Source organism: Aequorivita marina (assembly GCF_031631895.2).
In the GTDB taxonomy this organism is placed as follows: domain Bacteria; phylum Bacteroidota; class Bacteroidia; order Flavobacteriales; family Flavobacteriaceae; genus Aequorivita; species Aequorivita marina.
Window position 1 is genome coordinate 460,860 of record NZ_JAVMBW020000001.1, and the last position, 57,671, is coordinate 518,530.

Annotated in this window: 51 protein-coding genes, 1 pseudogene and 1 riboswitch (2 of these 53 cut by a window edge); of the genes and pseudogenes, 15 read left to right on the forward strand and 37 right to left on the reverse strand. The window is 38.8% G+C overall.

Translation table 11 applies throughout. From position 1 onward, the window contains the following. From rsgA to QPK98_RS02120, 3 genes are all read right to left on the reverse strand, one after another. Nucleotides 1-304, reverse strand: the start of a protein-coding gene (rsgA, locus tag QPK98_RS02110) for a ribosome small subunit-dependent GTPase A (RefSeq protein WP_310991349.1). The gene continues 644 nt to the left of window position 1, outside the view; 304 of the gene's 948 nt are visible here — the first part of the coding sequence; its start codon is at nucleotides 302-304; the stop codon falls past the left edge of the window. 66 nt (nucleotides 305-370) lie between these two features. Further along, on the reverse strand, nucleotides 371-1,453 hold the full coding sequence (locus tag QPK98_RS02115; RefSeq protein ID WP_310991350.1) for a bifunctional 3-deoxy-7-phosphoheptulonate synthase/chorismate mutase type II: 1,083 nt from the start codon (nucleotides 1,451-1,453) through the stop codon (nucleotides 371-373). Continuing rightward, complete coding sequence (locus tag QPK98_RS02120) at nucleotides 1,443-2,315, reverse strand: prephenate dehydratase (protein ID WP_310991351.1); 873 nt, start codon at nucleotides 2,313-2,315, stop codon at nucleotides 1,443-1,445. The genes QPK98_RS02115 and QPK98_RS02120 overlap by 11 nt, the downstream gene beginning before the upstream one ends. Before the next feature lie 247 nt (nucleotides 2,316-2,562). Between QPK98_RS02120 and gldA the strand changes: the two genes are divergently transcribed. Beyond that, complete coding sequence (gene gldA, locus QPK98_RS02125) at nucleotides 2,563-3,462, forward strand: gliding motility-associated ABC transporter ATP-binding subunit GldA (RefSeq protein ID WP_310991352.1); 900 nt, start codon at nucleotides 2,563-2,565, stop codon at nucleotides 3,460-3,462. On the opposite strand, the gene QPK98_RS02130 is transcribed toward gldA, so the two are convergent. The 7 genes and pseudogenes from QPK98_RS02130 to QPK98_RS02155 form a co-directional block, all read right to left on the reverse strand. Further along, a complete protein-coding gene (locus tag QPK98_RS02130) occupies nucleotides 3,449-4,198 on the reverse strand; it encodes a head GIN domain-containing protein (protein WP_310991353.1) in 750 nt (249 codons plus the stop codon). The two genes, gldA and QPK98_RS02130, sit on opposite strands and share 14 nt — an antisense overlap. Before the next feature lie 37 nt (nucleotides 4,199-4,235). Continuing rightward, complete coding sequence (locus QPK98_RS02135; RefSeq protein WP_310991354.1) at nucleotides 4,236-5,345, reverse strand: acyloxyacyl hydrolase; 1,110 nt, start codon at nucleotides 5,343-5,345, stop codon at nucleotides 4,236-4,238. 85 nt (nucleotides 5,346-5,430) lie between these two features. Continuing rightward, entirely contained in the window at nucleotides 5,431-6,372 is a 942-nt protein-coding gene (locus QPK98_RS02140) for a pyridoxal-phosphate dependent enzyme (RefSeq protein ID WP_310991355.1), read from the reverse strand. Between the two features lie 128 nt (nucleotides 6,373-6,500). Further along, nucleotides 6,501-6,920 (reverse strand): OsmC family protein, encoded by a 420-nt coding sequence (locus tag QPK98_RS02145; protein ID WP_310991356.1) that lies wholly within the window; start codon nucleotides 6,918-6,920, stop codon nucleotides 6,501-6,503. A gap of 120 nt (nucleotides 6,921-7,040) precedes the next feature. Continuing rightward, nucleotides 7,041-8,120, reverse strand: a pseudogene (locus tag QPK98_RS15720) (homoserine dehydrogenase family protein); the annotation flags it as partial. A gap of 40 nt (nucleotides 8,121-8,160) precedes the next feature. Then, nucleotides 8,161-9,168, reverse strand: a complete 1,008-nt coding sequence (locus QPK98_RS15725) for an alpha/beta fold hydrolase (RefSeq protein WP_435373085.1) — start codon at nucleotides 9,166-9,168, stop codon at nucleotides 8,161-8,163. 19 nt (nucleotides 9,169-9,187) lie between these two features. Continuing rightward, nucleotides 9,188-10,483, reverse strand: a complete 1,296-nt coding sequence (locus QPK98_RS02155) for an O-acetylhomoserine aminocarboxypropyltransferase/cysteine synthase family protein (RefSeq protein WP_310991357.1) — start codon at nucleotides 10,481-10,483, stop codon at nucleotides 9,188-9,190. 109 nt (nucleotides 10,484-10,592) lie between these two features. Beyond that, a riboswitch (SAM riboswitch) is annotated at nucleotides 10,593-10,715 on the reverse strand. A 389-nt stretch (nucleotides 10,716-11,104) separates the two neighbouring features. On the opposite strand from QPK98_RS02155, the gene metK reads away from it, so the two are divergent. Further along, on the forward strand, nucleotides 11,105-12,358 hold the full coding sequence (gene metK, locus QPK98_RS02160) for a methionine adenosyltransferase (RefSeq protein WP_310991358.1): 1,254 nt from the start codon (nucleotides 11,105-11,107) through the stop codon (nucleotides 12,356-12,358). Nucleotides 12,359-12,476: 118 nt separating this feature from the next. Here the strand turns inward: metK and QPK98_RS02165 are convergent, their stop codons facing one another. The 9 genes from QPK98_RS02165 to alaS form a co-directional block, all read right to left on the reverse strand. Continuing rightward, nucleotides 12,477-14,027, reverse strand: a complete 1,551-nt coding sequence (locus QPK98_RS02165; protein ID WP_310991359.1) for a M20/M25/M40 family metallo-hydrolase — start codon at nucleotides 14,025-14,027, stop codon at nucleotides 12,477-12,479. Nucleotides 14,028-14,207: 180 nt separating this feature from the next. Next, nucleotides 14,208-14,855, reverse strand: coding sequence for a response regulator transcription factor (locus QPK98_RS02170; protein WP_310991360.1), 648 nt, complete (start codon nucleotides 14,853-14,855; stop codon nucleotides 14,208-14,210). Between the two features lie 231 nt (nucleotides 14,856-15,086). Further along, on the reverse strand, nucleotides 15,087-16,631 hold the full coding sequence (locus tag QPK98_RS02175) for a T9SS-dependent choice-of-anchor J family protein (RefSeq protein WP_310991361.1): 1,545 nt from the start codon (nucleotides 16,629-16,631) through the stop codon (nucleotides 15,087-15,089). Nucleotides 16,632-16,752: 121 nt separating this feature from the next. After that, nucleotides 16,753-18,720, reverse strand: a complete 1,968-nt coding sequence (locus tag QPK98_RS02180; RefSeq protein ID WP_310991362.1) for a tetratricopeptide repeat-containing sensor histidine kinase — start codon at nucleotides 18,718-18,720, stop codon at nucleotides 16,753-16,755. 20 nt (nucleotides 18,721-18,740) lie between these two features. Next, nucleotides 18,741-18,983, reverse strand: coding sequence for a hypothetical protein (locus QPK98_RS02185; protein ID WP_310991363.1), 243 nt, complete (start codon nucleotides 18,981-18,983; stop codon nucleotides 18,741-18,743). Between the two features lie 251 nt (nucleotides 18,984-19,234). After that, complete coding sequence (locus QPK98_RS02190) at nucleotides 19,235-21,103, reverse strand: outer membrane protein assembly factor BamB family protein (RefSeq protein WP_310991364.1); 1,869 nt, start codon at nucleotides 21,101-21,103, stop codon at nucleotides 19,235-19,237. 241 nt (nucleotides 21,104-21,344) lie between these two features. Beyond that, nucleotides 21,345-21,863 (reverse strand): Riean_0653 family protein, encoded by a 519-nt coding sequence (locus QPK98_RS02195; protein WP_310991365.1) that lies wholly within the window; start codon nucleotides 21,861-21,863, stop codon nucleotides 21,345-21,347. 143 nt (nucleotides 21,864-22,006) lie between these two features. After that, nucleotides 22,007-22,948 carry a GSCFA domain-containing protein gene (locus tag QPK98_RS02200; protein WP_310991366.1) on the reverse strand — a complete coding sequence of 314 codons (942 nt, stop codon included), beginning with the start codon at nucleotides 22,946-22,948 and terminating at the stop codon, nucleotides 22,007-22,009. Between the two features lie 77 nt (nucleotides 22,949-23,025). After that, nucleotides 23,026-25,653 (reverse strand): alanine--tRNA ligase, encoded by a 2,628-nt coding sequence (gene alaS, locus QPK98_RS02205; protein WP_310991367.1) that lies wholly within the window; start codon nucleotides 25,651-25,653, stop codon nucleotides 23,026-23,028. A 231-nt stretch (nucleotides 25,654-25,884) separates the two neighbouring features. Between alaS and QPK98_RS02210 the strand changes: the two genes are divergently transcribed. From QPK98_RS02210 to QPK98_RS02230, 5 genes are all read left to right on the forward strand, one after another. Continuing rightward, entirely contained in the window at nucleotides 25,885-26,862 is a 978-nt protein-coding gene (locus QPK98_RS02210; RefSeq protein WP_310991368.1) for a M23 family metallopeptidase, read from the forward strand. A gap of 98 nt (nucleotides 26,863-26,960) precedes the next feature. Further along, nucleotides 26,961-27,290: a MerR family transcriptional regulator gene (locus QPK98_RS02215; protein WP_310991369.1), complete on the forward strand. Its 330-nt coding sequence runs from the start codon at nucleotides 26,961-26,963 to the stop codon at nucleotides 27,288-27,290. Between the two features lie 14 nt (nucleotides 27,291-27,304). Then, nucleotides 27,305-27,904, forward strand: a complete 600-nt coding sequence (locus QPK98_RS02220) for a LemA family protein (protein WP_310991370.1) — start codon at nucleotides 27,305-27,307, stop codon at nucleotides 27,902-27,904. An 83-nt stretch (nucleotides 27,905-27,987) separates the two neighbouring features. Beyond that, entirely contained in the window at nucleotides 27,988-28,449 is a 462-nt protein-coding gene (locus QPK98_RS02225) for a TPM domain-containing protein (RefSeq protein WP_310991371.1), read from the forward strand. Nucleotides 28,450-28,528: 79 nt separating this feature from the next. Then, on the forward strand, nucleotides 28,529-29,314 hold the full coding sequence (locus QPK98_RS02230; protein WP_310991372.1) for a TPM domain-containing protein: 786 nt from the start codon (nucleotides 28,529-28,531) through the stop codon (nucleotides 29,312-29,314). Between the two features lie 117 nt (nucleotides 29,315-29,431). Here QPK98_RS02230 and QPK98_RS02235 read toward each other — a convergent pair whose 3' ends face one another. Continuing rightward, nucleotides 29,432-30,406, reverse strand: coding sequence for a YheT family hydrolase (locus tag QPK98_RS02235; RefSeq protein WP_310991373.1), 975 nt, complete (start codon nucleotides 30,404-30,406; stop codon nucleotides 29,432-29,434). Nucleotides 30,407-30,631: 225 nt separating this feature from the next. On the opposite strand from QPK98_RS02235, the gene QPK98_RS02240 reads away from it, so the two are divergent. Further along, entirely contained in the window at nucleotides 30,632-31,264 is a 633-nt protein-coding gene (locus tag QPK98_RS02240) for a YczE/YyaS/YitT family protein (protein WP_310991374.1), read from the forward strand. Nucleotides 31,265-31,389: 125 nt separating this feature from the next. On the opposite strand, the gene der is transcribed toward QPK98_RS02240, so the two are convergent. Continuing rightward, nucleotides 31,390-32,697 (reverse strand): ribosome biogenesis GTPase Der, encoded by a 1,308-nt coding sequence (gene der, locus QPK98_RS02245; protein WP_310991734.1) that lies wholly within the window; start codon nucleotides 32,695-32,697, stop codon nucleotides 31,390-31,392. A gap of 146 nt (nucleotides 32,698-32,843) precedes the next feature. On the opposite strand from der, the gene QPK98_RS02250 reads away from it, so the two are divergent. Continuing rightward, the gene (locus QPK98_RS02250; protein WP_310991375.1) at nucleotides 32,844-33,293 is read left to right on the forward strand and encodes a GTP-binding protein; all 450 of its coding nucleotides are present in this window, start codon (nucleotides 32,844-32,846) and stop codon (nucleotides 33,291-33,293) included. A 106-nt stretch (nucleotides 33,294-33,399) separates the two neighbouring features. Here the strand turns inward: QPK98_RS02250 and QPK98_RS02255 are convergent, their stop codons facing one another. Both QPK98_RS02255 and era read right to left on the reverse strand, forming a co-directional pair. Further along, nucleotides 33,400-34,173, reverse strand: coding sequence for a M90 family metallopeptidase (locus QPK98_RS02255; RefSeq protein ID WP_310991376.1), 774 nt, complete (start codon nucleotides 34,171-34,173; stop codon nucleotides 33,400-33,402). After that, entirely contained in the window at nucleotides 34,170-35,060 is an 891-nt protein-coding gene (era, locus tag QPK98_RS02260; RefSeq protein ID WP_310991377.1) for a GTPase Era, read from the reverse strand. Before era ends, QPK98_RS02255 begins: the two co-directional genes overlap by 4 nt. 121 nt (nucleotides 35,061-35,181) lie before the next feature. Between era and QPK98_RS02265 the strand changes: the two genes are divergently transcribed. From QPK98_RS02265 to QPK98_RS02280, 4 genes are all read left to right on the forward strand, one after another. Beyond that, on the forward strand, nucleotides 35,182-35,376 hold the full coding sequence (locus QPK98_RS02265; RefSeq protein ID WP_310991378.1) for a C1orf53 family protein: 195 nt from the start codon (nucleotides 35,182-35,184) through the stop codon (nucleotides 35,374-35,376). 80 nt (nucleotides 35,377-35,456) lie between these two features. Next, a complete protein-coding gene (gene hutU, locus QPK98_RS02270; RefSeq protein WP_310991379.1) occupies nucleotides 35,457-37,439 on the forward strand; it encodes a urocanate hydratase in 1,983 nt (660 codons plus the stop codon). 73 nt (nucleotides 37,440-37,512) lie between these two features. Next, nucleotides 37,513-38,052 carry a DUF4136 domain-containing protein gene (locus tag QPK98_RS02275; RefSeq protein ID WP_310991380.1) on the forward strand — a complete coding sequence of 180 codons (540 nt, stop codon included), beginning with the start codon at nucleotides 37,513-37,515 and terminating at the stop codon, nucleotides 38,050-38,052. A gap of 110 nt (nucleotides 38,053-38,162) precedes the next feature. Further along, entirely contained in the window at nucleotides 38,163-39,074 is a 912-nt protein-coding gene (locus QPK98_RS02280; protein WP_310991381.1) for a hypothetical protein, read from the forward strand. A 79-nt stretch (nucleotides 39,075-39,153) separates the two neighbouring features. Here the strand turns inward: QPK98_RS02280 and QPK98_RS02285 are convergent, their stop codons facing one another. The 8 genes from QPK98_RS02285 to QPK98_RS02320 all read right to left on the reverse strand — a co-directional run bounded on the left by QPK98_RS02285 (nucleotide 39,154) and on the right by QPK98_RS02320 (nucleotide 49,068). Further along, complete coding sequence (locus QPK98_RS02285; protein WP_310991382.1) at nucleotides 39,154-40,764, reverse strand: T9SS type A sorting domain-containing protein; 1,611 nt, start codon at nucleotides 40,762-40,764, stop codon at nucleotides 39,154-39,156. After that, nucleotides 40,761-40,919 carry a hypothetical protein gene (locus QPK98_RS02290; RefSeq protein WP_310991383.1) on the reverse strand — a complete coding sequence of 53 codons (159 nt, stop codon included), beginning with the start codon at nucleotides 40,917-40,919 and terminating at the stop codon, nucleotides 40,761-40,763. Before QPK98_RS02290 ends, QPK98_RS02285 begins: the two co-directional genes overlap by 4 nt. A 175-nt stretch (nucleotides 40,920-41,094) precedes the next feature. Continuing rightward, a complete protein-coding gene (locus QPK98_RS02295) occupies nucleotides 41,095-42,705 on the reverse strand; it encodes a tetratricopeptide repeat protein (RefSeq protein ID WP_310991384.1) in 1,611 nt (536 codons plus the stop codon). Nucleotides 42,706-43,047: 342 nt separating this feature from the next. Continuing rightward, nucleotides 43,048-45,192 (reverse strand): alpha-ketoacid dehydrogenase subunit alpha/beta, encoded by a 2,145-nt coding sequence (locus QPK98_RS02300; RefSeq protein ID WP_310991385.1) that lies wholly within the window; start codon nucleotides 45,190-45,192, stop codon nucleotides 43,048-43,050. Between the two features lie 219 nt (nucleotides 45,193-45,411). Further along, nucleotides 45,412-46,728 (reverse strand): dihydrolipoamide acetyltransferase family protein, encoded by a 1,317-nt coding sequence (locus QPK98_RS02305; RefSeq protein WP_310991386.1) that lies wholly within the window; start codon nucleotides 46,726-46,728, stop codon nucleotides 45,412-45,414. 459 nt (nucleotides 46,729-47,187) lie between these two features. Then, entirely contained in the window at nucleotides 47,188-47,793 is a 606-nt protein-coding gene (locus QPK98_RS02310) for an acyltransferase (RefSeq protein ID WP_310991387.1), read from the reverse strand. Nucleotides 47,794-47,844: 51 nt separating this feature from the next. Continuing rightward, entirely contained in the window at nucleotides 47,845-48,213 is a 369-nt protein-coding gene (locus tag QPK98_RS02315) for a four helix bundle protein (protein ID WP_310991388.1), read from the reverse strand. 99 nt (nucleotides 48,214-48,312) lie between these two features. Then, a complete protein-coding gene (locus QPK98_RS02320) occupies nucleotides 48,313-49,068 on the reverse strand; it encodes an enoyl-CoA hydratase/isomerase family protein (RefSeq protein WP_310991389.1) in 756 nt (251 codons plus the stop codon). Nucleotides 49,069-49,292: 224 nt separating this feature from the next. Between QPK98_RS02320 and QPK98_RS02325 the strand changes: the two genes are divergently transcribed. Together QPK98_RS02325 and QPK98_RS02330 are read left to right on the forward strand one after the other, a co-directional pair. Beyond that, nucleotides 49,293-50,282 carry a bile acid:sodium symporter family protein gene (locus QPK98_RS02325; protein ID WP_310991390.1) on the forward strand — a complete coding sequence of 330 codons (990 nt, stop codon included), beginning with the start codon at nucleotides 49,293-49,295 and terminating at the stop codon, nucleotides 50,280-50,282. 541 nt (nucleotides 50,283-50,823) lie between these two features. After that, a complete protein-coding gene (locus QPK98_RS02330; RefSeq protein ID WP_310991391.1) occupies nucleotides 50,824-51,261 on the forward strand; it encodes a transposase in 438 nt (145 codons plus the stop codon). 471 nt (nucleotides 51,262-51,732) lie between these two features. Here QPK98_RS02330 and paaZ read toward each other — a convergent pair whose 3' ends face one another. The 6 genes from paaZ to nhaA all read right to left on the reverse strand — a co-directional run. After that, nucleotides 51,733-54,228: a phenylacetic acid degradation bifunctional protein PaaZ gene (gene paaZ, locus QPK98_RS02335; protein ID WP_310991392.1), complete on the reverse strand. Its 2,496-nt coding sequence runs from the start codon at nucleotides 54,226-54,228 to the stop codon at nucleotides 51,733-51,735. A 4-nt stretch (nucleotides 54,229-54,232) separates the two neighbouring features. Next, nucleotides 54,233-54,565, reverse strand: a complete 333-nt coding sequence (locus QPK98_RS02340; RefSeq protein WP_310991393.1) for a type II toxin-antitoxin system PemK/MazF family toxin — start codon at nucleotides 54,563-54,565, stop codon at nucleotides 54,233-54,235. Continuing rightward, entirely contained in the window at nucleotides 54,562-54,807 is a 246-nt protein-coding gene (locus QPK98_RS02345) for a ribbon-helix-helix domain-containing protein (RefSeq protein ID WP_310991394.1), read from the reverse strand. The genes QPK98_RS02340 and QPK98_RS02345 overlap by 4 nt, the downstream gene beginning before the upstream one ends. Before the next feature lie 210 nt (nucleotides 54,808-55,017). Further along, nucleotides 55,018-56,229, reverse strand: coding sequence for a 3-oxoadipyl-CoA thiolase (pcaF, locus tag QPK98_RS02350; protein WP_310991395.1), 1,212 nt, complete (start codon nucleotides 56,227-56,229; stop codon nucleotides 55,018-55,020). A gap of 149 nt (nucleotides 56,230-56,378) precedes the next feature. Continuing rightward, nucleotides 56,379-57,236: a KPN_02809 family neutral zinc metallopeptidase gene (ypfJ, locus tag QPK98_RS02355; RefSeq protein WP_310991396.1), complete on the reverse strand. Its 858-nt coding sequence runs from the start codon at nucleotides 57,234-57,236 to the stop codon at nucleotides 56,379-56,381. A gap of 112 nt (nucleotides 57,237-57,348) precedes the next feature. Continuing rightward, nucleotides 57,349-57,671, reverse strand: partial view of a Na+/H+ antiporter NhaA gene (nhaA, locus tag QPK98_RS02360; protein ID WP_310991397.1) — the end only. 1,003 nt of this gene lie beyond the right edge of the window; 323 of the gene's 1,326 nt are visible here — the last part of the coding sequence; the start codon falls outside the window, past its right edge; it ends in the stop codon at nucleotides 57,349-57,351.

Below are 57,671 nucleotides of genomic sequence, written 5' to 3' on the forward strand. Positions count from 1 at the left end.
TATTTAAGGTAATTAACAAGAATGCAACGTCTATATTTGCGGCAATAATATGGGTTTGCTTAGACAAGTTTACCGATTTGCGAATAATATAGTTATCGCGGGCTTCAATTTGTTTAATAACTCCAACCGTATCGTCACCTTTGGTTTCAATATCAAAATCTACAAGGTCACCAACTGCTACTGGATTGGTACTCTTAATTCCACCAATTCGGAATTTACCCTTTATACGGCAATGATAAAAATTGCCGTTTTCAGCTTTTACCGAATACCAACTGCCGGTAGATTTATAAACAATGCCTTTCATTTTAAATTGAGATATATAAGGTAATGCGTTCCAAATTTACGAAAGTACTTAATAATCTGGATGCCACTATTCATTAATAACCTTTTTCTGGTGATTGATGGATTCCTGGTGAATTGCCTTAAAAATTTTCAATATAAATTCTTCGCTCAAATTATACTCCTCGCCTTCCAAAATCATTTTCCCTAAAATCTCATTCCATCTTTTGGTTTGAAGTATTGCAACGTTATTTTTCTTTTTTAACGACCCGATATCGTCAGCAATTTTCATTCGTTTCCCCAACGAGTCCATAAGTTGGTGGTCCAAAACATTAATTTTTGTTCGCAAAGTGCTCAATTTGTTCTGAAATTCAACGGCATCGCCTTCCTGCTTTCTAATTCGTAAATCTACGGTCATTTGGTCTAAGGCTGCTGGCGTAATCTGTTGTGCGGCATCGCTCCACGCGTTATCCGGGTCATAATGCGTTTCTACCATCAACCCATTGTAGTTTAGATCTAGTGCGGTTTGACAGAGCTCAAAAATAATATCCCTACGTCCGGCAATATGCGAAGGATCTAAAATAAGCGGCAAATCAGGGAAGTTATTTTGAAGGTCAATAGGTATCTGCCACTCCGGGTTGTTTCGGTAACGGGTTTTTTCATAGGTAGAAAACCCGCGGTGTATTACGCCCAATTTCTTCACATCACGTGTATAAAAACGTTCTACTGCGCCCAGCCACAACGCTAAATCTGGATTTACAGGGTTTTTTACCAAAACAATTTTGTCGGTACCTTTTAGCGCATCTGCGATTTCTTGCACTATAAATGGCGAAACCGTTGTACGCGCGCCAATCCACAGAATATCTACATCGTGCTTTAGGGCCAAATCTACGTGGTTTGCATTGGCTACTTCAGTGGCAGTCATGAGTCCGGTTTCCTGCTTTGCCTTTTGCAACCATTTTAGCCCTAGAGCGCCAACACCTTCAAAGTTTCCAGGACGCGTTCTAGGCTTCCATATTCCGGCGCGTAAAACGTTGGTGTCCGTATCTTTTAATTGATGTGCTATTTTTAGCACTTGATCTTCCGTTTCTGCACTGCAGGGGCCAGCAATTACAATAGGGTGAGGCAAATCCATTGCGGTTAGCCACTTACTAAGGTTTTTATTATTTTCCATTTACTAAATTTTTGGTAAGGTTGCTAGGTGTGTTTTTAAGATTTTGTTTGTAAAGTCCTAAAATCTTTAATTCTTTTACGGTTTTACCAAGCATGGTGATTACTTCAGAAAAAAGCTTTTGATCTTCAAAAAGAACATCTACAAAGAAAGCATATTCCCATGGTTTTTCAGGAATGGGAAGGGATTGAATTTTAGTCAGGTTAATATTGAACGTATTGAGTAGTTGCAAAACGTTAGACAGACTCCCCACTTCATGGTTCAAAATAAATTTAAAGGATGCCTTATTGGCCTCAATTGGAGAGGTCTCTGTTTTTCTCCCTAAAACAACGAATCTTGTTTTATCTTCTTTTATACTCTGCACGTGGCTGTCAAGTATTTTTAGTCCGTAACGCTCAGCTACCTGTTTGCCAGCAATTGCCGCCACTCCTTTTAAGTTCCCTTCTTTTATTCTTCTAGCTTCGGTAGCGGTATCATTGCCTTCCACAATTTTACAATGAGGCTGCACCCGCATTAAATAGTCTTTACATTGTTGCAATGCCACTGGGTGCGAGTGAATTTCGTCTATGGTATGAAGCGTTTCACCCTCCAGTGCCATAACATACATATCTATATTTAGATAAACCTCATCCAAAATCTGAAGGTTTTCGCGATCTATTAACGTATAATTTGGCAGAATAGATCCGGCAATAGAGTTTTCAATGGCAATAACGCCAAAATCTGCATCAAAGTTGGCAAGGCTATTAGTAACCTTATCAAAACTTTTGCAAGGCATTAAAGCTACATTGTTGTTAGGAAAAAGTTTCTGAACGGCAAGGTGATGAAATGAACTTTCTATTCCTTGAATGGCTATTTTAATACTCATAATAATATTGGATTAGGGTTAAAAAAAAAGAGTCCCGGAAAAACTTCCGGGACTCTATAGGTTATATATTTTTAATAACTATACAACAATCCCGGTTCTATCCTTAAAATAGAAAAACCAAAAGTTGTTGAAAGTAAAAATTGTGTGCATTGCTGTTTTAATAGACTGCTAATGTAAACATTTCTTAAAAACGAAAAAGGCTTTTTTCATTTTTTTATTTGTTTAACTTTGTACAACTTCAAAAATTATGTCAATACACGTAGAAAACATCTCAAAGATTTACGGCGAACAAAAAGCGCTGAACGAGGTATCCTTTAACATCGATAAAGGCGAAATCGTTGGTTTTTTAGGCCCGAATGGTGCAGGAAAATCTACCATGATGAAAATCCTGACCACTTTTATTCCTGCTTCGGATGGCGATGCAGTGGTAAATGGCTTTAATGTGAACAAAGACGATATAGCCGTTAAAAAAAGCGTTGGCTATTTACCAGAGCACAATCCGCTTTATTTAGATATGTATGTTCGGGAATACTTGCTTTTTAATGCAGGAGTCTTTAATATCAAAAAATCTGAAGTGGAAGCAGTTATTGAAAAAACCGGTTTAAAGCCAGAAGCCAATAAAAAAATAACGCAGCTTTCAAAAGGATATCGCCAACGGGTGGGGCTTGCAAATGCACTTTTACACAATCCAGAAGTTCTAATTTTAGATGAACCCACAACGGGCCTTGATCCAAATCAGCTCATTGAAATTCGTCAACTCATAAAAAACCTTGGAAAAGAGAAAACTGTTTTGCTCTCTACCCACATTATGCAGGAAGTAGAAGCCATTTGCGATCGCGTAATTATAATAAACAAAGGCGAAATTGTACTTGATAAAAAGCTAGAAGATTTAAGAAACAACCAACAGCAAATTGTAGAAGTAGAGTTTGATTATCGGGTAGAGGAAGTATCTCTACAAAAACTTCCGAAGATTATAAAGGTAGAAAACCCCGGCGGTTTTGTATATCAATTGTATTTTGACACCGATCGTGATATGCGTGCTAAAGTTTTCGATTTTGCCCACGACAGCGGATTAAAAATTCTTCAATTGCATCAAAAAAACACTACTTTAGAAAAGCTCTTTAACGAATTAACTACTCAAAAATAAGTCTGCCGCGATACAATTCATCAACAGCTACAATAGGCGGCCTGTTTTTAGAGATAACATCTCCCAAGCCTACGATTTCCCCCTTTATAGACGCTTGCGGATTAACGACCATTGGGCCCGTACTTCTTTGATAAATATTTAGATCCTGAACAATTAAATCTTCTGCGTAAATTCTGCAATCACTAGAATACAACCCAAAATGTGCATTGGTAGCGCTTCCTTTTAAATAGAATTTAGACAAACCATTACCTGTCACTATTAATTTTTCCACATCTAAATTCATTTGAAAATCGCCATCTACATGGTATTGATCTTCAATTTTGAAATCTTCAGAATACAAACTGAGTTCTGGAAAGTTTAAAACCCCAATGCTCTCAACGGCTAAGCCTGTGCTACTTCGAATTTCCGTAATGTTTGGTGTAGTTACATAAACTTTGGTCAAACCATAATCACGAACCATATTGCAGGCGTTATAATTATGAATTTCAAGAAGGCCATTGTTGACTATAACTTCAATATCTGACATTAAATTCTCGCCAGTTTCAATTACTATTTTTTGCGCATCGCCTTGCTTAATAAATAGTTTTGTACGCTCCCAGACAATTATTTTTGAAAATTCTGGCACCGTAATTTCAGCTTGCACCACAGTTCCTGCTGTTTGTATGCAATCCCAACCTTTATCGGAATCGCAACTCAAAAAGAACGAAACTATTAATAAACAAAAGATACTTCTCATAATTCTATATTTCTTTTCCTACTAACTGTTTAAGAAATTACAACCTATACCCAATTCCAAACTCTACCGCCTCTGCTTTTGCCCAATGTGCATGTAGTGTAACCGCAGCAAATATACGATCATTAAAAAAATAACGTTTTAAGCCCAAACGGTTGTAAACCCTGTTTTCAAACGCATACGGCCAATAAAGATAATACCCAAGCTGACTAACAAACGCCACCTTATTAAAACGCCATTCGTGCCCCACAAAAACGCCAACACGTTTATAATCTTCATCGCCAGAAAGCCCATCTTCTGGATAGGCAATGGAACGGTAGGTGATCAGCTCCTTTAAAAAAGTAGAAAAATAAACATCTACACCCGCCGTAAACGTGCTTTTATAGTTAATCCGTTTGTCCACAAATGCCGAAACAACATAAAAAGGCTCTTGCCCAAGCCCTACCACATCACTTTCATTTATCCCAGTTCTAAAAGCAAGGTTAAACTTAAATCGTTCGGCGTGGGTGCTGCTCAGGGAGTCTTCTTTTTGAATATATTCTGGAAATTCTTTGTAATCCAATTGGTAACTAATACCAGCGTTAAGTGCAAACGTATTGGTACTGTTGTTGGGCGCTTTTAAATTGGCATTGCTGTAGTGAATAATGGTAAACCCAGCATGAAAACCCAAGCCCTTCCATATATTCTCCCGAACAAAGTTTGCTTTTAAAAAAGTAGAGCTCAACAAATGGCTCCCATAAGCATTGTTGTTATAGTTGGTGTTTGTATCAAACGGACTGGATGCATAGGCAATTCCCTGGCCTATCCGAAGCATTAAATGTCGGTTAAAAAAATACCAATTCATATGCCCATAAACTCCTAGAGCGTTTCCTAAATACTCGTTGTGCAAGTCTTGATAAGCCGCAGTAAAACCCCAGTCTGGATAGTGATAACGCCGTTCCCATTCATTAAACCCGTATGATTTTCGGTTAAACGAAAAAATAAATCCAGTAGGATGGCCAGTAATTAAATGTTGGATATCTGGATTGTGTTCCAAAATACTTCCATAGAAAAAATCGGCTTCTAATGAAACCGGCTTCAATTCTTTTTCTTGGGAAAAAAGGGAATAGCTTAGAAGAAATACTGTGAATACAAAAAGAAAATGCCTCATATTTTTTTCAACGCCGGTAAAGATAAGCTAATATCGAAACATTAAAAGAGCGCATTGATTTTTCTTTAGCCAGAGACAGCAATAATCAAAATGGCAGGTTATTTAAATCTACATTTCCACCCGAGAGGATGATTCCAACTTTTTTATTTTTGAAGTCTTTTTTCTTCCGAAGTAAAGCCGCAAGCGCAACCGCACTGCTCGGCTCCACGATTATTTTCATCCGTTCCCAAATTAATTTCATGGCCATAATTATTTCAGACTCTTCAACGCGAATAATTTCTGAAACCAACTCCTTTATTATAGGGAAATTGATATCGCCGAGAAAGGTTTTAAGTCCGTCGGCAACAGTGTTTGTAGTTTCATTAAAAGCAATCTTGCCATTTTTTAGACTTCGGAAAGCATCGTCAACTTCAAAAGGCTCTGCACCAATTGTTTTACAATTATTCCCAAAATATTCTATGGCAAGTGCAGTTCCTGCAATCAATCCACCACCGCCAACTGGGGTAATAATACAATCTAAATCTGGATGCGACTGAAGCAATTCTAAGCCACAAGTTGCATTGCCGAGAATCACATTTTTATCGTTTGACGGATGAATAAAGGTTGCTCCTGTTTCTTTTTGAATTCGAGCTGCCTCCCGTTCACGAGCAATTGCTGTAGATTCAGATTCGGTGATTATTCCATCATAACCTCTTACAGCTTCTTTTTTTACTTGTGGAGCGTTTTCCGGCATCACAATATAGGCCTTCACCCCCAGATTTTTTGCAGCTAATGAAAGTGCCTGTGCAAAATTCCCGGAGGAATGTGTTACCACACCCGCCTTTTTTTGAGCCTCGGAAAGTTGCAAAATAGCGTTTGTAGCACCTCGCATTTTAAAAGCTCCCATCTTTTGAAAATTCTCACCTTTAAAAAACAGAGCAGCTCCTGAAAGTGTATCAAAATAAGAGGATTTAAACACAGGCGTATTATGAGCGTATGGCGCTACACGTTCACAAGCATCTATTACTTCTTGTCTTGTAGGAATCATAATTCAGTAAAAATTAAAAAACACAGAACACAGCGGTAAATTAAAAACCGCTGCAAACCTTTCCACTCGCTACACCTTCGCGGTATTTTTTACTACAATCAGGCAGAGCATACAAAATGATATTTAAGCTATAGTTTCTTGCCGTTAAGAACGATGGAGTAAGTTACTTTTACCGAAGCCTCCATTGTAATTGAAACCGAACAATATTTTTCAAAGCTTAAAGCGGCAGCCCGAATGGCTTTGGCCTCATCAATATTTCCCTCCAAATAAAGCGTAACATGGATAGCTTTAAACGGTTTTGCTTCGCGAACTTCTTCTCGCGCACCTTCCACCTCCATTTTATACGAAGTGACTTCCTGGCGTTGCTTTTTCAAAATTGCAATCACATCTATTGCGCTGCAGCCGCCAACACCCATAAGCAATAATTCCATCGGGCTGGCTCCCTTAGACGGCTCATCGGTTTTATTATCGATAAAAACAGGAACACCAGAGGCTCCTGTTGCTTCAAATAGATACTTGTCGTTTTTTCTGTTCAGGATAACTTTCATAATAATATATTTTTTTCATTTAATTGTAAATGACATAGGACGATAAGACGTAGGACTAAATTTTTGATTTTTTTAGTCTTATGTCTTACGTCATTTAGTGCAGCGGTCTTAGATTTTTTTTCAATCTTTATCGCTAATCCTCAAAATATCACCAAAAACGCCTCGAGCGGTAACCGCTGCTCCTGCTCCTGCGCCTTGAATTACGATTGGATTATCGCCATAACTTTCGGTGTATATTTCAAAAATAGAATCACTTCCTTTTAACGCACCCAACATGCTATTTTTGGGAACCGAGACTAAGCTCACATCTAAAAGCGCTCCTGTTTCTTTTGATAAATCGCCATGCAAATCGGCAGCATATCGAAATACAGACTCCTTGGCTTGATTCTTCTTTTTAATTTGAAATGGCACGTCCAGCTCATTTATTCGCTCTAAAAACGTTGCTTTTGAAACATTTCGCAAATCTTTTGGTATGAGGTTTTGAATAGAAATATCTTCAAATTCATTGTGCAAATCCAATTCACGCGCTAAAATAAGCAATTTCCGCCCAACGTCATTACCACAAAGATCCTCACGTGGATCTGGCTCAGTAAAGCCTTTGTCAATTGCCGATTTCAAAACTGAGCTAAACGATCTATTTCCTTCAGAAAACGTATTAAAAATATAGCTTAAAGATCCTGAAAACACACCGCAAATTCGGGTTATATTTTCTCCGGAAAGGTGCAAAAGCTTGATGGTATCTATCAATGGCAGTCCGGCGCCAACGTTCGTTTCATATAAATATTGGCGCTTTTTTGCAGTTAACTTTTGGCGAAGATCTTGATAAAAACTCAAGTCTAGCGTATTCGCAATTTTATTTGATGAAACCAGGTGGAAACCGTTTTCAACAAAAGTGCTATAATTTTGCACAAAAGTGGCATCTGCCGTGTTATCTACCAAAACCAAGTTTTGAAGGTTGTTTTTCTTTGCAAAGGAAATCACTTCTCCAACTGAATACGCTTCTCCCGATTTCAATTTTTCCTCCAACCAATTTTTGGCTATGCCTTTTTGTTGGAGCAATATTGTTTTTGAATTTGCAACAGCAAAAATATTCAGATCTAAATCGCGTCGTCGGGAAATCTCTTCCTTGGAGGCGATAATTTGATCTACCAAATGTTTACCCACATTTCCGTGGCCAAAAATTGCAATATTAACTTTTTTCTTTTTTATATTGTTTAGGTCAATACGGTCTAAACCTGCATTATCTAATACTTGCGTGCTCATAATCTTTAAATTTTGTAATTTCTTCTGAATTAAAAATCGGGTTCAGAATTCCCGCTAATTGTTCGTATTCAATTAAGAATGCATCATGTCCGTGAATGGAATTTATTTCAGCATAAAACACATTGTTCTTAACAGGTTTCAATTTTGAAAAAGAATCTTTTACTTCTTCATTCAAATAAAATCCATCACTGTCTATTCCCACTAAATAAATGTCTCCAACAATTTTTGAGGCCAATTCAATAAAGGTTTCATTTCTTTCTAAATGCGCAGTCATCAATAGGTGATTCATCAGTTTATAAGCTGATAAATGATAGCGTTTCTTTAAGGTTTTACCGTGGTGGAACAACCAGCTTTCCACATTATATATATGTGCTATATCACTCAAACTTCTATTGAATTTCTGCTTAAAAGATTGCGGCGTTCTATAGAAAGTCATCGCATGAATACGAGCGTCGTGAACTGGATTTTCAGAATTATTTAAAATCTGTTTTTGAACCCTACATTGCGCAATTACCCAATCGGTGGCTTTCCAATCTGTTGCAATGGGAATCAAGTTTTGAAACAAACTAGGCTTCAAGACCGCCATTTGCCAAAGGATACTACCGCCCAAAGAACCGCCGATTCCAGCAAAAACCAAGGGTATTTCTAGGTGTTTTAATCCTATCAAAAACCATTGTGCAACATCGTAAATGCAAACGTCCTCGTAATTTTCGATTATAAAACCATCAAACCCATTTCCCGGAACATTGAAAGAAAGAATGGTATATTTTTCAATATCAATACACTTTTCGGGGCCAATCAAAGACTTCCACCAACCATTTTCGCCACAAACAGTACTGTTTCCAGTTAATGCATGGGTTGCTAAAACGATAGGAGCTGTGCCCAATTCTTGACCAAAAACCTGATAAGCTAAAGGAAGGTTTTTAAAGCGAAATCCAGTACTGGTGGTGTAATTTGGTATAGTGAGATATAAAATTTCTGACATGAAATGTGAGGTTAAAAGGTTACACTAGTTGTTCCTTAAAAACAATCTCAAAAGCTTGTTCCAAATCGGTTTTTAAGTCTTCAATATCTTCTAAACCAACAGAAAGCCTAATTAAATCTTGACTCACACCTGCTGCAGCTTGAGCAGTTTCACTCAATTGTTGATGGGTTGTACTTGCCGGATGGATTATCAAAGATTTTGTATCGCCAATATTCGCCACGAGTGAAAACAGCTTCACTTTATCAACTACTTTTTTAGCGGTTTCAAAACCACCTTTTACACCGAAAGTAACTAGACCGCCTTGTCCTTTTGGGAGATATTTTTGGGCAAGGTCGAAATACGGATTATCTGCTAAACCTGGATAATTTACCCAAACTACTTCCTCTCTACTTTGAAGCCATTTGGCAAATTCTAAGGCGTTTTCGCTGTGTTTTTTAATTCGAACTTCCAATGTTTCCAAACCTTGAAGAATTTGAAAAGCGCTAAACGGACTTAAGGCAGCGCCAAAATCGCGAAGTCCCTCAATACGTGCTTTTGCAATAAAAGCGGCTTCTTTTAGCACCTCAGAATACACTAACCCATGGTATCCGGCTGAAGGTGCTGTAAACTCAGGAAACTTTCCGTTGGTCCAATCAAAATTACCAGCATCAATAATTGCCCCGCCAAGGCTTGTTCCGTTTCCGTTGATGTACTTGGTCAAGGAATGGATTACAATATTTGCTCCGTGCTCAATAGGTTTCAACAAAGCAGGAGTAGTAACTGTATTATCTACAATTAATGGAATTTTGTTTGCTTTAGCTTCCGCAGCAATGGCTTCAATATCTAAAACATCCAACTTTGGGTTTCCAAGCGATTCAATAAAGATTGCTCGTGTATTTTCTTGAACAGCTGTTCCGAAGTTTTCAGGCTCAGATCCATCTACAAAAGTGGTTGTAATTCCTAATCGTGGCAGCGTAACATTGAGTAGATTGAAAGTACCTCCGTACAAACTACTTGATGCTACAATATGATCTCCTGCACGAAGCAAGGTCAATAATGTAGTTGAAATGGCAGATGCGCCAGAGGCTGTAGTTACGGCGCCAATACCACCTTCTAGAGCTGCCAAACGCTTCTCTAAAATATCGCAAGTTGGGTTGTTTAAGCGCGAATAAATAAATCCTGGCTCAGATAGATTGAAAACGTTTGCAGCGTGGTCGCTGTTGTTAAAAACGTAACTTGAGGTTTGGTAAATTGGCACGGCTCTGGTTCCTGCGTTTGCGGTTACATCGTGTCCTGCGTGCAACAAGTTTGTTGCGAAATTGTTTTGTGTACTCATTTTTCTAATTTTTTGAGTTAATAAATAAATTACCCCGATAGATCGGGACTATAGAAAAATGTTAAAAAGAAAAAATGATAGGCAATTTCAAGAATTTGAAATTGTCTTGTCGTTATCTATCGCCAACCTCGATTACTATCGAGATTGTTGTAGAATGTAGCACCTTCCCCGAAAAGTCGGGAGGTTGCTAAGGCGTCATAGGGTCTATTCCCTCGGCCTTTCTTGATAACATTTCAATAAAGGTTTGAACTTTGTAAGCACAAATATAACGTCAGAAAAATTTGAAAACCTAACCTTTTGTCAAAAATCTTTAAATAAAATTGTGATTCATATAATTTTTCTACTTTTGCCGAAACGATTTTAGAGGAAAGATTTGACTGATTGCAACCTCCATAAAAAATGCTAAAGGCAGTGAAAACTTCCCTTGGTCGCGACCGTCAAATCTTTCTTGAAAATGACTTAAGGCTATTAAACATAGCACTTAGGACTGTGAGCCGTAAGTTTAAAGATTAAGTATCTTTTGAATTTTATTTTGCTTGTACGCCTAGCTGTCGTCAAGCCGACCTTAAGTCATTTCGTCCTAAGTCGTGTTCGATTTTTACAAAATTATAATTACAGATTATGGCTTATTTATTTACTTCGGAAAGTGTTTCTGAAGGACACCCAGATAAAGTTGCGGATCAAATTAGCGATGCGCTTTTAGATAATTTTTTGGCATTTGATCCAGAAAGTAAAGTTGCTTGCGAAACATTGGTTACTACGGGACAAGTAGTATTGGCTGGCGAAGTGAAAAGCAATACCTACTTAGACGTACAACATATTGCCCGCGAAGTGATCAATAAAATTGGTTATACAAAAGGCGCATACAAGTTTAGCGGCGATTCCTGTGGGGTAATTTCGTTGATACACGAGCAATCCCAAGATATAAACCAAGGGGTAGATCGAGAAAATAAGGAAGAGCAAGGCGCAGGAGACCAAGGTATGATGTTTGGTTATGCCACAAAGGAAACCGAAAATTATATGCCTTTGGCGTTAGATATTTCGCATAAATTAATGATTGAACTCGCAGCTCTGCGCAGAGAAAACGATGAAATCACGTATTTGCGCCCAGATTCAAAAAGCCAAGTAACTATTGAATACAGCGATGATAATGTGCCACAAAGAATAGTTGCCATTGTGGTTTCAACCCAGCACGATGATTTTGATGAAGACCAAGCAATGCTGGATAAAATTAACAAGGACATTAAAGAAATCCTTATTCCGCGCGTAAAGAAATTATTTCCAGACCACGTTCAAAAGTTGTTTAATGATGACATTAAGTATCACATCAACCCAACCGGAAAATTTGTAATTGGTGGTCCCCACGGTGATTCTGGTCTTACGGGAAGAAAAATTATTGTTGATACCTACGGCGGAAAAGGCGCGCACGGCGGTGGAGCTTTTAGTGGGAAAGACCCTAGTAAAGTTGATAGGAGTGGTGCATACGCGGCACGTCATATTGCAAAAAACCTAGTGGCTGCTGGGGTTGCAGATGAGATTCTGGTGCAGGTTTCTTATGCCATTGGCGTTGTGGAACCAACTTCAGTTTTGGTAAACACCTATAACTCTAAAAACGTCAATCTTTCCGACGGCGAAATAGCTAAAAAAGTTGCTGAAATTTTTGATATGCGTCCCGCTGCAATTGAAAATAGGTTAAAACTTAGAAACCCAATCTATTCCGAAACGGCTGCTTATGGTCATTTGGGCAGAACCTCTAAAACTGTTTCCAAAGTTTTTGAAAGTCCATACAAAGGAAGAATTGAAAAAGAAGTAGAGCTCTTCACCTGGGAAAAATTAGATTATGTTGATGAAGTGAAGCAAGCATTTAAAATTTAATATCAAGCACACAAGCTCATAGTTTCAAACCTATCAGAAGATTAAATGGGTTCAAAAAAACCCCCAAATTCCAAGTTTAACCCTTGGAATTTGGGGTTTGTTTTTGGAATTTCTCTGCTTACATTCCACCCTTACGTTGTGGAGTTCTTGGGGTTGGCCATTCTTTTGGCTCCCCGGTTTTTTCATCAATTGGCAGTACAATGCGCTCTCTAGAGGTTGATGTATCGTCTTCAGAAGCCATATAAGCCATAACTGCGGTTAAAATAACGTTGTTCTGAACGTCGTCAAAAATTATCTTGTCGTAAGTATCACGGTTGGTGTGCCACGTGTAGTTCCAATAACTCCAGCTTAAGGAACTTAAACTAAACGCAGGCGCACCTGCCATTACAAAAGAGGCATTGTCTGAACCTCCACTTGAAGGCCATCCCGGAAAAGTTGTTTCAATATGTTTGCTCACCGTATCGGGAACCGCTTTTAACCAACGGGAAATATAATCGTAAGAATGTAAAAAACCTGCCCCATTGATTCTTACGACCCTTCCGGTTCCGTTATCTTGGTTAAATACCGCCTGAATGTTGTTTACAATTTCAGGGTGATCTTCTACATACGCCAAGGAGCCATTTAAGCCCTGTTCCTCACTGCCCCAAAGACCTGCAATAATAGTACGTTTTGGGTTTGGATATAGTTTCTTTAAAATACGCATGGCTTCCATCATAACCAAGGTTCCGGTTCCGTTATCGGTTGCGCCAGTACCGCCATCCCATGAATCAAAGTGCGCCGATAGAATTACGTATTCCTCTGGTTTTTCTGTTCCCTTAATTTCGGCAATGGTATTAAAAGTGGGAACCATTCCTAAATCTTTAGACTTTGCAACTACGTGAATCTTTGGTTTATCGCCGTGTTCTACCATTCTATAAAGCATGGTGTAATCTTCCAATTCAATATCTACGGTCGGTATTTTCTTGGTTCGGGCGCCAAATATCTTGTTTGCACCAAAGCCTTTAGACCAATATGAATCTACAATTCCCGCCGCACCAGCATTTTCTAGAACCTCAACAATGCTTCTTTTGGTATAACCTATTTTGTTCATGTTCGCTTTCCAAGCCTTTCTTTGCTCAGTTCTCAGGTCTTTCATTTTCTGAAAAGACTCTGGGGTTGCCCATTCTTCCCAGTTGTAATCTGGCCGTCCGGTTTCTTGCTTCATGGCAATCATTACAAACTTTCCTTTTACCGTAGGCAGCCACTTTTTAAATTCGGCAGCACTCTTAACCTCTGGAAGTACAACCAACTCAGCAGTTACGCCTTTTGAAGAAGTTCCGGGATTCCAAGCCAATTGCGTTCCGTTTAAGGTTTGCAGCCTTGGATGTACCATATCTATGTGTGTTATGCCTCGCTCCCAGCCTTTCCATTCACCCCACTGCTGGTTTTCGGCCTCAATGTTCCAACTTTTAAATTTGGCAACGGCCCAATCATGGGCTTGCTGCATTTGTGGCGTTCCCACTAATCGCGGACCAATATCGTCCATTAATTCGTGAGCCAGAGTTTTGAGTTGTGAATTTCCATAAGCTTCCTTGACAATATCATCAACAACTTTATTTTCTTGCTGTGAATAAATAGATGTAGTTGAAACAAATAGAAAGATAATGCTAAGTGCAAAAAGATTTTTCATAATACTAGATTTGTATAGGGATACTAAAATTTGAAGTGAAAAGTAAAACTACAACTTATTTTCCTGTAAGAAAAGTATTGCAAGTAAGCCCCGATACAATTATCATAACAAACTGCGAGCCACTAAGTTTATTCTCTAGTTCAAAAAGTCTAAACAAACACGAACTAAATCTATATCGGTTTAGATTATATTGTGGTTTCGCGCCTTTTGAACGGCTTCAATTTTACTGTGGACCTGCAATTTTTTGTAAATATTCTCAATGTGTTTGCGTACGGTGCTCGGGGAAAGAAAAAGGTTTTTTGCAATAACGGTATAACTTAAACCTTTGCTCAATTGTTCTAAGACTTCAATTTCACGAGGGGAAAGCGAAATTTCCTGTTTATCCTTTAGGTTTTGGATATCTATTGGGTTTCTTAAAAGCCTCAGGGTTTTCATAGCTATAGAAGGATTCATCGCAGCACCGCCTTTTAAGGTTTCGGAAATACCATTGTATAAGTCTTTCGGATTGATTTCTTTTAGTAAATACCCATCTGCTCCTGCTTTAATTGCATTAAAAATATGCTCGTCATTATCAAAGGCAGTTAGCATAATTATTTTAATGTGCGGATATTTCTGCTTTACCATTTGGGTGGTCTCAATGCCATTAAGCACGGGCATTTCAACATCCATCAAGATTAAGTCTAAAGCATGGTTATCCTGAAGTTTGGTAAGCAACTCGCTCCCGTTTAAAGAAGTGTGTTTTACGGAAACGTCCTCAAAAAAAGATAGTTTTTCCTTGATCGCATGGATAAGGAACGAATTGTCGTCTACTATTGCAATTTTAAGCATCTTAGGTTAGTTGTTGGTTTAAAGATACTAAAAATACCATTTAAAAAAACCGATGGAAATAGGGCAATTGACGTATTATTATTAAGTTTATTTCATTAAAAAACCTTCAAAACATAGTAAGCACTAATGTTTTGAAGGTTATACTGGTGAAAAATAAATTGATGTTTCTACTCGAAATTCGAAATTTAATTGCTCCGAATCTTGCCTCGAGATAGTTTATTTATCTTTTCTCTATTTAATAATCTTTTTTACTTCTGTTCCTTTGTTTGTGGTAATTTTAAGCAAATACAAACCTTTTGGGAATGCTGTAAAATCAATTTCTTTTTGGTTAGAATATTCTGCAATTAATTTACCGTTAATAGTATATAGTCTAGAACTTTCAATTGACTCAACTGATTTGATAGTTAATACATCTTTTACTGGGTTAGGAAAAACACTAATACTTGATAATGAATTTTCATCTACAGAAAGTGGTTCCAAAGAAAATTGAATATTATCCAAACGAAGTGCAGAACTTTGAATCACAATCGGGGTCACATTACCAAAGCCAAAATAATAAACTCCATCTTCAGTTGCTGTAAAAAGTGTTGTATATTCTAGGTAATCTCCTCCTGGAATGGTTTGACTATCTAATTCCATAAAATTAGCATCTCTATTAGGTTCATCAGCTACAGCTACTTTTAGAGTTGCAGGATCAGCAGGTTCTAAACCTAATTTTGCAAAATAGGTGATTTTTATTGTTTCGTCTGCAGCCATTTTTATTGGGTAAGAATGAATCCAATCATTTTTATCAAAAGAGGTGCTGGTATTATTAAAAACATAACCATCTCCATTTTGAGCCTCTGCTCCAAATCCGTTAATCCAAGTATTTGATGACCAACCATCAGAATCATATTCGCCATAATTTTCTGTGGTGAATTCAAAATCATAAGCATACGGAGGGATTGCAGCAGTCCAAATAGAAACTGGCGTAGCCCATCCAGAACCACAATCAGCATTTTTTAGAAAAAACTGATAGCGTGTTCCTGGTTCTAAATTTTCATAAGTTTTGGTGAAACCATCTTGGGTTCCCGTTGAACTAACTGAACCTGTAAACGTTGCTAAGCCCGTGTCGTAAGTTGTAATTCCAGCAGTTGGAGTCCAAGTTACAGTAAAACTATCCTCAGTAAGGTTTTCAATTGATACACCAGTAACATCTGGAAGCTCACAATTGGAAGTTTCACTAATGTATAAATCGTCTAAGGCCAAAAACAAGCCATTGTCCGTTACATTTACAAAGGCTAAGTAGATTGTTTGTCCCTTATAGGTAGATAAATCTAAAGATCGTGAATTAAAATCAAAAGGTTGCTCACCTTCTACAGATAATATTGTTTCAGTAAAACTTGAAATATCATTAGTTGTTGTGGAAACGCGAATGTCGTAGTCTTCAAGATTTTCAAAATCGTACGATTTTCCTTTCCAATATAAAGTAGGCTCGCCATTATTAGGAATTTCGATTGCGGGCGTTATTAGCCAATCATCAGATTGCCCTGCTGGTTCGTACCACGAGGTACTAAATGCAATTTTATTGTCATATCCATCATAAAACTGAATCCAAGCTTCCGTATTAAAGTCTTGAACCGGTGCAAAAATAGGCACCATCAAACCATCATTATTGGCTGTGGTGTATTCAGATAGGGGTGTTCCATTGTTATTCTCAAATCCTGAATTAAATATTTGAGAATTTGCATTGTGTATAAATGCAAGTGCGAAAAACAACGTAATTTTCTTAATCATATTCTTTTTTTAGTATTTATTATTACAGCCGTAAAAATAAATAATAATGATATGCTAGATTAAAAAAGATCTTTGTTTAACTCTAATTTATGACAGAAAATTAAACACACTTGAAAGTCAGTTATAATGGGGGCTTAGCCTCTTTAATAGGAAACTTGAAAAGAACTTTTGAACCGGTATTCATTTTAGAAACAACAACAAGATTACCTCCAATTTCAGTAGCCCGCTTTTTCATATTATTCAATCCATTCCCCTTTTCTATATTAACTGGATCAAAACCAGAACCATTATCAATAATTTCAATGTTGTAATCTCCATTTTCTTCCGAAATATTCACGGCAATCTCTGCTGCCGAAGCATATTTTAACGCATTGTTTACAGCTTCTTGAATGATTCTATAAATATTCATTCCCTGAACGGAGGTAAAAACTCGATCTTGATTCACATTATTAGCAATATTGAACGAAAACTCGGTTAATTGGGAAGCGTTTTTTGCTTGTTCAATAAAATTGGCAATTCGAGCCTGCAAATCTTCAAAAGTAATGCTGTCCTTATTCATGGCCCAAATAGTATCGCGAAGCTCATAAATAGTTTGCGATGTAAAGTTGCTTATAGATGTAAGTTTACGCTCTAGCTTTTCACCGATATCAGTAAAACCAAATTTTAAATTGTCAATACTAGAAATAATAAAGGTGAGCTGCGCCCCAATATTATCATGAAGGTCTCGGGAAATACGCAGGCGCTGCTCCTGTAATTTGTTTTGGGTTTCTATTTTAGCCAAAGCAGATTTTAATTCCCCTTCTTTTTGCAGCTGACGGTTTTTTAGTTTTTGTTGATTGTACAGCAAATAACCAAGCAAACCCAAAACTAAAGCCAATCCCAAACTACCAAAAATAAACGTGTTTTTTCGGCGAACCTCCAAGTCTTTTTCCGCTAATTGAGCGCGTTGTTTAAGGATTTTGTTTTCCTTTTTTTTGGTTTCGTACTTTGTTTCTAATTCAAGTACAGCCTTTGTTTTAGTGCTTTCAAACAAACTGTCTCTGCCAACAGACACTTTTTGCGATAATTGATAGGCTCCTTTATAGTTTCCAAGGGCGTACTGTATTTTCGCCATCCCCTCCAAGGCCTGAACTTCAAGTTCATTAAAATCATTTTCTTGTGTAATTTTAAGCGCTTCAGCAAGGTGTTTTAGAGCGGCATTAAAATCATTGCTTTTCCCGAGGTTTGAAGCATAACTTATTTTTGCATGCGCAAGTTCAAATAGGTTTTCGTTCTTTTCTAAAAGTGGTATTGCTTGGGTGTAAAGGCCTTTTGCCTGCTGTGAATTTTCTAAACTATCATTGGCAATCGCCATATTGACCAGCATGTAAGGAACATAGCGCATATAACCCAACTTCTCATAACTATCTTTTGCTTGGGAAGAAAACAGTATGGATTTTTCAAATTCTTTGGTTTTTAATAATACGCCCCCAAGGTTTCCTTTTGTAATGGTAACACCTATTTCGTAATTATTAGCTTCGTAGATTTTTAGTGCTTTTTTATAATACTCAATTACCTTGTCATATTCTTTCTGCTTTTTATAAACAATACCGATATTGGTATAGACCATGGGTACTTTTTGAAAATCATCTGAATTATTCTCGTATATCCTCAAGGCTTTAAAATAGTTGGCAAGTGCCTTGGAGTAATTCGCTTTTTGGTCGTAGATAACGCCTAGATTATTAAAACTATTAGCCATTCCCACACTGTCATTCAAACTGCGTTTTAGTTGTAAACCCTGCCTGTGGTAATACGCTGCACTGTCAAGTTTCCCAACCGACTCAAAGCATACAGCCAACGTATTGAATGAAGAAGCCAGCCCATTATCGCTCTTTAAGAACTTAGATTTATCTACCGCTTTTCTTGCCCAAACTAGTGAACTGTCCGTATTGCTGGCATTGTATTCCCAAGAAATCTCATTTAAAGTTTGAATCAATAACTCACCTTTCTGAGTTTTTGAAAGCGGCAGCAAACTATCCAGTTTATCAGTTTGAGTCTGACATAGACCTTGTAACGAAATCAGCAGAAAGAAAACTATAAGGCGAAACATACTGGTGTTAATTTGAAATGTTAAGGTACAGCGATTTTTTGAGTAACTAATGCTTCGTTTAAATTATATTTCAAGAAATCATAACGGTTTAAGTGAAGAATCCTAAAGTCTATTTGATTTCTATTGCGTGAGATACTTTGGTTTAAAGCTACCACAGTTTCATAATGAAAACGTTTCATCTTGTTCTTTTCACTCCAATACCAGAACAGTATTCCACTTATGGAAAACAGCAAGCCAAGCAATATTATAATTTGAAAAATCATATTCTTCTGTTTTGATTTTAAGTATTAAAGATAGATTTCTTTTTCGGTTTTTTACATACGCCATCTGCCTTATTTGCAGTATTCCTGTCTCTTAAAAGACACTTGGCTTTTATTTAAAGCAAGCTGAACCCAATGTTTCTCACCAATATTTATTGTAAAGGCTAAAAACCCCATAGTTCAACATGGGGTTTCTATTTCCGCAAATGCTCCTCAATTCAATTGCGGTTTTTAATAAGTACTTGACGGTTATTTTAATTTTTTAAATCATAGGCAAAAATCGAATTCTTATCTGCTTTGAAATAAAGAATTCCTCCAATTTCATCAACTATATACTCGGGCTTCTTGTCTTTTAGAACAATTTCCTTTTCCTTCTTCCCGGAGTCCTTATTGATTTTTACCAAGCCCACGCCATCGTCTAGTTTTGTAAGTATAAATTGATCGTTTTTAGTGGCTGCAGTGGCTTTAAAGCGTTTCATCATTTCATTAATTGATGCTCCCGCTGCTACGGCCATTCCAGCCGCCAATTCGGCATCGCGTTCTGAATCGTCATCATAGCCTGAAAGCTTGTTTTGCATAGATGAGTGAGCGGCGGCTGTTGCGGCTGCCATACTAGCCACGGCAGTTACTCCTGCCAATATGGCTCCCATAGCGCTTTTTCCCGGTGCGCGGTAATATTCTTGCCATTGCGGGTTACCATCCCAATCTAACAAATGCATGTTTTGATCGCTAGTCAATAAAATTCCACCATCGCGAATTTCAACATGCGATGGATTTTCCTTGCCATCAAATTTTGATTTGGCCAAAGTGCTAACCGCTCCAGAAGTAGCATCTACAGCATATAAATTTTCATCGGCACTTATTAAATAACGGTTATTTTTCTTGTCTAACGTAGAGCTTACAGCATCTGCTCTTTTATATTTTAATGGTTTTTCCCAAACTTGCTCTCCGTTTTGAAGATTTACGATATTAGCATCTTCTGAAGTTATATAAATGAGCCCTTGAGGCGTGTGTGCCATCGTTAAAATGTTCTCGCCCGTTTTTAATGGTTTTTTAAAGAGTGTTTCTCCTTCAAAAGAAATTTTATTAATCCCACCTTGGTATATTCCGAAGAGAATGCCATCGTCCATCACATAAAAATGCTGCACATAGCCTTTGGTTTTTGGGGCTTTATCCCAGAGATCTTCACCGTTGGTAGCACTAAGGAACGAAATATTCGATTTATTGCTGCGCGCAAAAACGCTATCGCTACCGCCATCGGTCTGGTTGCTTACCACAGCGATCCCGTTTGGCAGGATTTCAAAATTGACAATCTGTCCCTTAACCTTATGGTCGTCTTTCCACAATTCGGTCCCGTCAATCCCCAGTTTATGAATTCGGGTGTTTTTGCCATTATTAACACTCTCAAAAGCATAAATTTCTTTTTCTGAAGCATCTGCAACAAGCACATTCATATTTTTCATTTTATTCTGCCAGAGCAATTCTCCAGTTTCTGCCTTCATATTAAAAACACCTTGCGAGGTTGGTAATACCAAGCTGTTATTCAACAAAAGTGGTCTGCCCGTAACCATATAGGTTTTAGCGATACCTACGCGCCCCGGCTCACCAATATCAAACCTATAATCTTCATTACCGGTATTAAGGTCATAAACGGCAACTTGCGCCGCATACTTTTCTTTTGAAGTTCTATTTCCACTTACCACCAACTTATTCTGTGGCATCATAACATCGCAGGTTATAACATCTTTCCAACCATTGGCCTCGGTACTAAAAAGCGTTTTGCCCGACATATAATCTATAACTGTTTTCTTTGAACTTAAATTGGCAAAACCTCCCTGAAAAACAATTACATACGGCGCATTTGGCACGAAGGTTAACTCTTCTGGTTTTACCCTTCCGTATTCCGTAAAATTAAACAACAGTTGGTTGCTACCTGGTTTTATCCCCACAAGACCATCGTTGGTAGCAACCACCATTGTTCCTCCCTGTGTTAAGGACATTTCGTTTATTTTGGCGCCAGTATCATACCTAAAATCTGGCTCTTCCGCGCTTTGGGCAAGCAATGGATTTGCTGTGATTAACATAAAGCAGATCAAAACGTAAAACATGATAGTGGTTTTCATAATTGTGGTTTTTAATAGTTGATGATTCAAAGATGGTTCAGAAAAAAAGCACTATCAATAAGGCAGTTGCCGTATTCAGCCACTAATCTCAAAAAGAAGAGAATCTTTGCTTAACTCCTTCCTTTTAGGGAAGTTAGGTGGAGTTAAAAAAAACCGGGGGAAAACTGTGTTTCGCCCCCGGTTCACTCCCGATAGATCGAGATTCAACTTTGAGATTTCCGTAAGTGTTTATCCTCGTGTTTTATTGCTCTGTTACTTCAATATTAAATTCGCCACTAGTTACCGATACGGTTTCATTAGGATTATCCAAATTAGCCGCATTAAAGCTAAACGTTCCTTTGGCCACACTCCCATCATAGCTGGATACCCTAAGCTCTCCGGCCGATTGATTGCCCACTGTAGAATATATTACAACCGTGCTTGGGTCTGGATTATTCGGGTCTGGCAAGTAACTATAAGTACCTATGTTCATTAAACCTAAATCATAAGTTCCAACCCCATCAAAACCCTGAGTGATAACAATCTGTAAGTTTTCCGACTCCATAGTACCGCCACTCACAGTAAACGAGCTACCTTCAGCAGAGGAAACAGCCATTACGGTTCCTTCAATTCCGGTAAAGTTATCTCCATCCACTTTCGCTTTAAAAGTGCCTGTTCCGCCTTGAGGATCCTCTCCTCCATCATCGTCCTTACTGCACCCAGTAAGACTAACGGCAAGAACGGTCATTAATACTAAAATTGTTTTGTTGAAAATTTTCATAATATTTGGTTTTTTCCCCACCGAAGCAGGTACGTGATTATTGTTACTACAAAGTTGTAGCAAACCCCAAGTTTTTACAATAAGGCAATTGACGTATTCTGTGGTTAATTGATAGGGGTGGTTTTTAGAAAAAACTGTCCTTTTTAAAATTGAATATGCGGCAGTTTTTCTTGAAGCGTTTTAATTTTCTGCTGAAGTTTTTCTAGAAAATCAAGATGTTCTTTACTATTAGAATTGAAAGGTCTATGACGCAATCCTGACTGAATTGAAGCGACTTCCTTTTGGAGTAATTCGGTTTCTGAAGCAATCCATACTTTTGAAAACTTTTGCCACATCAGTTCAATTGCTGTTTTATTTGGGTGAAGCATGTCTTCGGCGTAAAACCGATAATCGCGCAATTGGTCCATCATAATTTCATACGACGGAAAATAATGAAACCCAGAATTATCAATGTTGTGGATTGCAGCAATAAGATGGGCTTTACTTCGTGTATTTTCAACAAACCCATCCTTAATATGCCTAACTGGCGATACCGTATTTATTAGTGTTGCATTCGGGTTAATTGCTGAAATTACATCAAAAATATTCTTAAGGCATGCAGAAGTCTCTTTGATTGAAACCAACTCCTTTTTAAAGTTTTTCTGCGGAAGTTTATGGCAGTTGGCTACTATTTCATCATTCTCCAGATTCCGATAAACCCAAGATGTTCCGAAAGTGAAAATGATATGTGATGAAGAAAAAAGTGCTTCTCTTAAGTTTTGAAGTGCGGTATTAAGATTCTTTAAAAGCTCCCCTTTATCCAAAGAAGAGAGCTCCGAATGTGCATCAAAGCATTTCCAGATTCCGTTGTGATGAAAAATATCTTCTTCAGAAAAAGGAACATTTTCAATGGCCCTAATCACCAATTTTTCAAGTGAAACAGGGTTGAAAATAACGCCAAACGGATTTTGAATATTCTGAAACTTGAAATAGTCAAACTTGGCTCCAATATTTTCCGAAAAACAACTCCCCAGCAACAGGGTTTTAGAAGAATAATCTATCTGATTTTCTTCTGGATAAAGCGGTATTTGGGTTTGAAGCTTCATTGTTTTTCTCACAAACCTCTGCGTTTTCTGTGGCTTTGTGGTGTAACATTTACCACAGGGCCACAGAGTGCACGGAGTTAATTTAAATAATCTTTTGCTTTTTCTAGCGCCTGATCTATTCCAGCTGGATTTTTTCCGCCTGCCGTTGCGAAGAATGCTTGACCGCCACCGCCGCCTTGGATGTACTTGCCCAATTCTCGAACAATTTTACCAGCGTTTAGGTCTTTTTCAGCAGCTAGATTTTTTGAAATATAACATGCAAGCAAAGCTTTTCCATTACTTTCTGCTCCAAAAACTAAGAACAAATTATCAGTTTCGCCACCCATTTCAAAAGCTAGATCCTTCATTCCACCGGCATCGAGATCTATTTTTTTAGTAAGGAAATTCACGCCATTTAACTGTTCTATTTCAGATTTCAAATCGCCTTTTAGGTTTTTCGCCTTGTCTTTTAATAATTGTTGAACCTGTTTTTGCAGATTGGAGTTTTCCGCTTGTAGGTTTTCAACAGCTTTTACAGGATCCTTCGCGTTATTAAGAGTTTTTTGAAGCGAAGCGAAAGATTCACTTCTATCAATAAAATACTGTTTGGCGGCATCTCCCGTTATGGCCTCAATCCTTCTAATTCCTGAAGCAACGGCACTTTCCGAAGTAATAATAAAATGCCAAACATCATTGGTATTGGCAACGTGGGTACCGCCACAAAGTTCCATAGACTTTCCAAATTTAATAGTACGAACGGCATCGCCATATTTTTCACCAAAAAGTGCTACAGCTCCTTCGTCAATAGCTTGTTGGAAGGGTATGTTTCTGCGCTCTTCTAGGGCAATTCCCTCACGGATTCGCGCATTGACAAAATCGGAAACCTCTTTTAATTGCTCGTCGGTAACTCTTGCGAAATGTGAAAAATCGAAACGTAGATTTCGGCTATGGACCATACTTCCCTTTTGAGCAACATGGTCGCCTAAAATATTCCGTAAGCCTTGATGCAATAAATGTGTTGCCGTGTGATTGGAAGCTGTTCTACTTCGCTGCTTTTGATCTACCACCGCTTTAAAGGTAGATTTTATATTTCGCGGCAGCGTTTTAGTAAAATGAATAATAAGGTTGTTTTCCTTTTTGGTATCTACAATGTAGGTAACACCTCCATCGGCAGCTTTTAAATAGCCTTTGTCACCTACCTGCCCACCGCCTTCAGGATAAAAAGGAGTAAGGTTAAAAACAAGTTGATACATTTCGCCCTCTTTTTTACTTGCTACTTTTCGGTAACGCGTTATCCTAACTTGGGTTTCTAGCGTATCGTACCCTACAAATTCTTCAACATCATCCTGTTCTAAAACAATCCAATCGCCAGTTTCAACCTTTGTCGCAGCGCGAGAACGTTCTTTTTGTTTTAGGAGCTCAGCATTAAATTCCTCTTCATTTAAAGAATAACCCCGCTCACGCAGAATTAAAGCCGTTAAGTCTATAGGAAAACCAAAGGTATCATATAATTCAAACACTTTTTTGCCAGAAACTTCCTTAGAGTCAGTTGTTTGAATCACGTTTTCCAACAACACCAACCCTTGCTCCAAGGTTCTTAAAAAAGATTGCTCCTCTTCCCGGATCACGTTTGTTATCAGGTTTTTTTCAGTTTTCAACTCTGGAAAAGCCTCGCCCATTTGTGCACTGAGGGTATCTATTAACCTATAGATAAAAGGTTCCTTTTTATTCAAGAACGTAAATCCATAACGGATTGCTCTTCTTAAAATCCGCCTAATTACGTAACCAGCGCCCGTATTGCTAGGCAATTGTCCGTCGGCAATAGAAAACGCAACTGCGCGAACATGGTCTGCAATAACACGAATAGCAATGTCTTTCTTTTCTCCCGATTCGCTATCGGGACGGCCATATTTTGAATTGGTGATAGCCTCAATTTCACGAATTATTGGCGTAAAAACATCCGTGTCATAATTGCTCTGTTTATTTTGAAGCACAGTTGCCAAACGCTCAAAACCCATTCCCGTATCAACGTGCTGGGCCGCTAGTTTTTCAAGACTGCCATTTGCTTTTCTATTGAACTGCATAAAGACCAAGTTCCAAACTTCAACCACTTGTGGATGGTCTTTGTTTACTAAATCTTCGCCCGGAATCTTGGCTTTTTCTTCGGCAGAGCGAATATCTACGTGAATTTCGCTACATGGGCCACAAGGACCTTGGTCGCCCATTTCCCAAAAGTTATCCTGTTTGTTTCCGTTCAGAATTCGATCTTCCGGAACAAACTGCTTCCAAAGGTCGTAGGCTTCGGTATCGCGTTCTAAACCTTCACTTTCATCACCTTCAAATATGGTAACATACAGCAATTCTTTGTCTATTTTATAAACCTCAGTCAGCAGTTCCCACGTCCAAGCTATGACTTCTTTTTTAAAATAATCACCAAAACTCCAGTTTCCGAGCATTTCAAACATCGTGTGGTGGTAGGTATCGATTCCCACTTCTTCTAGGTCGTTGTGTTTTCCACTAACGCGAAGACATTTCTGCGAATCAACTATACGTGTGCTTTTTGGCTTTGCGTTTCCTAAAAAATATTCTTTAAATGGTGCCATTCCACTGTTTATGAACATCAATGTTGGGTCATTTTTTACCACCATAGGCGCCGATGGAACGATAAGGTGTTCTTTCGACTTAAAGAATTCTAAAAATTGGGAACGTATTTCCTTTGACTTCATATGTCTATATTATTATCAGATTATAATACCTTGGTCAAACGCAGTACTGGTACAATAAGTACAAAACAACGTTTACTGCGCTTTCAAGGTTTAAGTAATGCTATTTAAAGTGTTATAAAATTATGCTAAAAATAAGTTTTGGACGCAGTGGCAAACAATTTCTATATTTGTAAATCGTTACCTTTACGTTGCGCAAAACAGCAAGGCGCAAAAATAGCAATTTTTTAACGCATGTCTAAGGTTAAATATTACTACGATAGCGAAACGCTTTCGTATAAAAAAATAGAACGGAAAAAGGGGAGAAAGTTAAAAATCTTCGCCTTGAGTATTTTGGGTATGTTCCTAAGTGGTTTTTTACTGCTTTTGGTTTACTTAAACCTACCCTCAGTGCAGACCCCCAAAGAGTTATCTTTACAGCGAGAGCTCCATAATATGCAGTTGCAGTTTGAACTTTTGAACAAAAAGATGGAACAAGCACAGACTGTTCTTTCTGAAGTTGAGGCGCGTGACAACAATTTGTACCGCGTTTATTTTGAAACAAATCCAATTCCGGAAGAACAACGAAAAGCAGGTTTTGGTGGAATAAACCGCTATAAAAACCTTGAGGGTTTTGACAATTCTAAACTCATTACAAATACAACGCGCAACCTGGATATATTGACAAAACAGATTGTAGTACAGTCAAAATCTTTAGATGAAATTGCAAAACTTGCGGAGGATAAAGAAAAACTTTTAAGCGCAATTCCCGCCATACAACCCGTTAAAAACGCCGATTTATCTCGAATTGCATCTGGTTATGGCTATAGAACCGACCCTTTTACGAAAGCTAAAAAGTTTCATTACGGCATGGATTTTACCGCTCCTCGTGGCACCCCGATTTACGCAACTGGCGACGGCACGGTAAAAAGAGCCGACAGCAGAGCCACTGGATATGGCAGGCACGTAGTTATTGACCACGGTTACGGATACGAGAGTCTATACGCGCATATGTACAAATACAATGTTAAAAAGGGGCAGAAAGTACAGCGTGGCGATGTAGTAGGTTTTGTTGGAAGCACAGGTAGAAGCCAAGCGCCTCATTGCCATTATGAAGTTTTTAAGGATGGCGAACGCATTAACCCGATCAATTTTTACTATGGAAGTTTAACTTCGGAAGAGTTTTCCGAAATGTTAAAAACAGCACAGCAGGAAAATCAATCCTTGGATTAAAATCTCAATTCAAAAACTTCGAAATTACTTGAAAGTAATAGTGAATTAAAAACACTATATTTAATCTGAAAAATCTAATTCAGAATTTATATTAAAAAATGCATATAAACCTACCTGAAAAATTGTACTACAGCATCGGCGAAGTTGCAGAAGCTTTCAACGTGAACCCATCGCTGATACGTTTTTGGGAGAAAGAGTTTGATGCAATAAAACCCAAAAAAAACGCCAAAGGCAACCGGAAGTTTACGCCGCAGGATATTAAAACCCTAGAACTTATCTACCATTTAGTAAAAGAACGCGGGTTTACGCTAGATGGCGCAAGAACCCATCTAAAGGAAAACAAACAAAAAACACTAGATCAATTCGAGATTATCCGTAAATTGGAATCCGTAAAAACAGAACTTTTAAAAATTAAAAACCAACTCTAAAATCAATCTCCATCATGAAAAAATGGTTACCAGTACTTATTATTATAGGCATTATCATACTAATTGGCGGCTACTTGGCGAGTTTAAACAATAAACTTGTAGTGCTAGATCAAAATGCCACTGCCCAATGGGCTAACGTGGAAAGCTCCTACCAGCGTCGTGCAGACCTTATCCCGAATATCGTAAGTACCGCAAAAGGCTATGCCGAATTTGAGCAATCTACATTAATTGCCGTTACCGAAGCGCGAAGCAAGGCTACTTCGGTCAATATTGATCCATCTAACATTACGCCAGAGCAATTGGCACAATACCAACAGGCTCAAGCTGGCGTAACATCAGCACTTTCACGCTTATTGGCTGTTTTTGAACGATACCCAGATTTAAAGGCGAACGAAAACTTTAAGGAATTAATCAATGAATTGGAACGCACTGAAAACCGTATAAACGTGGAGCGTAACCGATTTAACGAAGAGGCAAAACATCTAAATACGGAGCTTAATCAGTTTCCGACAAAACTTTTCGCGGGTATGTTAGGGTTCCATGAGCAAGCTTACTTTAAAGCAGATGCCGGTACCGAAAACGCACCAGAAGTAGAATTCGATTTCGGAAAATAAACACAGATAACGAGCTATATAACGCATAACCAAATTGGTTCTACGTTATGAGTTCAACCGTCATAATTCAATTATAAAAAACTATGTCTAGAGTAGAAGATTTTCTTACTTCAGAAGAAGAGACTGCAATTGTTGCTGCCATTCGTACGGCTGAAAAAAACACTTCAGGAGAGGTTCGCGTGCATTTAGAGGCCAAATCCATTTCAGCAGAAAAACCCAGAAAGCAAATAGATGCTTTTGATCGCGCCGCAGAAGTATTTGATATGCTAAACATGCAAAACACCAAAGAAAGCAATGGTGTATTAATTTATGTTGCCGTTGAAGACCGAACCCTAGTAATAATGGGCGACAAGGGTATAAATGACATTGTAGGCCAAAATTTTTGGGAAGGCACCAAAGACGTAATCATCGGGCACTTTAAAAATGGAGCTATGAAACAAGGGCTGGTAGAAGGTATTTTAAAGGCTGGGGAGAAATTGAAAAAGCATTTCCCTTACAGAAAAGATGATAAAAATGAACTTCCAGACGATATTTCGGTAGGATAAAGCTCCTTAATCTAAGGAAGAATCTAAATTTCTTAAAGGCTTCTTCACTAAACTTTTAATTATATAAATCCATATTTTTTTGTCTAAATATTGTTATATACTCGTGCTTATCACAATTGGCTTTTTTACCCAAAGTGTTTTTGCACAATATGAAATTCCACCAAAACCGGCTACGGAAACTTCCGTTTACGATTATATAGACCTGCTTTCCCCATCGCAAAAATCTGCATTGGAAAACAAACTAATTCGCTACGCAGATTCTACTTCTACCCAGATTGTCTGTATTATCATTGGCTCAACAAATGGAGAGGACATCTCTATGCTTGGTGCACAATGGGGCCAGAAATGGGGAGTTGGTCAAAAAGGTGAAGACAATGGAATTTTAATTACGCTTGCCAAAAACGACCGAAAGGTTGATATAAATACCGGCTACGGCATTGAATACCGAATTACCGATTTAATGTCTGAACGAATCATAAACCGCATTATGATTCCCGAGTTTAAGAATGAAAATTATTATCTCGGCCTTGATAAAGGTAGCGATGCCATTTTTGCTGCCCTCAAAGGCGAATTTAAAGAGGATCGAGAATTTGGCACTAAGAAAAAGGCACCTATTCCATTTTTTATCATTTTCATCTTTATCATGATTATCATCGCCCTTATTAACAAAGGCGGTCGTGGCGGTAAAGGCGGCGGCGGAAGCTTGTTAGACATTATAGTGCTTAGTAGTCTTGGCCGTGGCGGCTTTGGCGGAGGCGGCGGAAGCTTTGGCGGTGGTGGAAGTTTCGGCGGCGGCGGCGGTGGCTTTGGCGGTGGCTTCGGTGGCGGTGGTTTTGGCGGTGGCGGTGCTTCTGGAGGATGGTAAGCTCCCGATCTCCAAATTGCGAACTTAAGCAGCGCTAAAATGAACCTTTTTACAAGGTCTCAACTTACCTGCCGAAGAAGGAAGTAGTTGTAGGGCAGAAATACAGATAAAGCAATGTTATTTAGAACGCTTACTGCCCATCTTTTCAAAAAACTCAAAGGCCCGGACAACAGAATATGGATGTTTTGAAATTTTCAACGGAAATGCGCAATGACCACCGTGATGCGGGGTTTCTAAGAATAAATAGTCGTGTTCCTTAGCAAGTGCTGTTGGGTGATCCTCTTCGCCTAAAATAGGATCGTCCCACGCATTAATAACTAGTACTGGCAACTTTATGCCATCGATAGAATAGACAGGAGAAGCTTTCTTATAATAATCTTCAAGACTATTAAAATCGCCGTGAACGGGAACTATAAACTGATTGACCACATCTTCAAAACTTTTCATGCTTATTGATGCTTCAGCTGGAACTACATCCGGAAATTGTTTGGCTTTATATTGAATCTTTGCTCTAATCTTTCGGATAAATCGGTTTAAATAAATTTTACTGATTCCGCCTTGAATTTTCTCAGCACTGGACTGCAACTGAAATGGCGCCGAAATAGCCACTGCCGCTTTTAGGGTATCATGTGCCTTTTTCCTACCCAAATAATTAAGTATTTGATCGCCACCCAATGAAAAGCCCACGAGAAAGATTTCTGAAAAACCTTCTTTTGCCACATGATATATTACAAACTCCAAATCTGCAATAGATGCATGATGATAAAGCTTTGGCAGCAGATTCATTTCACCTCCACAACTTCGGTTGTTCCAAGCAAATACAGAATAGCCTTTTTCTATAAAAAAGTTAGCGCAGGCATTGTTATAGTTTTTTCGGGAATTGCCCTCTAAACCATGACACAGGATTATTGCTTTTTTGGAATCTTGCAACACATAATCTAAGAGTAGGAAATCGCCATCGGGCAAATGCAACCGCTTTCGCTCATAGGCAGGAGCTTCCAACTTACGAATAATTCCCGCGTAAATAGTAGAAATGTGTCCGTTGTGGAAGATTAAATCAGTTTCGTAAGCCGAGTTTTTAATATAAGGCATTTTTAATACATTTAACTTGAAGCATGTTGCCAACTCCAAATGCTAAGATTCTTAAATCCTATGAGTCATTAAATTAGTAAAAAAAAATTACTTCTCTGGCAGTTTTAGGTTGATATCAGCTTTGGGAAACAGGCTTACTTCAAGGCTCAAAAAATATTGCGGAGTTCTCGCCAATATCCTCGTCTTTTTCGTAGTTTGCGCGGTTAATGCTATGAGATCATAATTATGGAAGCGACTACTGCCCCATCTTGGCAAAATAATTTTGTGCGATATGGATTTTATTTTACCGGATTGGTGTGTTTTGGGCTAGGAATTGCGGTGTCAGTTAAGGTTCAACATCTGGGGCTACACCCGTGGGATGTGCTAAACATCGCTTTATTTGAACATTTTGGCATAAGCATTGGTTTTTGGAGCATTATTATTGGCTTGATCCTTATTATAGTTACTTGGCTGGTTAACAAAAAATACATCAACATTGGCACCTTTCTTAACGCCTTGCTAATTGGCCCCATAATGGATTTCTTTCTTTGGCTGGACGTTTTGCCTACTGCAAGCAATACCTGGACCGATTATCTTCTTCTACTATTAGGCATTGTGCTTATTGGCATAGGCGGCGGACTCTATGTTTCTGGAGGAGTAGGTGCGGGCCCACGAGACGGGTTTATGCTTTCTATGTCTGAACGCACGGGATGGTCTGTACGGAAAGCCCGAATTGTTGTGGAAAGTGTGGTTTTGGTTATCGCGTTTTTACTGGGCGGCCCAGTGTTTTGGGTAACTTTTATTTATACGTTTATCCTGAGCCCGATCTTTCAGTTTTCGTTAAAATCCTTCAGTCAGTTGAAGTCACGCCTCACGTAAAAAGTTGAAACTTGTTTACCTGTTTTATACATATAGTTCTTTTGTGTCACTCACCTAAATGATGATCACATTCCTGTTTTGATTAATAAGCGTTTAAATCTTTATAATCTGGAAAGGCAAAAAAACTACTTCTTCCTAAAATAAACTGTTACTGGAACTCCCGTAAAATCAAAGTGCTCTCGCAATTTGTTTTCTATATAACGCTTATAAGGCTCTTTAACGTATTGTGGTAAATTACAGAAAAAGGCAAAGCTTGGATAAGGCGTTGGCAGCTGGGTACAAAACTTAATTTTTACGTACTTGCCCTTATATGCCGGAGGTGGATTGTTTTGAATAATCTGTAACATAACCTCGTTAAGCTCACTTGTTTTAACCCGCTTGCTTCGATTTTTATAAACTTCAACCGCGGTTTCAATAGCCTTATAAATACGTTGTTTGGTTAGAGTAGAAATAAATACAATAGGCACATCTACAAAAGGTTCGCATTGTTGCCTGATGTATTTTTCATAATCCTTTACACTACTGGTCTCTTTATCTGCTATTAAATCCCACTTGTTTGCAAGTATTACAATCCCCTTGTTGTTTCGCTGTGCTAACCAGAAAATATTTTCAACTTGCCCGTCAAAACCACGGGTGGCGTCAAAAACTAGTAGAATAACGTCGGAATGTTCAATGGCACGAACGCTTCGCATTACAGAGTAGAACTCTATATCTTCCCTTACCTTGCTTTTTTTCCGAATACCCGCTGTATCAACCAAGTTAAATTCAAAGCCAAACCGGTTATATTTGGTATCTATACTATCGCGTGTGGTTCCGGCAACATCGGTAACAATGTATCTATCTTCTCCAATTAGGGCATTGATAAAGGACGATTTCCCAGCATTGGGACGTCCCACAACGGCAAAGCGTGGCAACGTACTATTATCGTCTGGCTCATTATCAGGAAGTGCCTTTACAAGATCGTCCAAAAGATCTCCCGTTCCGCTACCGTTCATACCAGAAAGGGTGTATTGATGCTCAAAGCCAAGGGAGTAAAACTCCAATGCATCATTCATTCGCATTGCAGTATCAACCTTATTGATAGCCAAAAAGATAGGTTTAGTTGAACGTCTAAGCAGTTTTGCAACATCTTGATCCATTCCCGTAACGCCAGTTTCTACGTCTACCATAAAAATAATGGCATCTGCTTCGTCAATGGCAAGTTCTACCTGCTTATCGATTTCGGCTTCAAAAACATCATCACTTCCTTTCACATAACCTCCAGTGTCAATCAACGAAAACTCCTTTCCGTTCCAGTCACTTTTTCCGTAATGACGATCGCGGGTAACACCACTAACTGAATCTACAATGGCTTCACGACGTTGAATTAATCTATTAAAAAAAGTGGATTTTCCCACGTTCGGTCGTCCTACAACGGCAACAATGCTCATAATCTATAGTTTAGATGGTTCCCAAAATTTTATGGGCTGGGTGCAAAAATAGCTTTTAGTTGGCAGAAAAAATAGTAATTTAACCGCTTTAAACAACAAATACACCAATGCCCGTTTCCAATCAAATAGTTTTACGGCCTCGTTTTAAAATGGAACTAAACCATGAGCACAGCAATGTACTAGGTTTTTTTACAAGAGCAAAAATAGAACAAGATCGGTTTATAATCTCCTGTATTGACGATCATGTTTTTATAAAATTGCCGCATAAAGAACGACATTTTTGGTCGCCACAGCTCCATTTAGAAATAACCAAAAAAACAGACAATCAATGTTCGCTTCACGGTTTCTTTGGGCCAAACCCAACGGTCTGGACCCTATTTATGTTTTTACACGTTGCTGTTGGTATCCTGTTTATGGTCAACGCCATATGGATGTACACCCAGCATAGCTTAAACAACACCACAACGCTCCAAATTGGTATTGCTATTGGATTGGTTTTGGCTTGGGTTTTACTCTATTTTGCTGGAGCTGCAGGAAAAAAGAAAGGAAAATCTGGAATGCGGGATCTTTATGATTTTATGCTGGAAACTATTCCCTAAACATCGAATTGTAAGGACCAAATTCCAAATAGACCACAAACTTCAAAAATGCAGTAGATTTTGAAACTTAATTTTAGGTTTTTATTTGGTGATTAAGGTTTAGAATTTACCCAGTTGGATATTGCTGAAAACACTTTTGAAGCATTCTAAAAAGCTCGGGGTGTTTTCTTTTGAAAAGATCTGGCCGTTCAAAGAAATATTCTGAAGCAACTGCCAAAAACTCAACTTCACTCGTGCCGCCATATTCGCGAATATCAGATTTATTATCGTTGATAGCTTCTATTTCCTCGTGCATTAATTTTAACCAAGGTGTAATATATTGCTTTTCTAGAAGCCTTTCTGGCACACCATCTGCTTCGCCATCCATTTTATCTATCAAGTGTACAAACTCGTGGATTGAGGTGTTTCCCTTATCGGTTTCATTTTTAAAACCAAACCGAAGCGCTTTTCTAGAAAGTATCATTTGATTTTTAAACCTTCCTGAACCTACTAACCCAGCAATTACACGTTTTTCGCCATGAGATTCAAACTCGAGATTGCCATTAAAATTATCTGGATAGATAATAATGCCGCTAAGATTATTGTAATGCCATGCATCAAAACCGAAAACTGGAATTACGGCACTGGCAGCAATTAACACCCTATCCAGTTCCTCAACTTGAGTATCTACTGCTTCAATATAAACCTCGCTTAAAAACTTCATCATTCGCTCACGAAATCTTTTCTTATCCTCAGCAGATAGTTTACGGTAAAACAGCACATTATCAACTAAAAGTTTTTCCCAGTTCTTCGGAAATGGTGCTACAGGCGGCTTCTTATTTATTCTGAAAACGTAAAATCCAAATGCCAGCAGTGCAACAAACAGTAGCAGATAGATCATTGCTTGTTGTTATAACCAAACCGGCGCAGTTGTTTTTCGTCACTTCGCCAATTTTTATTGACTTTTACGTACAATTCTAGGTGAATTTGTTTTCCGAAGAATTTTTCCAAATCCTTTCTGGCCTCAACCCCTACCCGTTTTAAGGCAGCTCCCTTGTGGCCAATTATAATTCCTTTTTGCGTTTCACGCTCAACCATGATTATGCTTCGGATTCGGATAATATCTTCATCTTCAAAAAACTCTTCTGTATCAATTTCTACGGAATACGGAATTTCCTTTTTGTAGTGAACCAAGATTTTCTCACGAATGGCTTCGTTTACGAAAAAACGCTCCGGTTTATCGGTTAATTGATCTTTGGGATAAAATGCGGGCGATTCAGGCAGCAATTCAATAATACGGTTAAAAACTTCAGGAACACCAAAATTTTGAAGGGCCGAAATAGCAAATATTTCAGCATTCGGAACCTTTTTCTGCCAAAGTTCTAGCGCTTCAGAAAGCAGCTCTTCATTTCCTTTATCAATTTTATTAATAAGTAGTAAAACGGGAATTTCAGCATTGGTTATTTTATTAAAAAACGCTTCATCTTTTAAGTCCTTTTCACCCAGTTCAACTAAATAAAGTAAAACATCGGCATCTTCAAAAGCAGATTTTACAAAGTCCATCATGTTTTCCTGCAATTGATAGGCAGGTTTTATGATGCCTGGGGTATCGCTTAATAACACCTGAAAGTTATCTCCGTTCACGATACCGAGAATTCTATGTCTTGTGGTTTGGGCCTTAGAGGTAATTATTGAAAGTCGTTCGCCCACAAAGGCGTTCATCAATGTACTCTTCCCTACATTGGGGTTTCCAATAATATTTACGAAGCCAGCTTTGTGTTTTTCCATGGGTGTTTTTCAAATTGATAGTACAAAATTAAGGTTAATTTCGCCAAACAAGCTAATTTTCAAGGTTAATCGCTTTATTGAATTGGTTAATTTTGAGCAATCAATTTTGTATTTTTACACCATGTTATTTCCAAAGAAAAGAATAGAACTTGAGGAAGGCGATTACTACCTGACGCCAGAAGGCTATAAATGTTTTACGGAACAATACCACCTAAAGCGCGGTTATTGCTGCGAAAGTGGCTGCAGGCATTGCCCGTATGGGTTTGACCCTTCAACTTCGCTCAGGACAAAAAAGAAAACGGGAAAGCATCAATAATAACTTTGCTTTCTCTGCTCCTCAGCGGTAAAGCACCACCACAAAGGCACAGAGAACACAGAGGTAAACTTATAAACAACATGAACTTTAAACAACAAATACAGCAAGGTATTCCATCGGTTTTACCTGAAAAGAAACCTTACGATTCAAATATAAACCACGCTCCAAAGCGAAAAGAAATTCTTACTACTGAAGAAAAGGAGTTGGCATTGCGGAACGCCCTTCGTTATTTTGAACCAAAAGATCATGCCGTTCTTCTCCCTGAATTTAAGGAAGAGTTAGAAAACTACGGCCGTATTTATATGTATCGACTCCGTCCAGATTACAAAATGTATGCACGACCCCTTGATGAATATCCTGGCAAGTCAAACCAAGCGAAAGCCATAATGTTGATGATCCAAAACAACTTAGATTATGCAGTTGCACAGCATCCGCATGAACTTATTACTTACGGTGGAAATGGCGCTGTTTTTCAAAACTGGGCGCAGTATTTATTAACCATGAAGTACCTTTCCGAAATGACCGAGGAGCAAACCTTGGCCATGTACTCTGGGCACCCCATGGGTTTATTCCCTTCGCATAAAGACGCACCGAGAGTGGTTGTTACCAACGGGATGATGATTCCTAATTATTCGAGTCAAGACGATTGGGAAAAATTCAATGCCCTTGGCGTAACCCAGTATGGTCAAATGACGGCAGGAAGCTACATGTACATTGGCCCACAGGGAATTGTTCACGGAACAACAATTACAGTTCTAAATGGCTTTAGAAAAATTGAGAAAGAAACAAAGGGCGGCTTATTTTTAACTGCCGGTCTTGGCGGAATGAGTGGCGCACAACCAAAAGCTGGTAATATCGCTGGCTGCGTTACGGTTTGTGCCGAAGTAAACAAAAGAGCTACGGAAACCAGGCACAGTCAAGGATGGGTTGATGAAGTAATTTCAGATTTAGAAGAACTTTCAACACGAGTTAAAGAAGCCACCGCAAATAAAGAAACAGTGTCTATTGCTTATGACGGAAATGTGGTTGATGTTTGGGAAAAATTTGCAGAAGACAATATCAAAATAGATTTGGGAAGTGACCAGACCTCGCTTCACAACCCGTGGGCTGGTGGCTACTACCCAGTTGGATTGACGTATGAAGAAGCCAATGAAATGATGGCCAGCAATCCTGAACAATTTAAAAAAGAAGTCCAAAAAAGTTTACGTCGCCAAGTGGAGGCAATCAATAAACACACAGCCAAAGGCACCTACTTTTTCGATTATGGAAATGCTTTTCTTCTGGAGGCTTCAAGAGCTGGCGCTGATGTTCTTTCCGAAGAAAAAAATAAGGAATTCAAGTATCCATCTTATGTTCAAGATATTATGGGCCCTATGTGCTTTGATTTTGGTTTTGGACCTTTTCGCTGGGTTTGTGCTTCTGGAGCACCGGAAGATCTTCAAAAAACCGATGAAATTGCATGTGAAGTCTTAGAGGAATTGATGAAAAATTCGCCGCAAGAAATCCAGCAACAAATGCAAGATAATATTACGTGGATAAAAGGTGCCCAAGAAAATAAACTGGTTGTTGGCTCGCAAGCGCGTATTCTTTATGCAGACTCTGACGGACGGGTTCAGATTGCTTCGGCCTTTAACAAAGCTATTGCTGCAGGAAAAATTGGCCCAGTGATTTTAGGACGCGACCACCACGATGTTTCAGGTACGGATTCGCCTTATCGTGAAACCTCAAATATATACGACGGCAGCAGGTTTACAGCAGATATGGCCATTCAAAATGTAATTGGCGATAGCTTCCGCGGTGCAACTTGGGTAAGTATCCATAACGGCGGCGGCGTTGGCTGGGGCGAAGTGATAAATGGCGGTTTCGGAATGGTTCTTGATGGTACTACAGATGCACAACGACGTCTTGAAAATATGCTGTTCTGGGATGTAAATAATGGAATTGCTAGACGAAGCTGGGCACGGAACGACGAGGCTGTTTTCGCAATAAAACGCGCAATGCAAAACAATCCGCAGTTAAAGGTTACGCTTCCTAATTCCGTTGACGATAATTTATTTAAATAACAAATTTTTTAAACTCACCACAAATACACAAGATTTAAAAGTATTCGTGCATTCGTGGCAAAAAAACAGAACTATGAAAGCACTAAAATTTTTACCGCTATTGCTGGTTTTTGTATTCGCATCTTGCTCCACGGTTCGTGTGGCAACCGATTACGATAAGGAAGTAAATTTTAACCAGTATAACTCCTTCGCCTTTTTTAGACCAGGGATTGATAAAGCTCAAATAAACGACCTAGACAAAAAACGTATTCTTCGCGCTATAGACCATGAGTTAACAAAAAAAGGAATGTCAAAATCTGACAAACCCTCGCTTTTAGTTAGCATTTTTACTAAAGAACGTGAACGAGTAGATGTTTACAACAATAACTTTGGAATGGGCTGGGGCTGGAGTCCTTGGTATTATGGCAGTTATTATGGTGGTAACAGCGTTTCACGATCTACTGAAGGCACTCTTTTTATAGATTTAATAGACGCTAAAACCAACAATCTGGTATGGCAAGGAATGGGCAAAGCAGATCTAGTTACCAGTAATATGGAGCGTAAAGAAGAACGAATTAATGAAATTGTAATGGAAATTTTAGCGGAATATCCGCCGGGAAGCAAGAAAAAGTAACTTCCAAACACTTTTAACTAACAAAACCTTCTTCTGAAAAATCGTGCTGGATTCACAATTAATCTACACTAAAATCGACCTCAACCGATTTAACCATAAAAAGAAAAGGTATGAGAAAATTAAATGTAATACTACTAGTTTTACTAGCCAGTTTTGGAATGCAGGCCCAAGAACTAGTTACGGGTCAAGCTACTTTAACCAAACTGAAAGATGGCGTCTTCGAAATAAAAAAAGAAGATGGAACAACTAGAAAAATTGACATTAGGCCCAACGTTGAAACACATATTCAAGGCACACTAGCAGTGTTGTTTAAAGAGTGTGAAGAAACACGCCAAGCTGTTTTTAATCTACGGAAGATAACAGAGTCCAATTTAATACAGACTGTAAAAGACTACAACAACTGCAACTACACGGCTTTTGAACCCACGGAAAAGGAGGCTAAACAAGCCGCCAAATTTCAAGCTGACCAATATAAACTTTTTGCGAGTGTAGGCGCGTCTATAAACCAAATTAGTTTTTTTAACCTTGACAAGCATGAAAACTTGACCCAAGGTCAATTGAGTTTTGGTTTGGCTGCCTCTCCAGGTTTTATTGGGAGTTTACAGGGTAATCTATACCTTACCATTGAAGCAAATGTCGCGTTTTCTGGGGATAAAGATTTTAACAATTCTCCATTTACAACAAATTTTAAACAGAATTCTTATCGCGGTATTGTGGGTGCAGAATACCATTTTAACAAGAAAGGCGCCATCCAACCCTTAATTGGCATTGGCGCAGGCCTTGTTCAAGATCATTACAATGGCGCTTATCAGGGTTACAAAATAAAACAGACCCAAGGCAGTGCTTTCTGGGTTCCTAAAGCAGGTGTTCTTTATTCCTTGGATGATAAAAAGTCACTTGGTTTACTTGTAAGCTATATTCCCGAATATGAAAATGACCTTTCATTTGTAAGTGGTGAGGAAGAGATTCCTTTTATTATTAAAAACCAGTATCTCAATATAGGTTTATACTTGTATTTTTAGATAATTTCTATGCTATTTATTTAGTCGTAAAAAAAGCCTTCCTTTTAAAAGGAAGGCTTTTTTAAAGAATTAGAGGTAATTACTGCTTTATCAATTTTATTCCCTTCTTTACTCCTTCGTTTGTAGAAATATTCATAAAATAAATTCCTGAAGTCCAGTTTTCTGTGTTAATTTCAATTTGGTTTTCTCGGTTGAACTTGGCGTTAATTATCTGCTGTCCCAACACATTGTATATTGAAATTGCTTCCATAGATGAATTACTTTTTATAAGCATTTCATTTTTTATCGGGTTTACAAACGACACGTTGCTATCAGAAAAATAATCGATTCCAGCGGTATCATCCATTACATTTTGGGCATAAATCTTCATTCCATCACCTTTATCTTCGGAAAAAACAGCAACATTTTGCATATTCCCTTCTTTTGTAAAGCTAATCCGGTTCTTACTAGCAGAATAAGTGGCTACGGGGCGGGTTTCCTCTGCCCAAGCGAACTCTCCGTTCTGATCAAGATTTACGACACTTAAAGTTACTGGTGCTACGCCGTTATTTTCTCCTGCCAACATAACAAAAAGTGGCGTGCCATTTCTAAGACGAAGTGCTCCTGAATGTGATTTATTAGAACCAATGGAAAATACCTCCTTCGCATTCTCGGATAATTCTCGCGCACCAGAGTCCTTGTCAAATTTTTGGACATACTCACCTCGTTCACTCTGGTTTTCATTTCTATAGGTAGAAACGGCCCAGATATGCTGCGACCCAGATTCAAAAGCGATTTCAGTTTCCATTTCATAGTTCGTTTGGTTTACATCAAAATCGGAACCATTTATGCCCCAAGGTAAATTACCATCAGGATCTATTCGCTGTAAAAACGAATCGAAACGGAGTCCTTCAGCAGCAAAATACCCCATATAAACTACATCGCCATCCTGCACTCCTGGGTAAGATCGATTAAAAGCGGTAGCTCGATCTGCCAACTGAACGGGGTCTGCCCAAACCGCATTACCATCCATATCATAACGTTGCGCGTAAAGATTAGAATTGATACCAAAAAGCAAGGAGTGGAAAACAACTATATAGTCGCCATCAGAAAGCTCGAATAAATTTGCGGGTACTGTTGCGCTCCCGCCCTGTTCAATAGGCATGTCGGCATCCCAAATAGCATCACCGTTTTCATCAAATTTCTGCATTAGTCCGCCCGCCGATCCGAGCCATCCTACTATCGCATTACCATCAGAAAGAGGCAGAACGGTAACCACATTACCACTACCAACCTGAATTCCGCTGGTACCCCAGAGGTGGTTTCCGTCGATATCCATTTTGAACACGTAGGCAGGTTCTCCACCTCCTGTTCCGGTGGTCCCAATATAAAGATTATCAGATGCATCTACAGTGGCGGTCATGAGTACCGTAAATGAACTCATTGGCAATTGATCGCTTACCAGTATACCATCTTCTCCCAAAGTTTGGTTTCCATCGGCGTCCACAACCTGAAGGCGTAATTCAATGTTGGTTGGAGCGTCCACGTTTTTCCAAAATACAACATAGGTTTGTCCATCAGTGGTACCTCGTGCCATTACATCAAGCTCTCCCGACTCTGCAACGAGGGTATTTACAGCAGTATCACTCGTCCATTGAGCGCTGGCGCTGAACATTAATAAAAAACAGATAATTGTACTAATTTTTTTCATGATTTTGGGTTTTTAGTTTCGTTTCGTGTTTTGTTTTTGTTCTCCTCTTTGTCCAATTCCCGAATAATTTTTTTCAAAGCATTTTTCTTGTCAGAGTTATCATCCAACATTTTATCCAAATGCGATTTTTCTTTTGAAATTGATTTTTTATTCATAGCAAAGCATTGATTGTGGAAAACACTTCAAAAGTAAAACGTTAATATTTAAAGTCGTAATTTTCGTTCATATCAAAAACACTCACAACAAAAAGCTAACCATAGCATACCCACTCAACAAACCACAACACGCTGTATGTGAACCATTTATTTCAATAGAAAAAGCAGTAAAAACTTAATCAAAACTCGAAAGATAAGCAGACAAATCAGTTTGGGAATTAGTGATATTTAGTTTTTTACGCAATCTTGTTCGTGCATTCTCAATAGATTTTGGAGTTTGCCCCGTAATTTGCGCAATCTCTTTGGAGGTAAGGTTTAACTTCAAAAGAGCACATAAACGTTTTTCTCGTGGTGTAAGACCTGGATGATTTGTTAACAGGTTTTTATAAAAGGATTCATGAACCTGCTCAAAACGCAATTCAAACTCCTCCCAAATATCACTCGAGGTATTTCGTTTCAATCGCTTTGCAATATAATCAATGGCCTTTTGTGTTTCCTTTTTAGCCGCTTTAAGTTTGACCTCTTTTAGGTCTTTCAAAATATCCTCAATAATTTCTGTCCGATGCATTTCGATCATTGCCTTACCTACCAATTCTTTATTTTTTAGCTGCAGGTTAGCACTTAGTTCCTTTTGTTTCGCGGTAACCAATTGCTTTTCGAGCTTAGCACGTTTCAGTTTATTGTGATACCGATAGACAAGGCTTCCTAAAAATAGCAGTAGCGCTAGAAGCGCTAAGAAAAGGATATAATTATTGGCCCGTCGTTTACTATCTTCCAGTTCCCGTATTTTCTCTTTATTTTTGTACTCCTCCTCAATCAATAAGCGCTCTACATTTACTCTTTTGTCTTCTAAATTAAGGCTATCGGATATGGCGAGGTATTTCTCAAAATAACTTGAGGCACTCTCAAAATTTTCTTCATCGAGGTAGGATTTATATAGGAGCCCAACTGCTCTATATTGCTCAAAGCCAAAGGGAGCTATACTATCTAGAATTTTTACGGCCTTTCGCGCGTAAAAAGATGATGAGTCTATCTTATTTTCCTTTATATAGAATTCTGAAAGTTCATTATAGACCCAAGCCACATTTGAATTGTAAGCCGTGGTGTCTATCTCGTTTAGAGCTTGATTAAAATATTTTTTTGCGCAGGTTAAGTCATTCTTTTGTACATAGCACCTTCCTAAGTTAGTATAGAGAAAAACCCCTAAATTGTGGCTTTCATTTCCATTGGTCAGTTCCAATGACCGGTTGAAGTAATACAAGGACGAATCCAGGTTTTTATCCATCCACACCCGCCCCATATTGTTCAGAAGCGTAGCGCGAGTCGTCGAATCTTTTTTAGTTTCATCATACCGGTAGATTTTCTGAAAATAGTGCAGTGCATTTTCCTGATTTGCAGTACGTGCATAGGCAATTGCCAAGCTATTCTCAAGTTTATACCGGGCTTTACTAACAGGAAGTGATTCATAATACCCATAGGCCTTTATGTAATGCTCAAGCGAAATATCCAGCGCATCCTTAGCTTGATAGATTTCAGCAAGCCCTATATAATAATCGGCAATGACTTTATCAGAGCCAGACCTCAAAGCGTTTGTTTTTGCAACATCCATATACCCAAGCGATCTCTCCCAGTCTGTACTGGCCAATTGTGAAGCTATTTTAAGGCTCAACCTGGACTTTTCTATATTGGAGTTTGTTTGCGCCAAACTATCCAGCAATGCGGGAAGTTGTTCTTGAGCACTCGCCATCTGCAAAAAAAGCAAAATAAATATGATACGTAAAAACATATATAGGCCTTATATTACAACTGGTTGTAAATTTATTTAAATCCAGACAGTTTTTGAAACTTAGTATACCAATCTATAACATCTATTTTCCAAATAACTTTGACGCCAACTGCAGTCGTAAGTTTTTCCAAACTCATGCAGCATATTAATTTTATAATTTGTTAATGGAATCTACCACTTACGTTTAGGCTCTTACAAGAAAAAAACACAAATTCTAGGTAGCAGAGGGTAAATAATTCCCTATGTATAATCGAAGTTTTTCGAAAAAATTATCACTTCGCCAAAAGTTGTATTTTACTAGTTGAACTTAAGGGGTGAAAAATGAACATCCCAAAGTTTTACTTAATACCCTAAAACCTCCAAAATCTTATTTTTCACCTTTTCCGTAGAAGGAATCATGGCTTCTTCCAAAGTGGAATTAAGTGGAATGGCAGGCATGTTTTCTGATCCAATTAACATAACCGGAGCATCCAGTTGTTGGAAACACTCCTCTTGAATTCGTCCCTGAAGCCCTCTACTAAATCCGTTTTCGGAAGGTTCTTCGGTTACAACTAGGCATTTTCCACATTTTTTAACCGATTTAAAAACCGTTTCATAATCTAACGGATGCAAGGTTCTTAAATCTACAACTTCAATCTTGTCCTGCATTCCAAGTTCCTCGGAAGCATTCATAGCCCAATGTACGCCCATTCCATAGGTAATTATTGAAAGTGTTTCGGTATCATCTTGTTTCCAGACTTCCTGAAGCACCCAAGCTTTTCCAAAGGGTAAAATATAATCTTCTGCTGGCAGAACGGAAGTTGCGCCTTTTGTGCCCTTTACTTTACTCCAATAAAGACCTTTATGCTCAAATATAACAACGGGATTTGGATCGTAATAGGCCGCTTTTATCAGCCCTTTTAAGTCGGCTCCGTTACTGGGGTAGGCGATTTTTAGTCCGCGGATATTCGTTACCACACTTTCCACTGAAGAAGAATGATAAGGGCCACCGCTGCCATAAGCACCTATAGGAACCCGCAGTACCATTGACACCGGCCATTTTCCTTCAGAAAGATAACAACTTCGTGAAACTTCGGTAAAAAGCTGGTTAAGACCAGGCCAGATATAATCGGCAAATTGTACCTCAACAAAAGGTTTTAAACCTACGGCGCTCATTCCAACCGTGCTTCCAACGATAAATGCTTCTTGAATAGGTGTATTAAACACGCGATTGTCGCCAAATTTTTGGGCCAAGGTTGCTGCTTCACGAAAAACACCACCAAGTCTTCCACCCACATCCTGTCCATACAACAACGATTCAGGGTGTTTGCGCATAATTTCTTCAACTGCCGAAAGCGCGCAATCTACCATTACCACTTTCTCGGCTCCTTTTGGACTCCTTTCGCCAACTTCCTCGGTAATTTCAGTAGGTGCAAAATCATGCGTAAATAAATCCTCAGGTTTCGGATCTTCAGCATTCATCGCCTTGTTGAGCGCCTTTTGAATTTCGGTTTCAATTTCAGTTTCGATTTCATCTAGCTCTTTTTCCTCGAAACCATTACCAAGCAATAGTTTTCTAAGCTTTGGATATGGATCCCGCCTTTTAGCCTCATCCAGATCATCGCGATAAAACTCCATACGAACGCCAGAAGTGTGGTGATTCAATAAAGGAACTTTTGCATGTACTAAAAACGGCCTTCTTTCAGTTCGAATTTTAGAAATTACATCCTTTAGCGTATTGTAACTCTCTTCAAAATCAGTTCCGTCAATAGTTACTGCTTCCAGACCGTTAAAGCCTCTGGCATACTCATAGGCATCCTGAGCTCTGGTTTCTTCCGCATTGGCCGAAATATCCCAACCGTTATCCTGAACTAAATAAAGAATAGGCAGCTTTTTTAATACCGCCATTTGAAAGGCTTCGGCTACTTCACCCTCGGTAACGGAGGCATCGCCCAGACTGCAGACCACAATCGGAGCATTCCCACTGAGGCGAGAATCTTTAGAATGAACCGATGAATCATAATAATAACTCGGGTTCTTTACGTTCTTAGCTTCTGAATCTCTCGAAGGCTGACCTTCGTTAAAGAGATTATCACCTTCGCGGTAATGAAACCCCATTGCAACTCCCGTTGCAGGAATGGCTTGCATACCCGTAGCAGAGCTTTGGTGTGGTATTTTTGGTTTGTCCACATCATTTAAACTCGGATGCGAATAATACGTTCGCCCACCTGAAAATGGGTCATCTTTTTTGGCAAGAACTTGTAACATCAATTCATATGGGGTCATCCCAATGGACAACAAAATTGAATCATCCCGATAATACGGAAACACATAATCTTGCGGCAGAAGCTGCATTCCAGCAGCAATTTGTATTACTTCATGCCCACGCGAAGTTGCGTGTACGTATTTTGAAACGGTTTTAAAATTGGCTTCATAAATCTCGGTCATTGCCTTCGCAGTTACGAGGGTTTTAAAAGCTTTTTTTAATATATCTTTTTTAATTTTCATATCACTGTTTATCAATATTGAATGTCGGAGTAATCAAAAGTTATTAGTACTTCATAATTTGATATTTTACAATTCTGCGCTCGATATCCTTAATCCATTTACGATCCTGCAAGGTTTCAAAAACCTTGTAGGTATTATGAACTTATCCTGTAATTAAAACCTACAAGGAGGTTTTAATTTGCTGCCACAACCCGATCAACACCTTGCAGGAGAACAATCTCAAATTTTTCTACCAGAATCAAACTGCTCCATATAATCCCCAATTCTCCTTAAAAATGAACCTGCCAAATAACCATCTACTATTCTATGGTCAAAAGAAAGCGAGAGATACATCATATGTCTAATTTCAATTGTATCACCATCTTCACGCTCCATTACTTCAGCTCGTTTTTTAATAATCCCCGTTGCCAGAATTGCAGCTTCGGGTTGGTTGATAATTGGAGTTCCCATCAAACTTCCAAAGGTTCCAACATTACTTATGGTAAACGTGCTTCCACTGGTGTCGTCGCCTTTTAGTTTATTGTCACGAGCTTTTGCCACCAAATTGTTTGTGGTCTCCGCCAGCTCTTTTAAGTTCTTTTTATCTGCATTTTTTACAACTGGAACAATTAAGTTCCCCGAAGGAAGTGCCGTTGCCATCCCAATATTTATTTCTTCTTTTACGATTATATTTTTCCCATCCAACGAAGAGTTTATCATAGGAAAGTCGGCAATTGCCCTGGCAACACATTCAACAAACAGCGGAGTAAAGGTGAGTTTTTGATTGTATTTTTTCTGAAAAGCCACTTTATTGCTATTGCGCCAGTTTACCATATCGGTCAAATCTGCTTCCACGTAAGCAGTTACATGAGGCGAAGTGTGTTTAGAGAAAACCATGTGGTCAGAAATCATTTGACGCATCCGATCCATTTCCACGATTTTGCCTTTTCCTTTGTCAAATTTTAAATCGGGAACTTGAAACCCTGATGCTTCTGCAACAGGCTGCGCAAATTTGAATGGCCTCCCGTTTTCTATGTATTCTGAAACATCGCTTTTCCGTAAACGGCCGTCTTTTCCGGTTCCAGGAATTCGCGCAAGTTCCTCATAGCTAATGTGGTTTTTTTGCGCCATGGCATCTACTAATGGCGAAATAAATATATTTTCATTTACCTTAAATGCTTTTGAGGATGTCCCCTTTGCACCTGAGGGGGAAACTGATTTGATTGATGCACTTGAACTGCGCTTGGCAAGATTGGATTTTGAACTCTTCGCTGTTTTAGACGGTTTTGAATCTGGTTTTTTTGAACCCTCTTTTTCTGAAACTTCTAAGATTGCAACTACTTCTCCTATCGGTACCACATCACCATTGCTAAACTTATGCGCTACCATCTTTCCTGAAGCGGGTGCTGGCACTTCATTATCAACCTTGTCTGTTGCAACCTCCACAAGAACGTCGCCTTTTTCAAAGGAATCACCCTCCTTCACATGCCATTCAATGATTGTTCCTTCTGTTATACTCTCACCCATTTTGGGTAACTTAAACTCGGTTTCGTTCATAAAATATTATATCTATTAATGCCTATTTTAGTGGAATAACTCGTCTTAGCGAAAATACGCAATTATTTTGTGCTAAGGAAGGAGGTTAAGTTAATTCAAGCTCAATGATTTTGTTCTTAAAAAGAACATTATTTATATTTTTTTGTTCATAAAAAGAACAAAATAGTTGCATTCGGTAATTTAGATCGGTTATATATGAAACGAACGGCAAGAATTTTAACATCGGGGCAATACGAGAAACATTTTTTGCGAATCAAGTATCAAAAGACGAAACCGTACATTTAGCTGAAAAAGGTGGTTTTTTAGTGAATGGAAAAATTCTTTTCGAAATCAGCGGGAAATCGAAGTCTGGAAAGCAGCTTTCAGACAGTCAAAATGTCTTTATCGTCCGCGACCAGATTGAGTTTGGTACAGCAACGACAATTCCGTTATGGCTATTCGGGTTTTTGTACTAATGATTTATTCCTTTCCTTCCGAACGGAAATCATTAAGAGTTTTATAAAAATCTTCCTGTTTTGGTCGGTTTTTCGGTATTTCACGCAAAGGCTCCACTTCCCGTAGACTTTCATGGCAGTCGCCGGGCAATTGCTGATATAGTCGCGTACCGGCCGTTTTCCAGGCAATCATCTTATCAGAAATATCCTTGATGGCCTTCGCCGGATTACCAACAATCAGCTTCCTTCTTGGAAACTTTGTTTCAGCCTTAACGAAACTCATTGCACCTACGATACATTCATCGCCAATTTCGGCATCGTCCATTATCACGCTGTTCATACCAATCAAACAGTTTTTACCCAAATTTGCGCCGTGAATTATGGCACCATGCCCCACGTGCGCACTTTCCTTTAGCACAATGCTTTTCCCCGGAAACATATGGATGGTACAATTTTCCTGAACATTTACTCCATCTTCGAGAATAATCTCGCCCCAATCGCCACGAATAGCAGCGCCTGGCCCAATGTAGCAGTTTTTGCCAATAATGACATTACCAGTAACCGCCGCCAAGGGATGAACGAAGCTAGATTCATGGATTACTGGAATATGGTTTTTGAAACTGTAAATCACAATTTTTAGTGATGAGTGGTGAGACCGCTTTGCTTTGAGAGGTGAACTTGTCTATTTGTTTTTTAAGTGCCTTCGTAAGGATGAAATCATTTTACCAAGCTCAGTTAATCGTTTTCTGTTTTCTTCATCTGTTTCGAAAGTTATATAATTTCTTAATCTAGCTTTTGTAGAAGCGGCTACGCATTCGTGTGAACTGTCCCATGCCATTTTTAAATAACGATTAAAATTTATATCACTACTTCCAGAACCTTCTGCGATATTAAAAGCTATTGAATCTGCTGCTCGAATAAACTGTGATGATAATTTATAAATTTCGTGATTAGGAAAACCCTCTACTTGCTCATTCACAAACTCTCCAAAATCAATTGCCTTTTGATAAACTTGTAAATCTTCAAATTTAAAATAATAGTTACTTTTCATATTTATAAAAATAATAATTTCATCAATCCTTACTCAAAGAAAAGCCAGCTTTTCGACTCACCACTCACCACTCACCACTCACTCACTACCCACTACCCACTACTTTTTAAATCGCTTCAAGGTCTCCTTTGTAAATTCTGAAAGCACCAATCTTCCTGAAATTACGGCTCTTTCTGCCAACAGCTCATCCCAATCTTCCGTACCGTTCCAAAAGACTTTTTTCATCTCTTTCATAGCTTCGGGATTGTAATTGCATAAATTTTCAGCAAATTTCTGAACGGCTTCATCCAACTCCTCAGTTGATTCGTACACCTGATTGTACAAGCCTTTCTGCTTTGCCCATTCGGCATCATAAAAACTGTTAGCATCAATTGCTATTTGGCTAAAACCACTAGTGCCTAGTTTTCTTTCTACTGCTGGGCCCACAACAAAAGGACCGATACCAATGTTCAGTTCGCTCAATTTGATTGCCGCAAATTTAGTGGCCATACAGTAATCTGTTGCCGAAGCCACTCCTACTCCGCCGCCAACGGTCTTCCCTTGAATTCTTCCTATAATAAACTTGGGGCACTTACGCATTGCATTTATCACATTCGCAAAGCCGCTAAAAAAGACTTTTCCCGTTTCGGCGTCATTAATACTTATAAGCTCATTAAAACTAGCGCCGGCGCAAAAAGTTCTGTCTCCACCACTTTTTAGAACTATAACTTTTACATTTTTATCGTTACCAGTTTTTGTAATTGTACTGGCAAGATCTGCCAATACCGCTCCTGGCAAACTATTATGTGCCGGGTGAAAAAATTCAATGGTCGCGATTCCGTTTTCTGTGCTTTGTTTTACGTATGCTTCGTTCATATTCAATACTAATTCTAAGGTTTTTATTTTGGCGACAATTTATTCATTTTAATAGACTTTTCCCGTTGATTTAAACACTTTAACCACGCAGTTTACCAAAATATTGTATTTATGGCTAGATTCCAAACTTATAAATTGACCTATTATCGCTAAAAATTTATTTTCAACCCATTCTATCTTTCTAAAATGCCAAAACGCTTCTATCTTTGCCGCAAAAGAGCCACATGCTAAATAAAATTAAGATTGATTCGTTTGTGCTTGCTATTGTAATAAGTATCACACTGGCTTACTTTTTACCTCAACTGGGAGCTTCAGATAGCCCCGTGCCAATGCGTTTAATTACCAGTCTAGGAATTTCACTTATTTTCTTTTTCTATGGCCTGAACCTTAATTCTGAAGCGATAAAAAACGGACTTAAAAATTGGCGGCTCCATCTTACCGTACAGAGTTCAACCTTTATATTGTTTCCACTCTTAATTCTGCCTTTTTTCCCAGTGTTTAAAGACACCTCATACGAGCTTCTTTGGTTGGCATTTCTATTTATGGCAGCATTACCATCTACGGTATCTTCCTCTGTCGTTATGGTTTCAATGGCTAAAGGAAATTTACCAGCAGCTATCTTTAACGCTAGTATTTCTGGAATTATAGGCATTATTTTAACGCCATTGTGGATGATGCCATTTATAAAACAAACCACAGTGGCTTTTGATTTTTCAGCAATCTACGGACAATTGGCAACCGAAATTGTAATTCCGTTAATCCTCGGACTTTTACTTCGGAAATATCTAAGTAGTTGGGCACAAAAGCATAAAAGAGAATTGAGCCTTTTTGATAAGTTTATCATTCTTTTGATAATTTATAAAAGCTTTGTCCAGTCTTTTGAAGATAATATTTTTAGCAGTATCACCATACTTGAAATGCTTGCAATTGTAGCCGTAGTTTTAGTTTTATTCTTTATTGTTTATTCCCTTACGGGATGGTTTGGCAAATTGTTAAACTTTAATCACGCCGATAGGATTACAAATCAATTCTGCGGCACCAAAAAGTCTTTGGTTCATGGTACCGTTTTTTCAGAAGCACTCTTCGGGCAAACTAATATTATTGGAATTATTCTTCTTCCACTTATGCTTTATCACGCTTTCCAGATATTGATAATTAGTGTAATCGCTACAAAGAAAGGCAAGCAATCCGTTGAAGGGAATAAAACAACATGATTACAATAAAATCTATATCTATCTAGGTGCGTTATGTGGCTAAAGCCTCAAGTGCACAATCATTTACCGTTGGCTGAAGCCAACGGCAATTCTAGTCTGAATACTCGAGGCAAGTTCAAGTAAACAACGTCAAGGCTACAATATTACCGTCTGCTTTAGCTGACGGTCAACAAACTTGCGCAAGAGCGTGGCTTTAGCCACATTACCCCTGTCAATTTCGTTACGGATAAATCAAATTAACCCAAACTGCTCAAAATGATGGCTCAAATGTTCTCGCTCCGTTGGCAGAAGCCAACGGCAATTCCAGCCCTCCCATAGCAATATCCTAATCAAAACGTCCTAACAACAAATTAATAGTATTACCGTCTGCTTTAGCTGACGGTCAACAAACTTGCGCGAGAACCTGGTTTTAGCCACATTTAAACTTTGATTAGAAGGAAATTCAACAAAACGAAACAAATTAGACACTGTTATTAAAATAAAAACACATCAATTAATTTTAATTCCCTTATCTTCAACCCTATAACCTTAAAAACCTAATATGAGCTGGGTAAGGATTTGGGTACATTTGGTCTTTTCGACTAAAAACAGAAAGGCATTTCTCGCAACTTTGGATATTCGAGAGCAAATGTTTCTTCATATAGCTGAAAACGCCAAGAAAAAAGACATCTGGATGGATTGCGTGGGCGGCTATAGCAATCACGTGCATTGCCTGATTTCCTTAGGAAAAAATCAATGCATTAGCCAGGTTGGACAACTCATTAAAGGTGAAAGTTCAAACTGGCTCAATAAGCAAAATCTAATAAAGTCGCATTTTCAATGGCAAGATGATTATTGGGCTGTTAGTGTAAGCGAAAGTCACCTTGACGCACTCAGGAAATATATTTCAAGCCAAGAAATGCATCATAAAAAAAAGACTTTCTCTGAGGAAATTGATCTTTTTATGAAAAAATATAATTGGACAGTGATAAAAGGATAGTTTAAGCATTTATGTAAACAAGAAAATGGGGCTAAAGCTCAGGGCTTAACTGATCTCTTTTTCCGTTGGCTGAAGCCAACGGCAATTCTAGCCCTCCTAAAGCAATATTCTAATCAAAACGTCCTAACAACAAATTAATAGTATTACCGTCTGCTTTAGCTGACGGTAATCAAGTTTGCGCGAGAGCGTGGCCTTAGCAGCATGCAACCCAAACTAAAAGAAACCCAACAGGAAAAATCGAATTTTTAAACTTCATACACAAAGATTAACTGTATGTGGCTAAAGCCTTATGTGCACAATCATTTACCGTTGGCTGAAGCCAACGGCAATTCTAGTCTGAATACTCGAGGCAAGTTCAAGTAAACAACGTCAAGGCTACAATATTACCGTCTGCTTTAGCTGACGGTCAACAAACCTGCGCAAGAACGTGGCTTTAGCCACATTATCCCTATAACTTTCGTTACGTATAAATTAAATTAATCCAAACTGCTCAAAATGATGATTCAGATGTTTTCGCTCCATTAAATACCACTCATATTTATTCAATTCACCAAAAACCATATTTTGTAATTTAGCTTCTGGGCTCTCTTTGAAGTAATTCAAATAAGCTTCACGCGCCTTCAAAAACTTTTCTTTAGCCGTATCCAAATCTGGATGTTTTAAAGTATCCAACTTCCCTTTTTCGAGTTCTGGAAACTGAGAATTGTGCGGAAACTTCTCATAATTGTATAAACTAGCATGAACCTTTTCTAAAATCTTTTCTGGAGTGGCAATATCAAAATCCTGAATTTCTCCTGAAGCAATTTTATAGGTGTATTCCAAATGTTCCAACATGTGCTGTGGCGTCATAATGCCCCATTTTGGCGAAGTATTTTCAGTTAACTTATTTAAAGCCTCCTGAATACTTTCGTCGGTCATTTCAACAAAAACCGCTTGCTTTTTTTGAACCATTGTAAGGATTGTGGCGATGGCAACCAACTCATCCTCTTGGTCAAACACTTCTACAAACCATTTTACGATTCCGCTGGGATGCTCTGCCGAAGCCACATCGCGATCTACTTTTTGCTTACATGTCAATCGTACATAAACGGTATCGTTATGATAAAGTGGACGCAAAAAACGACATTCCTCCAAACCGTAATTTGCTGCTACCGGACCCTTATTAGGATAAACGAACAATCCTGCTGCTGCTGCAATAATAAAGTAGCCGTGGGCGGTTCGTTTTTCAAAAATACTTCCGTCAAGAGAAGTAATATCGGTATGTGCGTAAAAATGATCCCAAGTTAGATTTGCAAAACTGATAATATCTGAATCTGTAAGTGTTCGTTTGTGGGTTTTTAGCGACATTCCCGGTTCAATATCCTCCCAATGATAGGCAAATGGGTGCTTATCGGCTTCCTTATATTTTGAATTGGCTTGATAAATGCCAGTAATTTCGGTTAAAGTTGTTGGCGAACCTTGAATTGCGGTACGCTGCAAATAATGTTTTATACCACGCATTCCGCCCATTTCTTCACCTCCACCGGCACGTCCAGGACCACCGTGCACCAAGCTTGGAAGCGGAGAGCCATGACCGGTACTTTCTTTTGCACTTTCGCGGTTTAGCACTAAGATTCGTCCGTGATGAGAAGCTGCATTAACAACGTATTCTTTCGCAATTTTATCGTCATTTGTAGCAATGGAAGAAACCAAGGAGCCTTTCCCCATTTGCGCTAAAGTAATGGCTTCGTCTAAATTCTTATACGGCATAATCGTGCTCACGGGACCAAAAGCTTCGGTTTCGTGAACGGCTAGGTTTTTAAACGGATTGTCCTCGCGAAGTAAAATCGGGGCCAAGAAAGCACCTTTTTTAGCATCGGCACCTATTACATCAATTTTATCTAAATCTCCGTAAACAATACTTGCAGTTTTAGACAGCTCTTGAACGCGTTCCCTAACTTCCTGAACCTGATCTCTACTCACCAGCGAGCCCATGCGCACTTCCTTTAAGCGCGGATCGCCGATGGTTACTTTTGAAAGTGCTTTTCCGAGGGCTATCTGAACGTCTTCAACTAGATTTTCTGGCACTATTACACGGCGAATGGCAGTACATTTCTGTCCGCATTTTACGGTCATTTCATTTCTTACTTCCTTAATAAAAAGGTCGAATTCGGGTGTTCCGGGGACAGCATCTTCCCCTAAAACGGAAGCGTTCAAAGAATCTGCCTCCATGGTAAATGGCACGGCTTCCTCTATAATTCTGTTGTGGGCTTTAAGCATTCTACCAGTTGTTGCCGAACCGGTGAACGTAACCACGTCTTGCGATTCTACACTGTCCAGGATGGTTCTGGCAGAGCCTGAAATAAGTTGAAGTGCGCCTTCGGGCAAAATCCCAGAAGCGATTATTTCACGAACCACGGCTTCGGTCAAAAACGAAGTATTTGTTGCAGGTTTTACAACAGCCGGCACTCCAGCCATCCAATTTACCGCACACTTTTCCAGCATTCCCCAAACAGGGAAATTGAAGGCATTGATATGAACTGCAACCCCCCGCTTTGGCACCATAATATGATGCGCCATAAAACGACCGCCACGAGACAAATCAATTGGATCGCCCTCTACGTGATAGGATTGGTTCGGAAATAATTTTCGAAGGGAAGCATTGGCAAATAAATTCCCGATACCTCCTTCAATATCGATCCAGCTATCTACTTTGGTTGCCCCAGTTCTGTAGCTGACTTCGTAAAAATCGGCTTTCTTTTTCAACAAGTGGAAAGCGAGTTTTTTCAGCATATTTCCACGTTCTTGGAATGTCATTTTCCGAAGTGTTTCGCCTTTAGACCTTCCATACTGAAGTATTTCGGCAAAATCCAATCCTTTTGTATCTGAAAGAGCAATGACTTCTCCCGTTATGGCATCGTGCATAGGCACTCCTTCGCCACTTCCGGTTATCCATTGTCCTGTAATGTAGTTGTGTAGTTTTTTCATTGAATTAATATTTAATAATTTTTTCAAGTCCAACCTTCACAGTTTGAAAATCAGACTTAGAAATGAAGCCTATTTTTTTCAGAAATCGTTCTTTCGATAATGAACGAATATGAATTGTCATGACTTCGGATATTTTTGATAAGCCGTTACTCTCCGTAGGCTCCAAAATTAAGTTGCCTTGATAGTTCTTAAGGTTGGAAGTTAAAGGGCAAGCAATAACAGTATTCAGGTTATTGTTTGCCAAATTACCTGAAACTATTAAAGCCGGACGACGGCCGGCTTGTTCACTTCCCAAAACAGGATCAAAATACACTTCCCAAATCTCTCTTTGTTTCATTGGGAGTCCATATCTTCTAGCTGTTTGTAATAATCTGCCATTCCCTCTTCGGCCATTAAAAGCATGTCAGGATCGCCAGCCATTCTCTTGTAGCTTTTTAAATATGCCGCCTTGTCCAGATGTTCAAGGTAGATTGTAAGCGCTTTTTCCAAGATTTTGTTTTTTGGCATTTTCAATTCCTTTGCCGCATTAGCAAGATCTTTGAGAAGATTATCTGGTAGCGATGATGTAAATGTTGTCATTTTATATTTATTTTACGTAAATATAAATAATATTGGAATAAAAACCTAAAACATTTTTGTTAATCCAACTATCTGTTTAAAATAAATTAGTTGACTCTTCACTTCTTAGAAACAAAAAAAACACATTCCAAATTTCACCTTAATTTTATCCGCTCTCTCTATCTTCCAAAGCTACAAACCAATCTTCGAATAACGCTCAGAGATTCCTGCCTACGCAGGAATTCGCTCAATAATTGCTGCATATCCCTGCCCCACGCCAATACACATTGTAACCAAGGCGTATTTTTTATTTTGTTCTTTTAATTCCAACGCTGCGGAATAGGCAACACGAGCACCTGTTACGCCAAGCGGATGCCCAATAGCGATGGCGCCACCGTTGGGGTTTAATCTTGGGTCATCATCTTTTAACCCCCACGCTCGGGTACAAGCCAAAGATTGTGCTGCAAATGCTTCATTGAGCTCAATAACATCCATATCATCCATGGTTAAACCTGCTTTCTCAAGTGCTTTGTTGGAAGCTTCTACAGGGCCAATACCCATAATTCTTGGCTCTACTCCAACCACAGCAGAACTCACAATTCTCGCCAATGGTTTTAGGTTATATTTTTTTACAGCATCTTCCGAAGCAATAATCGTTGCAGCCGCTCCATCATTTAATCCTGAGGAGTTCCCTGCCGTAACACTTCCACCTTCTCTTTTAAAGGCTGGGCGCAATTTCCCTAACACCTCTAATGAAGTAGCTGGTTTCACAAATTCATCTTTTGAAAACTTTATAGGATCTTTTTTGCGCTGTGGAATTTCAACCGTAACAATTTCTTTTGCCAATCTGCCATTTTCTTGAGCTTTGGATGCTTTCATCTGACTCCAATACGCAAACTTATCTTGGTCTTCTCTTGAAATACTATACTTTTCAACTAAATTTTCAGCTGTATTTCCCATCCCGTCAGTACCGTACATTTTATCCATTTTCGGGTTTACAAATCGCCACCCAAAACTGGAATCGTACATTTTAGCGTCAGACCCAAAAGCTTTTGATGGTTTAGCCACCACGTAGGGCCCACGCGTCATGTTTTCAACACCGCCGGAAATAAATAGGTCGCCATCGCCAGCTTTTATCGCTCTATTGGCGTGGATAATTGCCGAAAGACCGCTGCTACAAAGCCTATTTACCGTTTCGCCCGGAACTGTAACAGGCAAGCCAGCTAAAAGTGAGGCCATTCGTGCAACGTTTCTATTGTCTTCTCCTGCTTGATTGGCACAACCAAGAATTACATCGTCATAAGCTTGTTTCGGAATATCTGGGTTTCGTTTTACAATTTCGGCAATCACCAAAGCAGCCAGATCATCAGTTCGTATCGTGCTCAATGCACCTCTGTAGTTTCCTATTGGAGTTCGTATGCCGTCAATTATATATGCTTCCATAAAATGAAATTAAAGTTGAAACTGAAATCGCTCCGAAGGAATGCCTATGGCAAAGTCGAAAAGTGAAGTTCAGTTATTAATTAATAATCTAAGTTATCTATTGATTTAAAATTTTCTTGGAGTTCGCCACGGCGGAAACACTTTGCAGATTAATTTAATATTTCCGCAAAGGTATCACCTTGCCTTATGTCTCCAGATCTATAGCCTTTCATAAACCATCTCATTCGTTGTTCAGAAGTTCCGTGCGTAAAACTATCTGGCTGAACATCTCCACGAGATCTTTTTTGGATGGCATCATCGCCCACGGCGTTAGCAGCGCTAAGAGCTTCTTCAATATCGCCTTCTTCCAAATACTCTCGGTTATAATGTGCCCAAACGCCCGCATAAAAATCTGCCTGAAGCTCAAGTGCAACTGACAATCTGTTTGCCTGACTTCTATTTTGGCGTTGTAGTTTAGTTACTTTTTGTGAGGTTCCAAGTAGGGTTTGCACATGATGGCCTATTTCGTGCGCCGTAACATAAGCAATGGCAAAATCGCCTCCCTTTGCCCCAAAGCGGGTTTTTAACTCCTCAAAAAACGCCAAATCCATATACAGTTTATGGTCTGCCGGGCAATAAAACGGTCCAGAAGCCGATGTAGCATTTCCACAACCGGTACTTACCGCATCTGTAAACAGAACCATTGTAGGCTCTTCATACCGACCTATACTGTTTTCATTAAAAATTTGACCCCAAACATCTTCTGTATCTGCTAAAACTGTAGCCATAAAGTTCCCCATTTCCTTTTCTTGGGCTGTAAGTTCGCGTTGTTCGGTTTGTTGAACAGTACGACTATTCCCAATTTGCTCAACAATTGGAGCCAACTGCTGCCCTGTTTCACCTCCAAAAAACTGAAGTGCGATTACAATTAAAGCAACAACACCGCCTCCTGCCGCAAGTTTACCTTTATTGCTCATTCCCCGACGGTCGTCAAGGTTTCCGCTTTTTCTCCTACCTTTCCATTTCATAATTTAAGTTTAATAGCGTAAATATTGGTTAATAAAAAAATTACATCTCGAATTTTTATCCTGTGAATTTACAAATTACTAGGATTTAAACTTTAGTTTTTCCATTACAATTTTATTTATTAAACTCTCTTTTCAAAATTAGATACCCTACTACACCACCAAATATAGAAGCTACGAAGATTCCAATTTTTGCTTGGGTTTTAAATTCTTCATGGGTAAATGCCAATTGTGTTATAAAAAGGGACATAGTAAACCCAATTGACGCCAAGAGCGCTAAACCAGCAAGAGATTTTAAGTTCATGCCTTTCGGAAAAGATGAGATTTTCAATTTTACCGCAAGCCAAGAAAACCCAACTATACCTATTAATTTCCCTAGTAACAATCCTAAAACAACCCCAAGCGCTACATTTGTGTTAAACAATTTTTCTACTTCAA

Bases quoted from the DNA above. Each gene is read 5' to 3' on its own strand.
- QPK98_RS02115 (WP_310991350.1), bottom strand. From the start codon at position 1,453: ATGGAAAATAATAAAAACCTTAGTAAGTGGCTAACCGCAATGGATTTG.
- QPK98_RS02120 (WP_310991351.1), bottom strand. From the start codon at position 2,315: ATGAGTATTAAAATAGCCATTCAAGGAATAGAAAGTTCATTTCATCAC.
- gldA (WP_310991352.1), top strand. From the start codon at position 2,563: ATGTCAATACACGTAGAAAACATCTCAAAGATTTACGGCGAACAAAAA.
- QPK98_RS02130 (WP_310991353.1), bottom strand. From the start codon at position 4,198: ATGAGAAGTATCTTTTGTTTATTAATAGTTTCGTTCTTTTTGAGTTGC.
- QPK98_RS02135 (WP_310991354.1), bottom strand. From the start codon at position 5,345: ATGAGGCATTTTCTTTTTGTATTCACAGTATTTCTTCTAAGCTATTCC.
- QPK98_RS02140 (WP_310991355.1), bottom strand. From the start codon at position 6,372: ATGATTCCTACAAGACAAGAAGTAATAGATGCTTGTGAACGTGTAGCG.
- QPK98_RS02145 (WP_310991356.1), bottom strand. From the start codon at position 6,920: ATGAAAGTTATCCTGAACAGAAAAAACGACAAGTATCTATTTGAAGCA.
- QPK98_RS15725 (WP_435373085.1), bottom strand. From the start codon at position 9,168: ATGTCAGAAATTTTATATCTCACTATACCAAATTACACCACCAGTACT.
- QPK98_RS02155 (WP_310991357.1), bottom strand. From the start codon at position 10,483: ATGAGTACACAAAACAATTTCGCAACAAACTTGTTGCACGCAGGACAC.
- metK (WP_310991358.1), top strand. From the start codon at position 11,105: ATGGCTTATTTATTTACTTCGGAAAGTGTTTCTGAAGGACACCCAGAT.
- QPK98_RS02165 (WP_310991359.1), bottom strand. From the start codon at position 14,027: ATGAAAAATCTTTTTGCACTTAGCATTATCTTTCTATTTGTTTCAACT.
- QPK98_RS02170 (WP_310991360.1), bottom strand. From the start codon at position 14,855: ATGCTTAAAATTGCAATAGTAGACGACAATTCGTTCCTTATCCATGCG.
- QPK98_RS02175 (WP_310991361.1), bottom strand. From the start codon at position 16,631: ATGATTAAGAAAATTACGTTGTTTTTCGCACTTGCATTTATACACAAT.
- QPK98_RS02180 (WP_310991362.1), bottom strand. From the start codon at position 18,720: ATGTTTCGCCTTATAGTTTTCTTTCTGCTGATTTCGTTACAAGGTCTA.
- QPK98_RS02185 (WP_310991363.1), bottom strand. From the start codon at position 18,983: ATGATTTTTCAAATTATAATATTGCTTGGCTTGCTGTTTTCCATAAGT.
- QPK98_RS02190 (WP_310991364.1), bottom strand. From the start codon at position 21,103: ATGAAAACCACTATCATGTTTTACGTTTTGATCTGCTTTATGTTAATC.
- QPK98_RS02195 (WP_310991365.1), bottom strand. From the start codon at position 21,863: ATGAAAATTTTCAACAAAACAATTTTAGTATTAATGACCGTTCTTGCC.
- QPK98_RS02200 (WP_310991366.1), bottom strand. From the start codon at position 22,948: ATGAAGCTTCAAACCCAAATACCGCTTTATCCAGAAGAAAATCAGATA.
- alaS (WP_310991367.1), bottom strand. From the start codon at position 25,653: ATGAAGTCAAAGGAAATACGTTCCCAATTTTTAGAATTCTTTAAGTCG.
- QPK98_RS02210 (WP_310991368.1), top strand. From the start codon at position 25,885: ATGTCTAAGGTTAAATATTACTACGATAGCGAAACGCTTTCGTATAAA.
- QPK98_RS02215 (WP_310991369.1), top strand. From the start codon at position 26,961: ATGCATATAAACCTACCTGAAAAATTGTACTACAGCATCGGCGAAGTT.
- QPK98_RS02220 (WP_310991370.1), top strand. From the start codon at position 27,305: ATGAAAAAATGGTTACCAGTACTTATTATTATAGGCATTATCATACTA.
- QPK98_RS02225 (WP_310991371.1), top strand. From the start codon at position 27,988: ATGTCTAGAGTAGAAGATTTTCTTACTTCAGAAGAAGAGACTGCAATT.
- QPK98_RS02235 (WP_310991373.1), bottom strand. From the start codon at position 30,406: ATGCCTTATATTAAAAACTCGGCTTACGAAACTGATTTAATCTTCCAC.
- QPK98_RS02240 (WP_310991374.1), top strand. From the start codon at position 30,632: ATGGAAGCGACTACTGCCCCATCTTGGCAAAATAATTTTGTGCGATAT.
- QPK98_RS02250 (WP_310991375.1), top strand. From the start codon at position 32,844: ATGGAACTAAACCATGAGCACAGCAATGTACTAGGTTTTTTTACAAGA.
- QPK98_RS02255 (WP_310991376.1), bottom strand. From the start codon at position 34,173: ATGATCTATCTGCTACTGTTTGTTGCACTGCTGGCATTTGGATTTTAC.
- era (WP_310991377.1), bottom strand. From the start codon at position 35,060: ATGGAAAAACACAAAGCTGGCTTCGTAAATATTATTGGAAACCCCAAT.
- QPK98_RS02265 (WP_310991378.1), top strand. From the start codon at position 35,182: ATGTTATTTCCAAAGAAAAGAATAGAACTTGAGGAAGGCGATTACTAC.
- hutU (WP_310991379.1), top strand. From the start codon at position 35,457: ATGAACTTTAAACAACAAATACAGCAAGGTATTCCATCGGTTTTACCT.
- QPK98_RS02275 (WP_310991380.1), top strand. From the start codon at position 37,513: ATGAAAGCACTAAAATTTTTACCGCTATTGCTGGTTTTTGTATTCGCA.
- QPK98_RS02280 (WP_310991381.1), top strand. From the start codon at position 38,163: ATGAGAAAATTAAATGTAATACTACTAGTTTTACTAGCCAGTTTTGGA.
- QPK98_RS02285 (WP_310991382.1), bottom strand. From the start codon at position 40,764: ATGAAAAAAATTAGTACAATTATCTGTTTTTTATTAATGTTCAGCGCC.
- QPK98_RS02290 (WP_310991383.1), bottom strand. From the start codon at position 40,919: ATGAATAAAAAATCAATTTCAAAAGAAAAATCGCATTTGGATAAAATG.
- QPK98_RS02295 (WP_310991384.1), bottom strand. From the start codon at position 42,705: ATGTTTTTACGTATCATATTTATTTTGCTTTTTTTGCAGATGGCGAGT.
- QPK98_RS02300 (WP_310991385.1), bottom strand. From the start codon at position 45,192: ATGAAAATTAAAAAAGATATATTAAAAAAAGCTTTTAAAACCCTCGTA.
- QPK98_RS02305 (WP_310991386.1), bottom strand. From the start codon at position 46,728: ATGAACGAAACCGAGTTTAAGTTACCCAAAATGGGTGAGAGTATAACA.
- QPK98_RS02315 (WP_310991388.1), bottom strand. From the start codon at position 48,213: ATGAAAAGTAACTATTATTTTAAATTTGAAGATTTACAAGTTTATCAA.
- QPK98_RS02320 (WP_310991389.1), bottom strand. From the start codon at position 49,068: ATGAACGAAGCATACGTAAAACAAAGCACAGAAAACGGAATCGCGACC.
- QPK98_RS02325 (WP_310991390.1), top strand. From the start codon at position 49,293: ATGCTAAATAAAATTAAGATTGATTCGTTTGTGCTTGCTATTGTAATA.
- QPK98_RS02330 (WP_310991391.1), top strand. From the start codon at position 50,824: ATGAGCTGGGTAAGGATTTGGGTACATTTGGTCTTTTCGACTAAAAAC.
- paaZ (WP_310991392.1), bottom strand. From the start codon at position 54,228: ATGAAAAAACTACACAACTACATTACAGGACAATGGATAACCGGAAGT.
- QPK98_RS02340 (WP_310991393.1), bottom strand. From the start codon at position 54,565: ATGAAACAAAGAGAGATTTGGGAAGTGTATTTTGATCCTGTTTTGGGA.
- QPK98_RS02345 (WP_310991394.1), bottom strand. From the start codon at position 54,807: ATGACAACATTTACATCATCGCTACCAGATAATCTTCTCAAAGATCTT.
- pcaF (WP_310991395.1), bottom strand. From the start codon at position 56,229: ATGGAAGCATATATAATTGACGGCATACGAACTCCAATAGGAAACTAC.
- ypfJ (WP_310991396.1), bottom strand. From the start codon at position 57,236: ATGAAATGGAAAGGTAGGAGAAAAAGCGGAAACCTTGACGACCGTCGG.